Source organism: Flavobacterium rhamnosi (genome assembly GCF_048286515.1).
In the GTDB taxonomy this organism is placed as follows: Bacteria; Bacteroidota; Bacteroidia; order Flavobacteriales; family Flavobacteriaceae; genus Flavobacterium.
Genome location: NZ_JBLVPS010000021.1, coordinates 1 through 57,504 on the forward strand (window position 1 = coordinate 1; position 57,504 = coordinate 57,504).

59 protein-coding genes and 1 pseudogene (1 of these 60 only partly in view) are annotated in these 57,504 nt (G+C 36.2%); 31 read left to right on the forward strand and 29 right to left on the reverse strand.

What is annotated here, in order from left to right; translation table 11 throughout:
- The 11 genes and pseudogenes from tnpA to ACNQGN_RS14980 all read right to left on the reverse strand — a co-directional run.
- Positions 1–150: IS66 family insertion sequence element accessory protein TnpA (gene tnpA / locus ACNQGN_RS14930; RefSeq protein ID WP_417988696.1), on the reverse strand; the 150-nt coding region annotated here is incomplete at its 3' end.
- Positions 151–504: 354 nt separating this feature from the next.
- Complete coding sequence (locus tag ACNQGN_RS14935; protein WP_417988625.1) at positions 505–1,611, reverse strand: NADH:flavin oxidoreductase; 1,107 nt, start codon at positions 1,609–1,611, stop codon at positions 505–507.
- Positions 1,612–1,617: 6 nt separating this feature from the next.
- On the reverse strand, positions 1,618–1,917 hold the full coding sequence (locus ACNQGN_RS14940; protein WP_417988626.1) for an ArsR/SmtB family transcription factor: 300 nt from the start codon (positions 1,915–1,917) through the stop codon (positions 1,618–1,620).
- Between the two features lie 286 nt (positions 1,918–2,203).
- The gene (gene ilvA, locus ACNQGN_RS14945) at positions 2,204–3,448 is read right to left on the reverse strand and encodes a threonine ammonia-lyase IlvA (protein ID WP_417988627.1); all 1,245 of its coding nucleotides are present in this window, start codon (positions 3,446–3,448) and stop codon (positions 2,204–2,206) included.
- An 11-nt stretch (positions 3,449–3,459) separates the two neighbouring features.
- On the reverse strand, positions 3,460–4,047 hold the full coding sequence (gene ilvN / locus ACNQGN_RS14950) for an acetolactate synthase small subunit (RefSeq protein ID WP_417988628.1): 588 nt from the start codon (positions 4,045–4,047) through the stop codon (positions 3,460–3,462).
- Between the two features lie 21 nt (positions 4,048–4,068).
- On the reverse strand, positions 4,069–5,823 hold the full coding sequence (gene ilvB / locus ACNQGN_RS14955; RefSeq protein ID WP_417988629.1) for a biosynthetic-type acetolactate synthase large subunit: 1,755 nt from the start codon (positions 5,821–5,823) through the stop codon (positions 4,069–4,071).
- A 455-nt stretch (positions 5,824–6,278) separates the two neighbouring features.
- A complete protein-coding gene (locus tag ACNQGN_RS14960; protein WP_417988630.1) occupies positions 6,279–6,584 on the reverse strand; it encodes a helix-turn-helix domain-containing protein in 306 nt (101 codons plus the stop codon).
- Positions 6,568–6,693 (reverse strand): annotated as a pseudogene (locus ACNQGN_RS14965) (type II toxin-antitoxin system RelE/ParE family toxin); the annotation flags it as partial. The gene ACNQGN_RS14960 and the pseudogene ACNQGN_RS14965, both read right to left, overlap by 17 nt.
- A 106-nt stretch (positions 6,694–6,799) precedes the next feature.
- Positions 6,800–7,966: a chromate transporter gene (locus tag ACNQGN_RS14970; protein WP_417988631.1), complete on the reverse strand. Its 1,167-nt coding sequence runs from the start codon at positions 7,964–7,966 to the stop codon at positions 6,800–6,802.
- A gap of 12 nt (positions 7,967–7,978) precedes the next feature.
- A complete protein-coding gene (locus tag ACNQGN_RS14975; protein WP_417988632.1) occupies positions 7,979–8,479 on the reverse strand; it encodes a hypothetical protein in 501 nt (166 codons plus the stop codon).
- Positions 8,480–8,537: 58 nt separating this feature from the next.
- Positions 8,538–9,407, reverse strand: a complete 870-nt coding sequence (locus ACNQGN_RS14980; protein WP_417988633.1) for a chromate resistance protein ChrB domain-containing protein — start codon at positions 9,405–9,407, stop codon at positions 8,538–8,540.
- Positions 9,408–9,623: 216 nt separating this feature from the next.
- Between ACNQGN_RS14980 and ACNQGN_RS14985 the strand changes: the two genes are divergently transcribed.
- Positions 9,624–10,040, forward strand: coding sequence for an RrF2 family transcriptional regulator (locus tag ACNQGN_RS14985; protein ID WP_417988634.1), 417 nt, complete (start codon positions 9,624–9,626; stop codon positions 10,038–10,040).
- Here ACNQGN_RS14985 and ACNQGN_RS14990 read toward each other — a convergent pair whose 3' ends face one another.
- The 7 genes from ACNQGN_RS14990 to ACNQGN_RS15020 all read right to left on the reverse strand — a co-directional run bounded on the left by ACNQGN_RS14990 (position 10,041) and on the right by ACNQGN_RS15020 (position 20,185).
- Complete coding sequence (locus tag ACNQGN_RS14990) at positions 10,041–11,147, reverse strand: homoserine dehydrogenase family protein (protein ID WP_417988635.1); 1,107 nt, start codon at positions 11,145–11,147, stop codon at positions 10,041–10,043. It lies immediately after the preceding gene.
- On the reverse strand, positions 11,128–12,135 hold the full coding sequence (locus tag ACNQGN_RS14995; protein WP_417988636.1) for an alpha/beta fold hydrolase: 1,008 nt from the start codon (positions 12,133–12,135) through the stop codon (positions 11,128–11,130). The genes ACNQGN_RS14990 and ACNQGN_RS14995 overlap by 20 nt, the downstream gene beginning before the upstream one ends.
- 91 nt (positions 12,136–12,226) lie before the next feature.
- Positions 12,227–13,519, reverse strand: a complete 1,293-nt coding sequence (locus tag ACNQGN_RS15000; RefSeq protein ID WP_417988637.1) for an O-acetylhomoserine aminocarboxypropyltransferase/cysteine synthase family protein — start codon at positions 13,517–13,519, stop codon at positions 12,227–12,229.
- A gap of 444 nt (positions 13,520–13,963) precedes the next feature.
- A complete protein-coding gene (locus ACNQGN_RS15005) occupies positions 13,964–14,821 on the reverse strand; it encodes a glycoside hydrolase family 130 protein (RefSeq protein WP_417988638.1) in 858 nt (285 codons plus the stop codon).
- A gap of 1,048 nt (positions 14,822–15,869) precedes the next feature.
- Positions 15,870–18,437, reverse strand: a complete 2,568-nt coding sequence (locus tag ACNQGN_RS15010) for a TonB-dependent receptor (protein WP_417988639.1) — start codon at positions 18,435–18,437, stop codon at positions 15,870–15,872.
- 53 nt (positions 18,438–18,490) lie between these two features.
- Complete coding sequence (locus ACNQGN_RS15015) at positions 18,491–18,838, reverse strand: winged helix-turn-helix domain-containing protein (RefSeq protein ID WP_417988640.1); 348 nt, start codon at positions 18,836–18,838, stop codon at positions 18,491–18,493.
- Between the two features lie 387 nt (positions 18,839–19,225).
- Positions 19,226–20,185, reverse strand: coding sequence for a phytanoyl-CoA dioxygenase family protein (locus ACNQGN_RS15020; protein ID WP_417988641.1), 960 nt, complete (start codon positions 20,183–20,185; stop codon positions 19,226–19,228).
- A 138-nt stretch (positions 20,186–20,323) separates the two neighbouring features.
- Here ACNQGN_RS15020 and ACNQGN_RS15025 point away from each other — a divergent pair, with 138 nt between their 5' ends.
- Positions 20,324–21,175, forward strand: a complete 852-nt coding sequence (locus ACNQGN_RS15025) for an AraC family transcriptional regulator (RefSeq protein WP_417988642.1) — start codon at positions 20,324–20,326, stop codon at positions 21,173–21,175.
- On the opposite strand, the gene ACNQGN_RS15030 is transcribed toward ACNQGN_RS15025, so the two are convergent.
- The 7 genes from ACNQGN_RS15030 to ric all read right to left on the reverse strand — a co-directional run bounded on the left by ACNQGN_RS15030 (position 21,172) and on the right by ric (position 26,483).
- On the reverse strand, positions 21,172–21,606 hold the full coding sequence (locus ACNQGN_RS15030) for an RrF2 family transcriptional regulator (RefSeq protein WP_417988643.1): 435 nt from the start codon (positions 21,604–21,606) through the stop codon (positions 21,172–21,174). The genes ACNQGN_RS15025 and ACNQGN_RS15030 overlap by 4 nt on opposite strands.
- A 76-nt stretch (positions 21,607–21,682) precedes the next feature.
- A complete protein-coding gene (locus ACNQGN_RS15035) occupies positions 21,683–22,147 on the reverse strand; it encodes a hemerythrin domain-containing protein (protein WP_417988644.1) in 465 nt (154 codons plus the stop codon).
- Positions 22,148–22,158: 11 nt separating this feature from the next.
- Positions 22,159–22,608 carry a CopD family protein gene (locus tag ACNQGN_RS15040; protein WP_417988645.1) on the reverse strand — a complete coding sequence of 150 codons (450 nt, stop codon included), beginning with the start codon at positions 22,606–22,608 and terminating at the stop codon, positions 22,159–22,161.
- A gap of 55 nt (positions 22,609–22,663) precedes the next feature.
- Entirely contained in the window at positions 22,664–23,353 is a 690-nt protein-coding gene (locus tag ACNQGN_RS15045) for an anaerobic ribonucleoside-triphosphate reductase activating protein (RefSeq protein WP_417988646.1), read from the reverse strand.
- The gene (nrdD, locus tag ACNQGN_RS15050; protein WP_417988647.1) at positions 23,337–23,498 is read right to left on the reverse strand and encodes an anaerobic ribonucleoside-triphosphate reductase; all 162 of its coding nucleotides are present in this window, start codon (positions 23,496–23,498) and stop codon (positions 23,337–23,339) included. The genes ACNQGN_RS15045 and nrdD overlap by 17 nt, the downstream gene beginning before the upstream one ends.
- 107 nt (positions 23,499–23,605) lie before the next feature.
- Positions 23,606–25,711: a ribonucleoside triphosphate reductase gene (locus tag ACNQGN_RS15055; protein ID WP_417988648.1), complete on the reverse strand. Its 2,106-nt coding sequence runs from the start codon at positions 25,709–25,711 to the stop codon at positions 23,606–23,608.
- A 40-nt stretch (positions 25,712–25,751) separates the two neighbouring features.
- Positions 25,752–26,483, reverse strand: coding sequence for an iron-sulfur cluster repair di-iron protein (ric, locus tag ACNQGN_RS15060; RefSeq protein WP_417988649.1), 732 nt, complete (start codon positions 26,481–26,483; stop codon positions 25,752–25,754).
- Between the two features lie 305 nt (positions 26,484–26,788).
- Between ric and ACNQGN_RS15065 the strand changes: the two genes are divergently transcribed.
- From ACNQGN_RS15065 to ACNQGN_RS15120, 12 genes are all read left to right on the forward strand, one after another.
- The gene (locus ACNQGN_RS15065) at positions 26,789–27,220 is read left to right on the forward strand and encodes a c-type cytochrome (protein WP_417988650.1); all 432 of its coding nucleotides are present in this window, start codon (positions 26,789–26,791) and stop codon (positions 27,218–27,220) included.
- A gap of 95 nt (positions 27,221–27,315) precedes the next feature.
- Positions 27,316–28,650 (forward strand): cbb3-type cytochrome c oxidase subunit I, encoded by a 1,335-nt coding sequence (locus ACNQGN_RS15070; protein ID WP_417988651.1) that lies wholly within the window; start codon positions 27,316–27,318, stop codon positions 28,648–28,650.
- A gap of 105 nt (positions 28,651–28,755) precedes the next feature.
- Positions 28,756–29,535, forward strand: coding sequence for a CbbQ/NirQ/NorQ/GpvN family protein (locus ACNQGN_RS15075; protein ID WP_417988652.1), 780 nt, complete (start codon positions 28,756–28,758; stop codon positions 29,533–29,535).
- A 52-nt stretch (positions 29,536–29,587) separates the two neighbouring features.
- Entirely contained in the window at positions 29,588–31,360 is a 1,773-nt protein-coding gene (locus ACNQGN_RS15080; RefSeq protein ID WP_417988653.1) for a nitric oxide reductase activation protein NorD, read from the forward strand.
- Between the two features lie 12 nt (positions 31,361–31,372).
- A complete protein-coding gene (locus tag ACNQGN_RS15085) occupies positions 31,373–32,338 on the forward strand; it encodes a DUF438 domain-containing protein (protein ID WP_417988654.1) in 966 nt (321 codons plus the stop codon).
- Between the two features lie 23 nt (positions 32,339–32,361).
- Positions 32,362–32,943 (forward strand): cytochrome c oxidase subunit 3, encoded by a 582-nt coding sequence (locus ACNQGN_RS15090; RefSeq protein ID WP_417988655.1) that lies wholly within the window; start codon positions 32,362–32,364, stop codon positions 32,941–32,943.
- A gap of 3 nt (positions 32,944–32,946) precedes the next feature.
- Positions 32,947–33,183: a cytochrome C oxidase subunit IV family protein gene (locus ACNQGN_RS15095; RefSeq protein WP_417988656.1), complete on the forward strand. Its 237-nt coding sequence runs from the start codon at positions 32,947–32,949 to the stop codon at positions 33,181–33,183.
- Between the two features lie 110 nt (positions 33,184–33,293).
- Positions 33,294–34,784: a copper-containing nitrite reductase gene (gene nirK, locus ACNQGN_RS15100; RefSeq protein ID WP_417988657.1), complete on the forward strand. Its 1,491-nt coding sequence runs from the start codon at positions 33,294–33,296 to the stop codon at positions 34,782–34,784.
- 53 nt (positions 34,785–34,837) lie between these two features.
- Positions 34,838–35,215, forward strand: coding sequence for a c-type cytochrome (locus tag ACNQGN_RS15105; RefSeq protein WP_417988658.1), 378 nt, complete (start codon positions 34,838–34,840; stop codon positions 35,213–35,215).
- A 101-nt stretch (positions 35,216–35,316) separates the two neighbouring features.
- Positions 35,317–36,018, forward strand: coding sequence for a formylglycine-generating enzyme family protein (locus tag ACNQGN_RS15110; RefSeq protein ID WP_417988697.1), 702 nt, complete (start codon positions 35,317–35,319; stop codon positions 36,016–36,018).
- Positions 36,019–36,033: 15 nt separating this feature from the next.
- Positions 36,034–36,714, forward strand: a complete 681-nt coding sequence (locus ACNQGN_RS15115) for an SCO family protein (RefSeq protein WP_417988659.1) — start codon at positions 36,034–36,036, stop codon at positions 36,712–36,714.
- Between the two features lie 2 nt (positions 36,715–36,716).
- Complete coding sequence (locus ACNQGN_RS15120) at positions 36,717–37,979, forward strand: alginate export family protein (protein ID WP_417988660.1); 1,263 nt, start codon at positions 36,717–36,719, stop codon at positions 37,977–37,979.
- A 338-nt stretch (positions 37,980–38,317) separates the two neighbouring features.
- Here ACNQGN_RS15120 and ACNQGN_RS15125 read toward each other — a convergent pair whose 3' ends face one another.
- The gene (locus ACNQGN_RS15125; protein ID WP_417988661.1) at positions 38,318–38,563 is read right to left on the reverse strand and encodes a hypothetical protein; all 246 of its coding nucleotides are present in this window, start codon (positions 38,561–38,563) and stop codon (positions 38,318–38,320) included.
- A 506-nt stretch (positions 38,564–39,069) separates the two neighbouring features.
- On the opposite strand from ACNQGN_RS15125, the gene ACNQGN_RS15130 reads away from it, so the two are divergent.
- The 17 genes from ACNQGN_RS15130 (at position 39,070) to ACNQGN_RS15210 (ending at position 56,086) form a co-directional block, all read left to right on the forward strand.
- The gene (locus ACNQGN_RS15130; protein ID WP_417988662.1) at positions 39,070–40,434 is read left to right on the forward strand and encodes an MFS transporter; all 1,365 of its coding nucleotides are present in this window, start codon (positions 39,070–39,072) and stop codon (positions 40,432–40,434) included.
- Positions 40,435–40,496: 62 nt separating this feature from the next.
- A complete protein-coding gene (locus ACNQGN_RS15135; protein WP_417988663.1) occupies positions 40,497–41,807 on the forward strand; it encodes a hypothetical protein in 1,311 nt (436 codons plus the stop codon).
- A gap of 12 nt (positions 41,808–41,819) precedes the next feature.
- Positions 41,820–43,256 carry an MFS transporter gene (locus tag ACNQGN_RS15140; RefSeq protein ID WP_417988664.1) on the forward strand — a complete coding sequence of 479 codons (1,437 nt, stop codon included), beginning with the start codon at positions 41,820–41,822 and terminating at the stop codon, positions 43,254–43,256.
- 115 nt (positions 43,257–43,371) lie between these two features.
- Positions 43,372–44,250 (forward strand): AraC family transcriptional regulator, encoded by an 879-nt coding sequence (locus tag ACNQGN_RS15145; protein WP_417988665.1) that lies wholly within the window; start codon positions 43,372–43,374, stop codon positions 44,248–44,250.
- 340 nt (positions 44,251–44,590) lie between these two features.
- Positions 44,591–45,712, forward strand: coding sequence for a muconate/chloromuconate family cycloisomerase (locus ACNQGN_RS15150; protein WP_417988666.1), 1,122 nt, complete (start codon positions 44,591–44,593; stop codon positions 45,710–45,712).
- A 10-nt stretch (positions 45,713–45,722) separates the two neighbouring features.
- Positions 45,723–46,013, forward strand: a complete 291-nt coding sequence (gene catC / locus ACNQGN_RS15155) for a muconolactone Delta-isomerase (RefSeq protein ID WP_417988667.1) — start codon at positions 45,723–45,725, stop codon at positions 46,011–46,013.
- 48 nt (positions 46,014–46,061) lie between these two features.
- Positions 46,062–46,991: a catechol 1,2-dioxygenase gene (gene catA, locus ACNQGN_RS15160; RefSeq protein ID WP_417988668.1), complete on the forward strand. Its 930-nt coding sequence runs from the start codon at positions 46,062–46,064 to the stop codon at positions 46,989–46,991.
- Positions 46,992–47,152: 161 nt separating this feature from the next.
- Positions 47,153–48,502 carry a Rieske 2Fe-2S domain-containing protein gene (locus ACNQGN_RS15165; RefSeq protein ID WP_417988669.1) on the forward strand — a complete coding sequence of 450 codons (1,350 nt, stop codon included), beginning with the start codon at positions 47,153–47,155 and terminating at the stop codon, positions 48,500–48,502.
- Between the two features lies 1 nt (position 48,503).
- Positions 48,504–48,989 carry a benzoate 1,2-dioxygenase small subunit gene (benB, locus tag ACNQGN_RS15170; RefSeq protein WP_417988670.1) on the forward strand — a complete coding sequence of 162 codons (486 nt, stop codon included), beginning with the start codon at positions 48,504–48,506 and terminating at the stop codon, positions 48,987–48,989.
- Between the two features lie 12 nt (positions 48,990–49,001).
- On the forward strand, positions 49,002–50,021 hold the full coding sequence (benC, locus tag ACNQGN_RS15175; protein WP_417988671.1) for a benzoate 1,2-dioxygenase electron transfer component BenC: 1,020 nt from the start codon (positions 49,002–49,004) through the stop codon (positions 50,019–50,021).
- Between the two features lie 16 nt (positions 50,022–50,037).
- A complete protein-coding gene (locus ACNQGN_RS15180; RefSeq protein WP_417988672.1) occupies positions 50,038–50,826 on the forward strand; it encodes a 1,6-dihydroxycyclohexa-2,4-diene-1-carboxylate dehydrogenase in 789 nt (262 codons plus the stop codon).
- 23 nt (positions 50,827–50,849) lie between these two features.
- Positions 50,850–51,620, forward strand: coding sequence for a 3-oxoadipate enol-lactonase (pcaD, locus tag ACNQGN_RS15185; RefSeq protein WP_417988673.1), 771 nt, complete (start codon positions 50,850–50,852; stop codon positions 51,618–51,620).
- Between the two features lie 3 nt (positions 51,621–51,623).
- The gene (locus ACNQGN_RS15190; protein ID WP_417988674.1) at positions 51,624–52,970 is read left to right on the forward strand and encodes a 3-oxoacid CoA-transferase; all 1,347 of its coding nucleotides are present in this window, start codon (positions 51,624–51,626) and stop codon (positions 52,968–52,970) included.
- Positions 52,971–53,032: 62 nt separating this feature from the next.
- Positions 53,033–53,551 carry an FUSC family protein gene (locus tag ACNQGN_RS15195; RefSeq protein WP_417988675.1) on the forward strand — a complete coding sequence of 173 codons (519 nt, stop codon included), beginning with the start codon at positions 53,033–53,035 and terminating at the stop codon, positions 53,549–53,551.
- Between the two features lie 16 nt (positions 53,552–53,567).
- Positions 53,568–54,776, forward strand: a complete 1,209-nt coding sequence (pcaF, locus tag ACNQGN_RS15200; protein ID WP_417988676.1) for a 3-oxoadipyl-CoA thiolase — start codon at positions 53,568–53,570, stop codon at positions 54,774–54,776.
- Positions 54,777–54,810: 34 nt separating this feature from the next.
- Positions 54,811–55,350, forward strand: coding sequence for a TetR/AcrR family transcriptional regulator (locus ACNQGN_RS15205; RefSeq protein ID WP_417988677.1), 540 nt, complete (start codon positions 54,811–54,813; stop codon positions 55,348–55,350).
- A gap of 70 nt (positions 55,351–55,420) precedes the next feature.
- The gene (locus ACNQGN_RS15210; protein WP_417988678.1) at positions 55,421–56,086 is read left to right on the forward strand and encodes an IS6 family transposase; all 666 of its coding nucleotides are present in this window, start codon (positions 55,421–55,423) and stop codon (positions 56,084–56,086) included.
- Positions 56,087–56,142: 56 nt separating this feature from the next.
- Here ACNQGN_RS15210 and ACNQGN_RS15215 read toward each other — a convergent pair whose 3' ends face one another.
- The 3 genes in view from ACNQGN_RS15215 to ACNQGN_RS15225 are tightly spaced (at most 50 nt apart) and all read right to left on the reverse strand, a layout consistent with a single transcriptional unit that may run on beyond the window.
- On the reverse strand, positions 56,143–56,865 hold the full coding sequence (locus ACNQGN_RS15215) for a type II toxin-antitoxin system HipA family toxin (protein WP_417988679.1): 723 nt from the start codon (positions 56,863–56,865) through the stop codon (positions 56,143–56,145).
- Entirely contained in the window at positions 56,822–57,394 is a 573-nt protein-coding gene (locus ACNQGN_RS15220) for a HipA N-terminal domain-containing protein (protein ID WP_417988680.1), read from the reverse strand. Before ACNQGN_RS15220 ends, ACNQGN_RS15215 begins: the two co-directional genes overlap by 44 nt.
- A gap of 50 nt (positions 57,395–57,444) precedes the next feature.
- On the reverse strand, positions 57,445–57,504 hold the end of the coding sequence (locus ACNQGN_RS15225; RefSeq protein WP_417988681.1) for a helix-turn-helix domain-containing protein. It continues 231 nt past the right edge of the window; 60 of the gene's 291 nt are visible here — the last part of the coding sequence; the start codon falls outside the window, past its right edge — the gene reads right to left on this strand; its stop codon occupies positions 57,445–57,447.

Sequence of the window (57,504 nt, forward strand, 5' to 3'; positions counted from 1 at the left end):
TTGTTTGGCCTCAGTAATCTTATTGAACTTTTTTAGCCAATAATTGAATTGGTGCAATGAGATATCCTGCTCCCTGCAAAATTTGCTTTTTGGCAATCCTGACTCTCGCCATTGCTCGGCCAATGTGTACATCTGTTCTTGTTGATTCATGTCTAAAATTTTGAATCAGCAAATTTAAACTAGATGATTTATGAATCAAAGATGCTTTTAGTGGGACCAATACGAAAAAAGGGATTGTTGAAATTATAGTAAAGAGGCTTCTTTTTGAAAGTCTCTTTAAGTTTTATAAGAAGGTTAAGCAGCATTAGTAGTGTGAAAGAGGATAAAAAAAAGAGAGAAATTTTTAAAATTTCTCTCTTTTTCAGTATAGTTTTTACTAGACAAGTGATAAAACGAATTGTATATTTTTTTAAAAAATTATCATTTGGGACTTCACATTGGAAATGTATTGAGAAAGCGAAATTACCGGATGACTTTCTTGTAAATGGTATTTACGTTTTAATTTTATTCTAATATTAATTCGCTCAAAGCTTCTTTACTAAAGCCTTTTAGCTGATCGTTTTTTCCCACTTTTATTTTTGTAACCCAGTTTGGGTCTGCTAAAATTGGTCTTCCGACAGCTACAAGGTCAAAATCACCTCTGTCTAAGCGTCTCGTTAATTCATCCAAAGATGTAGGCTGAGAACTTTCGCCCGCAAAAGCTCCAAAGAAATCTCCAGAAAGTCCAACCGAACCTACTGTAATAGTTGGTTTACCAGTCAATTTTTTAGCCCATCCTGCAAAATTAAGATCATTGTCTTCGAATTCTGGTTCCCAAAAACGGCGCTGAGAACAATGTAAAATATCAACACCTGCATCAATCAAGGGACTAAGCCAAGCTTCCATTTCTTGAGGTGTTTTTGCTAGTTTGAAGGAGTAGTCAGATGGTTTGAACTGAGAGAGTCTCATAATCACTGCAAAATCTTCTCCTACTTGTTTTCTAATTTCTTTAATGACATCCACGGCAAAACGGGTACGCTCTCTTAGCGTTTTGCCACCATAATTATCTGTACGCTGATTTGTGGCATCCCAGAAAAACTGATCGATCAGATAATCGTGAGCGCCATGTATTTCTATACAGTCAAAACCTAACCTTTTGGCATCAGCAGCAGCTTTTCCAAAAGCTATAATGGTATTTTCAATATCAGTTGCGGTCATCGTGGTTCCGTTACTAAAACCAGGTCTGTTTAATCCTGACGGACCTTCAAAAGGTACTGTTGGTAACCAGCCTGAATGATGATTATCCATGATGCCCATGTGCCATATCTGCGGTCCCATCTGTCCACCAGCAGCATGAACACCATCAATTACGTGTTTCCATCCTGCCAAAGATTTGTCACCATAAAAGTGAGGTACATTAGCATCATTTGATGAAGAAGGTCTATTAATAACTGTTCCTTCGGATAATATTAGACCTACTTCGCCTTCGGCTCTTTTTTGATAATAAACTGCTACCTCATCTGTCGGTATTCCATTTGGAGAAAAAGAACGCGTCATAGGCGCCATTACAATTCTATTTTTAAGATTAAGCGTCTTCAAGCTGAAGGGCGTAAACAAACTATTTGTATTCATATTGTTTTATAGATTAGATTCGATTATTTTGCTCAGTGCCGTAAATGCTTTTTCGTTGCGCTTGTAATAAGTCCATTGTCCCACCCGTTTAGATTCAATGAACCCGGCGCGTTGGAGAATTGATAAATATTCTGAAACAGTTGATTGGGTAAGCCCCGCTTTGGCCTGAATTTGTCCCACACAAACACCGTGCTCAAAACCAGCAGCCAGTTGTTCTGGGAAATTTATTTCAGGTTCTTTTAACCATTCCAGCATTTGTAATCTGGACTTGTTCGATAATGCCTTAAAAAGTTCTATATGATCCATAGTGCAAATGTATCGACTTTTCCCGATATATCAATTTAATAGAAAGTATTTAGGATTTATTTAAGAGTTGAAGTAGGTGAATATTTTGATTCCCTTGTCGTTTTGTCGGAAATAAAATGTAAATTTTTTTGAGATTGTGATAATAATACAAACAAAAAATCCTGTAAATACCAGTATCTACAGGATTGTACATGGGGTATAAATACATCTATTACCTGTGTTGATCAATACCACAGAAGAAAAAATAGATACTTGGAGTCTCGAATGAAAATTCTGACGTTACAGCTTATCCTATTAATTGGGTGAACAGATCATGTCTTTCATTGAGGTATTGGTATTCAAATCCTTTGGTATTCATATTGGTTTTGATAGACTGTACGTCATTTGGATTCTTCAATTCTATGCCAACAACTACTGATCCTACTTCACGACTATTTTTTTTAGCAAACTGAAAATAGGTAATGTCATCATCAGGGCCTAATATATCGTTTACAAATTCTTTTAATGCTCCGGGACGTTGTGGAAATTGAATCATGAAATAGTGCATTAATCCTTCGTAGAGTAAGGAGCGCTCTTTAATTTCTGCAGTTCTTTCGATATCGTTGTTGCTGCCGCTTACGATGCAAACTACCGTTTTTCCTTTTATTTCGGCTGCGTAAAAATCTAGCGCAGCTATTGTCAATGCTCCGGCAGGTTCTACTACCATAGCTTCTTCATTGTACAATCGCAATATGGTGGTGCATACTTTTCCTTCGGGAACCAGTATAATATCGTCTAGGTTTTTTTGGCAAATGGCAAAAGTCAGATCGCCCACTTGTTTTACGGCTGCTCCATCAACAAACTTATCGATAGTCTCTAAAGCTGTGTTTATGTGATTTGCAATGGAAGTTTTCATTGAAGGAGCCCCCTGAGGTTCCACTCCAATGATTTTGGTTTTGGGACTTAATTGTTTGAATACGGTTGAAAGCCCGGAAGCCAGTCCGCCTCCACCAATGGGTACAAATACATAATCGATAGCCTTTTTGTGGCTATCCAGAATTTCTAACCCGACGGTTCCTTGACCTGCAATGACTTTTAGATCATCAAAGGGATGGATAAAGGCTTTATTGTTTTGTTTGGCATCGGCTACCGCTTCTTTATAAGCATCATCAAAAGTGTCGCCTGTCAAAACAATTTCGACGTAGTTTTTTCCAAATAATTGAACCTGTTTGACTTTCTGTTTAGGTGTGGTTTTGGGCATATAAATTTTACCCATTATTTTCAAAATATGACAAGAGAAAGCGACACCTTGTGCATGATTTCCAGCACTTGCGCATATGATTCCGTGTTCTTTTTCGGAAGGGGTAAGTGTGCACATTTTATTATAAGCGCCTCTTATTTTGTAAGAACGAACCACTTGCAAGTCTTCACGTTTTAGCAATATAGTTGCCCCAAACTCATCCGATAGATTCAAGTTTTCAAGTAAGGGAGTAGGTAAGACTACGTTTTGAAGTTGTTTTTGTGCTTGTTGCACGGTTTTGAATAAGTCCATTTTTTTGTCTGTTACATTTCGAAAATCATACTTTTATGACTCAAGAATTCGTTATTTATAGGTTTTTTTGCGGGGTCATTTTTTTCCATATGCAGTACTTTCTTGTGAATCCCTTCACTTGATTTGATAATGGCAATTCGGGAACTTTTTACAAACTCGATGAGCCCGTATCGATCTAATTTTTCGAGTAAGTTATTTATTTCCTCGTCTTGTCCCGTGGCTTCAAATACGGTATAATCTTCTTGGATAACTACAGCTCTTGCACCGTACTGTCTTAATAAACGTTCTACTTTCACCTCTTTCATAATAACGGAAGTAGGGACTTTGTACAGTGCGATTTGTTGCCAGATAATCTCCTCGTTTGTGTTACAGTAACATTTAAAAACATCCACAATTTTCTCTATTTGACGCACTAGGTTTTTTACCACCGCTTCGGTTTCTTTGACTACGATAGTAAATCGGTATATTTTCTCGATTTCGCTTGGAGAAGAATTTAAGCTTTCCAAGCTAATTTTCCTTCTGGAAAACATAATCGCTATTTTGTTGATCAACCCTACTTGATTTTCAGTGTAGATGGTTAATGTATATTCCTTTTTCATGTTTTGTTTGTTGTTGATTATTTAACGTTGCATTTCTTCTTTACTCAATATGATTTCAGCTACACTTGTTCCCTGCATGACCATAGGGAAAACATTGTCTTCTTGAATTACAGCTACTTCCAGTAAGAATGCACTGGGATGGTCCAGCATTTGCTTTAGACTATCTCTTAATTCTTCTCTTTTAGAGACCTGTCTGCCGTCAATGCGATATGCTTTGGCGACTTGCACAAAATCAGGACTTTGAATATCGGTAAACGAATATCTTTTTTCGTGAAATAGCTCTTGCCATTGGCGTACCATACCTAAAAAGCTATTATTGAGGATTAAGATTTTTACGTTGGGCTGAAACTGCATAATGGTACCTAATTCCTGTAAGTTCATCTGGGCTCCGCCATCGCCCATAATGGCGACAACCTGTCTATGTGGAGCTCCAAATTTAGCTCCAATAGCAGCAGGCAGTGCATACCCCATTGTTCCCAATCCGCCACTAGTAATATTACTTCGGGTATGGTTTTGTTTGGTATAGCGGCAGGCTATCATTTGATGTTGCCCCACATCGGTTACAATTACGGCATCGCCACCTGTCAGTTCGTTAAGAACATTAATTACTTCTCCCATAGTCAATCCGCCTTGAGTTGGGTTTAATTCTTTTTGGATGACCATTTTATTTTCTTTTTCGTTTTTTATTTTAAATTGAAGAAGCCATTCCGGATGTGTGTTTTTGTCTAGTAAAGTGGTGAGTAAGGGTAGTGTTTCTTTGCAATCTCCCCAAACAGAAAGAGTGGTGAGTACATTTTTGTCAATTTCGGCAGGATCAATATCGAGATGAATGATTTGTGCTTGCTTGGCATATTTGTCTAATCTTCCGGTAACCCTGTCATCAAAACGCATACCTATAGCAATCAGGACATCACATTGATTGGTCATGAAATTTGGACCGTAATTTCCGTGCATGCCTAACATACCAACTGCCAACGGATGGTCTGTCGGAATGGCGCTCATTCCCATAATAGTCCAAGCGGTGGGTATTCCTGCTTTTTCTATAAAGGCAAGAAATTCTTTTTCAGCATTGCCTAGTAGGACGCCCTGTCCAAAGATCACAAAAGGCTTTTTGGCTTGGTTGATTAATACAGCAGCTTTTTCTATGTATTCATTTCTTACAATTGGTTTGGCTCGGTAACTTCGCACATGAATGCAAGGTCGGTAGCCTTTGTAATCGAACAATTGCAATTGCGCATTTTTAGTAATATCAATTAATACTGGGCCAGGCCGACCTGTTTTGGCTATAAAAAAAGCTTTGGCAATGGCCTCTGGAATTTCAGAAGCATCGGTTACTTGGTAATTCCATTTTGTAATGGGTGTCGTGATATTGATGATGTCAGTCTCCTGAAAAGCATCTGTACCTAACAAATGGGCAAAAACTTGGCCTGTGATGCAAACCAATGGGGTAGAGTCGATCATGGCATCGGCCAGGCCGGTTACTAAATTAGTTGCTCCCGGACCGCTCGTTGCAAAAACAACACCCGTTTTTCCGCTTACACGTGCATAGCCTTGTGCGGCATGAATAGCACCTTGTTCGTGACGAACGAGAATGTGATTCAGTTTGGCTGTAAAATCATATAAGGCATCATAAATAGGCATAATAGCACCTCCTGGATATCCGAAAATAGTACCTACTTTCTCAGATAGTAACGCATCTATTACAGCAAGGCTGCCTGTTGTGTTTACGGTTTTGACTTTTGTTTTTTTGACTTTTGGTTGCTTCAGACTCTCCATCTTTTTTTTTGTTTTTTATAATTATCATTTTTTTGTTCTAAAAAAAAGCCTCTCTCAATTTGAACTGAGAAAGGCTTTATTAGAAAATAGAATCCTGACTCGTCATGTGAAACGAATAATGATAATTACTATGATGATAATTGTTGTTAAATTTTTCATGTTTATTTAAAATAAAAAACCTCCCGATTGGGAGGTTTCATAAATTGTATATTACTTACTTATTTATATAACACCTCGTCATAATTATCGAATGATAATTATAATAATGACAATGATGATGTTAATCAAGTGTTTCATTTTTGTTGCTTAAGTTGCAAATATATTGATTTTTAGGGTACCGAAACAATATTTTTTTTTAAAACTATTATTAAGTGGTACCGCCCACTAAAATCTTAGGAAATTTTTAGTTATCATATTTAATTACACGGATTAATTAGGGAACAAACGTTTGATTATTATATCTTAATAGACAATTCCAAATGTCCACCTAAACCTAGTTCAACAATTTTTTGAAGTGTCGAAATTCTTGCTTCTTTTACATTGTTCTCAATTTTTGAAATATATGATTTTGTAGTTCCAGCTTTTTCAGCAAGTTCTTCTTGTGTTAGCCCTTTTTGAATCCTCGCATCATGGATCATTGCGCCAATTTTAAAGTTTTCGTGACCTGCATCAAGTTCGTTACGTTTTGCAGTGCCAATTTTTCCGTAATGTTTGTCCTTAAATTGGTCAAGTGTACTGATATTATTATTTTCCGTTTTCATATTCATTTTTGATTTTAATTGCTTTTTCAATCTCCTTTTTCGGAGTCTTCTGCGTTTTTTTTTGGAATCCGTTTGTAAGAACTATTATTTGCCCTTCATCAATGTAGCATATCGGACAAATCAATAGGATTAGCTAAGTGAAAAGGGCTCGTATTGGGAGGCAATAATACTACTTTGTCAAGTAAAGTTACCCGATTTTAAAATCTCTTTTCTATTCATATTATTAATTTTATAAAAATACCTACTACTGCTGCAACAACGATAATATAGGGTTCTTGAATTTTCTTGACATAAAGCAAAGCAAAAATTGTTGTGATAGCTATCAGTGCTGTAGGAATATCTATAATGCTTCTTGATGTAATGACTCCAACGGCACCAACCAATGCTCCAACAACAGCTGCTGTAATGCCCACTACAAATGCCTTGATTGATTGGTTTTGTGCAATTTTCTTGAAGGATGGAGCCAAAATGATGGTAAATAAATAACAAGGTAAAAAGGTTGCAAAAGCAGCTATTAATGCTCCGGGAATGCCTGCAATTAGATAGCCTATAAAACCAACAGTAATAACAACAGGGCCTGGAGTAATCATTGCTACTGCGACCGCATCTATAAATTGATGCTCTGTTAACCATTGATTTTCGGTTACAACTCCCGCGTGTAAAAAAGGCACAATAGCCAGTCCACTGCCAAAGACAAAGGCTCCGGCTTCGGCAAAGAAAACAGCAATTTTTACAAGCGTATTGTTTTCATAATTCCAAAAACCAATTTGCAGAAGTACTATAGAACTGGCAGCTTTAGTATTCCACCATTTTGGAGGAGCTTTGACAATCATGTAGAGAAGTCCTGCTGCTATAAATAATGAAACATATTCCTGCTGTGTGCCAAAAGTTATGATTGCCGCAGCAACAAAAAACAACCACAACAGCCAATTTGTTTTAAAAGATTCTAAATTGAATTTACCGATTGATTTTAGGGTAAGTTTGTATGAACTCATTGCAATGATACCTATAACTGCTGCACCGACACCATAAAACACGGCCTGTATCCAAGGAAGCCCACCATATAATTGATACACTATTCCTAACAACACTACCATTATCAAAGAAGGTAAAACAAATGCAAATCCTATCAAAGTTGCGCCTAAAATTTGATAATGCACAAATCCAATATAAATGCCTAGTTGAGCCGCTAATGGCCCAGGAGCTAATTGCGCTAGAGCTAAACCTTGTTTGTACTCTTCTTCTGAAATCCATTTCCGATCTTCGACTAAATCCAGGTGCATATGGCCGACCAATGCTACCGGACCACCAAAACCTATTGTTCCTAATTTTAAGAAATAAAGGATCAATTCTTTTAAAGTATATGTTGGATTTTCGTTCATGATAAGGTGTTTTTAAAAGGCGATTCCGAATTGAAAACCCAAAGTTATTGTTGAGGGATGCTCATTGCCAAATCGCACAGGTAGTGGGACCGCTACGTAATAGCTGCAATTTTCATTTTTCTTTATTGTTTTGTTGAATACCGGAGTTATACCATACCTGCCGTTAGTTTCAAATGCAGCTCTACCGGCAAATGTATATCCGTTTCCTAATGCTACCAATACGCCCGGATGAAATAACAAACTGCTCATTTTGCTGCTTCCATCGTCCGCTTTTATGGTAGGAACTATTTCAAAAGAGAATCCTATTTTTGAGTTTTTCCAAATATTAATTCCTGTTGGGAAACCAACAGTATAGTAGTCCCTAATATTTAAAGTAGTCTGTTCTTTACTGAATGATAGTATGGGATGAACCACACCAACATAAGCCGTAATTTTCGGATAGGTTGTTTGAGAAAAAACTGTCATACTAAAAGCCAGTAAAGTAAAAAGGATAGTATATCTGAACTTTGTCATACTGTTTTCTATTAATTGAAAACAAAAATATTGATGTTCGAGAACTATAAATAGAATGCTATTTACCTTTTGTATCTGGATTACTTTTTAGTGTGCTTTTTCGAAAGGAAGATGGATTTTTTCCAGTACTCTGTTTGAAAATTCTGGTAAAATGACTTTGGTCTGAAAAACCGGTCATATAAGCTATTTCTGTTAGCGAATAAGTTGAATTTTGAATAAGCGTAATTGCTTTTTCAATTCGTAATTTCCGAACATAATCGCCAAAATTAAGGTCTTCAAAATACTTAGAGAACTCTCTTGATAAGTAGGACGGGTTAAGTTCTAAATCATTGGAAATTTTTTTTAGGTCGAAAGTAAATTGGGTGTCAATTTGATCCTGAATCATTTCTTTTAAGTCATTAACCCAAGCAGGAGTTTTCTTTTTGTTGCTTTTCTTTTCTTTTAAAAATGTAGTGTAGACCTCGTGCAACAAATTTTCAAAAGGACTGTTCTGTAAGTGATTTTGCTTGTATAAATGAGTTGCCCAGCTGTATAACGCATTGTAAATAACCATTCCGGTTTCCAATAGTTTATAGTCATCAGTAATATTATAGGAAAGTCCCGCTGAAATTGCCCAAAGTCCCGCTGATTCTCTTGCAAGATCGTGTCTGTCTGTGTCTGCGCCACGAATAATTTCTGCCATAATCAAAATGGCAGGATCATCTATTTTATACTTTTTTATAATATAGTCAAAAGTACTTTGTTCCTTATAATGAGTAAATTCCACATTAGGAATATCAAATGGAATGGCATTTAATTCTTTTGCTTTTTCATTAACTTCACTAAATGGAACGTACATAAACTCAGCTTCCTTGTCAATAAAAGTTTTTATCAGCCAAGGACAGGCTAATCGGTCAATTTTAGGCCTTTCTCTAGTTATCCATTTCATTTGTATACTATATCAATTAATGTTAGTATTTTATTTAATTTCCAAAAATCAAAGTTTAAAACTAGAACTATTTTGTTTTTTTTTGCTTCACTAGTTCTAATTTTTCTTTAATAATGTATTAGGATTGCTTTTGTGGTACAGCTGTTTACTGTTAGGTTGATTAATATACAATCCCTCTTTTATGTTTTTTTAGTAATTTAGCTAAAAAAATATAAAATGTTATCACATAAAACAAAATATGCTCTTAAAGCACTTCTCTATTTAGCCCAAAAAGAAGAAGGACATATAGCAAAAACTATTGAAATTTCTGAAGGATCTAATATCCCTAAAAAATTTTTAGAACAAATTTTGTTAGATTTAAAAAGAGCTCATTTTGTGGGCAGTAAGCAAGGTAAGCTTGGAGGATACTACCTCCTAAAATCTAAAAATACAATTACTTTGGCAGATGTGCATAGATTATTTGACGGTGCAATCGCTTTATTGCCTTGTGCTTCCTTAAATTTTTACGAACGTTGTTCCGATTGTACTAATGAATCTGAATGTTTGTTAAGACATGGATTGATATCAGTAAGAGATGAAACATTAAAATCAATGCAACAAATTACTATTGCTTCTTTGATTGAAAAACAATAATCAGCAATACGACCCAAGAGCTTCTTTTTGTTTAATATGATTTGATATTTTCAAAATGTCTTTGAGTAGGGCTCTGGCGGCTGTTTCTTTTCCTATTCCGGTACCTTGAATTAGGATTGGGTTTTCTCCATTTGCTTTTGTATAAATTTCGATTAAATTTTCAGTCCCTTTTAGCTGACCCAGGGGGGAGTTGGTAGGTACAGAAATTAATCTGGTTTCAAGTGTTTTGTTTTCAATATCAAATTCCCCTATGTATCGTAAGACCTTATTCTCATTCTGAGTCAGTTTAGCAATTTTATAGGGTTTGTCGAATAAATTTTTGTGGCTGTTGTAAGCTGACCTTGTGTTGGATTTATTTAGAATAGGCAATAATAAAGAAGTAATTTTTACATCTTTCAATTCCACTTTTTGCTCCATTTCTCTAGCCAGAACCAATAGTTTTTCTGCTACCTCATTTCCAGAAAGATCTTCGCGAGAATCAGTTTTAGTATATCCTAATTTTTCAGCATCTTCAAGGATTTTTGAAAATGGTATATTTTCATTCCCAAATCTATTAAAGATATAGCTTAGTGAACTGGAGAATACACCTCTTATTTTTGTGATTTTTTCATTTGAAAAATGCAACTCTTTAAGGGTATTTACGATCGGAAATCCGGCACTGATGCTTGTTTCATATAAATATTCTTTATCGAATTTTTTTAGATTTCTGCGAATCTCATTATAAAAATCATGGTGTAATATGTTAGCCGTTTTATTGGCTGCTACAATATTAAAACCATTTTGTATTAGTGCAATATAGGAGGTTACTAATGCTGGACTACTGGTCGCGTCAACGGCAATTAGATTTTCTAATCCCTGATTTGTAGTGTATTCTATAATATCTTCTATTCTGAAAGGAATAGCTGATTGTGCAAAATTAGCTTCCCAAGTATTTACTAAACCGTCTTTTTCAAAAAAAGCTAAACTGGAATTGGTTATAATTGGGAAACGCAATTCGATATTATACTTTTCCAAAAAAAAATGCTGACTTTCCAGTACCTGCTTTATTAAACTGCCTCCTACATTTCCTATTCCAAAAAGAACGATGTTAATTCTGAGAGATGACATAATTTTGTGTTTTATAATTGAAAAAAATAGGTCTTAAGATATCTGATAATTGGTTGAATTCTATCAAGAAAGCATCGTGTCCGTGAATAGATTGGATTTGATGATAAAACACATTTTGTTTTATGTTTTTCAATCCACTATAGGTTTTCCTGCTTTCATCAGCTATGAATAAATAATCCGAGTCAATCGTAATGAGATGGATGTTGGATTGAATAGGTTTCGCTACACTCAAAAAATCTTTTCTATTTCGAGTTATATCATTTGTCTTTAGTAAATGATTCATCAATTTATAAGCTGCCAATCGGTATCTGTTTTTTAATTTAAACCCATGATCAAGCAGCCAATTCTCGATTTGAAGAATGGAAGAGCTGTCCAGTTTATTTCTTTGAAATCTTTGATTTACATATTCAGGAGTTCTGTATAATAAAGTAGCATGCAATCGGGCATCAACAATTGGGTCATCCGAGTTATTGAGAATTTGATCTTGAATCAAAACATTCGCAATTACCCAATCTGTTGCTTTCCAGTCTGTTGCAATGGGAATTAGATTTTCAATTCTTTCCGGTTGTAGTACTGCCATTTCCCATGCAATTGCTCCGCCTAAACTTCCGCCAATAACGGTAAAAACATTTTTTATTTTTAAATAAAATAAACCTTCCCAAAAAATTCTGGCGATATCGCGAACGGTATAATCACGGTAGTTATCTATTAAATTTTCCGCCTGATCATCGTATCCGTTTCCAGGAATATTAAAAACAATTACGGTAAAGTAATTGGTGTCAATGGATTTGTTTTCTCCAACAATTCCGTTCCACCATCCATTTTCTCCCGAAACAGCTGAATTTCCTGTTAAAGAATGATTCACAACCACTATTGGTGCATAACCAATGGGAAAACCAAAAACCTGATAGGATAAAGAAAGATATGATTTCTGTTTTCCTATTTCTAGATCAAAGTTAAAGAGATCTATTTTTTTTATATTATCCATTTGAAATAATTTTAATGTTGAATAGCTTTAAAAACTACCTTAGGCTAAATGTGAACATCCAGGACAGTTTCCCAACCAATGCAACTAATTTTTATACTAATTGTTCGTTTTTAATACTTACAAAAGCAGCTTTTAAGTCTGCTTTTAAATCTTCAATGTCTTCCAGACCAACAGAAAGACGGATTAGGTCATTGCTTACACCGGTAGCCAATTGCTCTTTTTCTGTTAGTTGTTGATGCGTTGTACTGGCTGGATGAATAATGAGCGATTTGGTATCACCAATATTGGCCAAAAGCGAAAATAATTTAGTGCTGTCGACCACTTTTTTTGCTGCTTGAAATCCCCCTTTTAATCCGAAAGTTAGAACGCCACTTTGTCCTTTTGGCAAATATTTTTGAACTAAATTATAATATTTACTTGTTTTCAGACCTGGATAATGAACCCAAGCTACTTCTTCTTGACGTTCTAACCATTGGGCCAGTGCCAATGCGTTTTGACTGTGCCTGTTAATTCGCAAGGGTAGGGTTTCTAATCCCTGAATAATCTGAAAGGCATTGAAAGGACTCAATGCTGCACCAAAATCACGCAGGCCCTCTATCCTCACTTTTGCAATAAAAGAGGCGTTGCCTAATTCTTCATGATACACCAATCCGTGATAACCAGCTGAAGGTTCCGTAAATTCAGGAAATTTTCCATTAGTCCAATCAAATTTTCCAGCGTCAATAATAACACCTCCAAGTGAGGTTCCATTTCCGGAAATGTATTTGGTCAGGGAATGAATGACAATATCTGCTCCATATTGAATTGGATTCAATAAATAGGGAGAGGCAACAGTATTGTCAACGATGAAAGGAACCTTGAAAGCCTTAGCTTCTGACGAAATTGCTTTCAAATCTAAAACGTCTAATTTTGGATTGCCCAATGATTCGACAAAAAAGGCTTTTGTATTTTCCTTTGCAGCATTTGTAAAATTAGATGGGTCAGTTGGGTCTATAAAGGTGGTGGTGATGCCTAATCTTGGCAAAGTCACTTTTAATAAATTGTATGTTCCGCCATAGAGACTATTCGAGGCGACAATATGATCTCCGGCCTTGAGTAAAACCAAAAAGGTTGTTGCAATGGCTGCGGTACCTGAGGCAGTAACCACAGCTCCAATTCCTCCTTCTAAAATGGCCAGTCGCTCCTCTAAAATAGCATTGGTAGGATTGTTTAATCGGGTGTAGATAAATCCAGCTTCGGCTAGTCCAAATAAATTGGCAGCATGCTCTGAATTTTTGAAAACATAAGAACTGGTTTGGTAGATGGGTACAGCTCTGGTTGCTCCATTTTTTGTTACATCGTGACCTACATGTAATGCATTTGTTTCAAATTTTTGTGTGCTCATGATTGTTATGTTTTAAAAGTTTATTTAATGGTTGTTTTTCATGTTTTATTTTGGATATAAAAAAACCCCTGCGTTTGCAGAGGTTCTATTTATCTTTTTAAAAAATAATTATAATAGAAACGCTGCGGAAGATTCCGACATCATTTTACACATAGTACACAAGGTTGTTTTCATTTTTTCTTTATTTTGGTTAGGCAAATTTGCAAACTATTTTTTATTCTACCAAGGAAAAATCGAATTATTTTATAAATTCTATAGAAATAGTAGAACTATGCATTAAGAGCTTTAATTTTCTCTTTTTTAATACGGTCATTGGGGTATTACTGGAGATGTCTTTTGTGCTTTTTTTCAAAAATTAGAACTATTGACTTTTAGGTATTGAGACAACGTTTAGAATTTAACGTTCTTCTATGCAATCAGCAAAAACATCAACACCGTAAGCCGTCATTTACTTTTTTTCAAAGCGTCGATCAATTCTGCCAAATCGACAACGCCATATGTAGATGAATAGTCTGATATGGCATAAGGTAATATAAGGCTGTTGTTGTGAATAATCGAACCACATGAATACACTACATTTGGGACATAACCTTCCCGTTCATCCTCCAGTGGTGAGAGCAGGGGCTCTTTAAGTCTTCCAATTTCCTTCGAAGGATCATCAAGATCAAACAATGAAGCACCTATGCAATAGCGTCTCATAGCACCTACACCATGGGTAATAACCAACCAGCCTTCCTCGGTCCAAAGTGGCGATCCACAATTTCCAATTTGTGTGAATTCCCAAGTATAACGTGGCTCTTGGAGGATAAAGGGATCATTCCATTGTGTAGCCCTGTCGGAATACATAAGGTAATTATTAACACCATCAATTCTGGATAGCATAGCATACTTGCCCTTGATTTTTCGAGGGAACAATGCAAGGTTTTTATTTTGAGCACCAGCTCCGTACAAAGGCATTACACGGAAGGTATAAAAGTCTTCAGTAGAAATAAATTTTGGAAGAATTACATGGCCATTATAAGCAGTGTAGGTAGCCATTACTCTATCAGATCCATCATCATCCACAAAGCGCACAAAACGGGCATCTTCAATACCACGGCTTTCAGAATCTGATATCGGAAATATAACACGTTCGGTGATATCGGAATCATGTTTGAATTGTAAATCATAAAATGAATCCGCCAACCAGATCACTTCTTCGAGTGCAGTTCTCCTTTCCTGACGGATCATTGGATCACTTAGGAGTTTATTTACCAGGTTTTTTAATACAGCATATTCAAATTCGTCCGGCAGGTCCTGCATAATACGCGTTGAGTATTTGTCTGAAGCATGCATTTCTGCCAATTTCATTAGAAATCGTTCTTTGTTGTAAAGTGTTTTGTGTACAATCTCTGCCTTATCAATGTTATTGCCTATTTTCATTACCTGGAGATTGTTATTCTTATCCAGAATTCCCCTTCTGAAAACAATTGATGAAATATGGCCTTCGCCAGTGGCACGGAAAGAAATAATGACACGCTTCTCTCCATATTCGAGACCCGACTGATCGAAATCTTCCACTATAGAGGGGTTAAAAATAGCAGCGGATTCTATGGCGTACTCCATTGTACAGTAGGAACCGATTAGCATTTTTCGTTCCTGTGAAAGGCTGTCATAGTTAATTTGCATCCCCTCAATTATGCCTCTAATTTTTTCACAATGCCTAAAAAATATGTTTGAAATATTACGATGTCGTCTGGCGAACTCACGAAGCGTATGTTCCAAAGTGTCTATGACTTGTTTCTCATCCAGCACCATTATATGGCTTACCATTTTTTGGGTCCGTTGATCACCATTCATAAAATATCTGGCGACAACTCTTCTGCTATCAGGGGCAAATATGATATTTTTTCGGGTGATAGGAACTCGCATAAATTTATTTTTAAATTATCTCTAAACTTGCTCGATGAGTGTCGATATCTCTAGCCAATTGATTGATAAACACTATTGAATTAATGAAATAGTAACGAAAAAAAACACTTTTTGTTTTGCAATCATTTTGTTGACATTTTAAGGGTTAACAAAATTTCAGTCCAATAACTTTAAGAAGTTGGAGATTATGACGGCTCAACTTCAATAATGGCTGCTGTTAAAATTACAAAAAAATAAGGAAAAAGATTTATTTTGCCACTCCATTGTTTTTGATGATCGCTATTGAGAATTACTTTTTTATTGTTGATTAAAATAACTTCACCCAATTTGAAATATTTATTGTTTTTACAGGACTAATTGTTGTCGAATTTTCTGTTGGCCCATACCTAAAAAGGGCGGCAGGAGAAGAAAATTTAAATTTTCAAATACGAAGCTTTTTTTAGATTTTACCAACATTCCAAGTCAGCGATAAATAATACAATCCTCCGATGGAAGGACCGCCTAAAATAGAATAATACGTTTTGTTAAGAAAATTAGTCCCTCCCAGTTTAGCAGTCACAGCTGTTTTTTTGAAATTATAATTTACTTGTGCGTCCATTGACCAATAGGCAGGCACTTCGCCACTAACTAGAAAAGAAACATAATCATATTTATTTTGATAGCGATAGGTAACGCTTGCGCCAAGGTTCTTCCATAAATTTTCCGTTATTACTGTTCCATTCACTATAAATTTAGGTGTGTTAAAACCATCTTCCAGTCCATCTTTGTCATCTGTTCGGTCTAATTTTGTATAGGTTACATTCCCTAAAAGTGAAAAAATAGCGTTGTATTTGTATTTTAATCCTAGACTACCACCATAATTGTAAATTTTACTTTTTGAATTGGTCCATAAACGATATCTACTTTGCGTACCCTTAGAATAAAGAGCCGTAGGAATAAGGGCAGGATCAGTTGTGTTAGGTACGCTTGCTTCCACTTGCGCAATAAAATTCTCATAAGAATTATAATAAAAATCAGTATCGATAAACAGACTCTTATTTAGAGCAACTCCCCTAAATCCAAATTCAAAAGAACGGACGAATTCAGGTTCTAAATAAGTGTATGGATTTTTCTGGATTATAGCTTTATTTTTATCAATTGCTGCTGCCTGTGTGAGTCCCAGGGTATTGATATCGCTAGTTACCTTTGCCTGGAATTTATCGATAGATACCTTCGTGTACGAATTTTCGAAAATCCCGTCAGACATTATGCGTAATCCTCCAACGCGTTTTACACCACCGCTGTTAACATTAGAAAATCCCTCGAAAATACTCGGGAATCGATAGCCGCTTTGGTAAGAAGCTCTAAAGTTAATTTCCTCTTTTGGAGAAAACACAGCGGTAAATCGAGGGGTAAATTTCAAATCGAAATAATCTGCTTTGTCTGCGCGAAGGGTTGCACTCAGACGTAATTTTTTATCAAATAGATTCTTGCTTAACTGGGTAAATCCTCCTGTTTTTCCATAGATCAGATTTTTGCCGTCATCGAATGGATTTATAAAGTAATTTCCGTCGGGAACAATTATGTAAGTTCTATAATCAAAACCACTTAAGAGTTGTGTGTCGATTTTTTTGAAAAAGTTACCAAAAGCTTTATCCCAATTAAGCAAACCTTCCGCATGCACTAAAGAAGATTTTACGCGTAAAGCAGCACCAAAATCCCAATTATTGATGTCGTTTAATTCCTCTTTCTTTTGATTATAAGCGTCAGTGCCGGGAATAAATCTTCCTTGATCGGATGTTGCTCTAGCCATTCTATGAGCGTCTGCAACGGCTGACCCAGTGGTTACCGCATCGCTATAGGCTGTAGTATAATTGGAAAACCATTGATCGTCCGATTTAAAAGCTCGATCCATGTTTTCTGCCAGAGAACGCATGTTGTATGATTTACCTGTATTTTCTTGGGTTAAATAGGTACGTACCTGAAAAATATCTGACTGATAATCGATACTATATTGATGTAACGTATAATCCTCTAATTTAAAACGATTCGAACGTTGGTAGACCGTATTAATTAAAGCACCTTTATAAGTTATGGCCAATTCCTGTCCTTTCTTTGGACGGAAATACACGCCAACGTCGCCTTTATAGTTTTGGATGTTGTAATCTGCAATGTCGGTTTCTCTGTAACCTGTTCGGGAAACTACATATTTTTTACCGTCCAGGGTTAAGGTTCTTCGGTTCGCCGATTCGTTACCATAGCCATTCACTTCGTCAAAGGCAGGATTGTTAACGCCGTATAAATTAGTTGAAGTATTAATGTATGGAGCCAACTCGGTTCTGTCATCGGCAACCCAATCTTTTCCTGCGGTAGTGGAACCGTTTATTTTAAAAGCTATTTTGGAACTAATTGCTTTTGCATAACGTAAATTTGTTTGGATGAAAAGCTGTGTGGAGAAACGGTCTGCATGTCCAACATGATTGAGGCCTGTTAACTGCTGAATACTCAATCCCTGGTATTCAAACGGATTTCTGGTTTGGATATTGGCCAATCCGTTTATGGCATTCATTCCGTATAAAGCGGAAGTCGTTCCTGGAATTATTTCGATTTTATCGATGTCAAGATCATTGGCTCCAAGTGCATTTGCAATTGGCGTACCCAGGTGTGGTGCCTGGTTGTCTATACCATCTACTAATTGGGCAAACCGGACATTAGTAGTGTTGGAAAATCCTCTTGTGTTTATTACTTTAAAACCTATACTTGGAGTGATAATTTGTACGCCTTTTAAGTTTTCAAGTGCATCAAAAGTGGATGGGGAGCCCATGTTTCTTGCATCAGCCGATTTTAATTGTTCAAGACTTATGGGGGAGCGTAAAAATGTTTCCTGAGTTCGGGAAGCAGTAACAACGACTTCTTTAAGAAATTTTTTTTTAATGCTGTCTTGACTTGTTTTTGAATTTTCGTTTTGCGATTGGGCAAAGCTTTTGAAGCTCAGTAGTACTAGGGTCAAATATATTTTGGATTTCATAGAAGGGTGGTTTTTTCAGTATGTTTTGAAAAGAATACTGCTGTTTAAATTTTTTAAAATTTCAAATTCATAGTTTCTTTTTTAGCAAAATCTTGAATTTTCTTTTCTAATGCATAGAAAGTCTGAATGGCTTTTTCGCCGGCTTCGGTCAATCTGGCGCCACCACCACCTTTACCTCCAAGGAGTTTCTCGACCAATGGTTTCTCGGCATGTTTGTTCATTTCTTCAACTAATTGCCATGCTTGTCGGTACGCCATTTTCATTTCTTTGGCCGCATTTGTAATAGACCCCGTTTTAGCGATATTCTCCAGCAGCCATATCTTACCAATGCCTAAAAAAGGACCATCAGCTTCTTCAATCCAGATTCTGACCGCTATGGTGTATTTTTTATTTTCTTCCATCAGTATGTTTTAAAAAGTATAGTGAAAAGCAATTGACTTCATAAGATTTAGTTTTTAACTAAAGTACTTAGATGCGTTTCGCGAAAATAAGTATTTTTACTTACAATACAAATGTTTTTATGAAAACAAAATATAATAATGCTTTGATGTAGCGTTAGTTTTTTTGCTGTAGTATGTGTTAGGATATTATGATTGTGAAATAGCGTGCTTCTAAATTTCTTTCAAACTCGTTAAATTGGTTTCTAGGATTATAAAGGCAGTAAATAGTTTGTCACCAATAGGAGGGGTTGAAAATAGTGTGTTGTTTAAATCTAAAATTATTGCTTTTTTTTTCATTTTTTAACTTGAAAAAAATATGTGGCGATGGGTTCACCGCCACAATTGCAGTTACCAGTTTTCAATTCCAAGAAGTTTTTTACCTAAATCTGAGAGCGCAGCAACAGGCTGTTTACTTTCACGCCTCAAAGGGTCTCCGGGAAAAGCATGTCCTTCAGGGACATGTTTGTTTTTCCAAGCATCTACTCTCCATTGACGCATGTCTTCATTTTCTTCATCTGCCGGAATCATAGCGATATACTGTGCCATTCGGACTTTATCTTTGCTATTATTTGGTCTGATGCCGTGGGGTTGTGAGCTGTTAAAAATCAAAAGATCTCCTGCGTCCATTTTAACTTTTACAAGTTCAAAACCAGTAGTGTCAGGTTTGAAACGATCGCGGTCTTCTGGTTGTGTAAGTTTCCAAGTATCGTAGGTTCTGAAAAGTTCGGGGATACATTGAAAACCACCCATGTTTTCATCATTTTGGTCCGCCAATGCCAATACACCCTGAACATTTTGAGGTTTCGTTTCAGGATCATAATCCCAATGAATAAAACCTTTGTATTCATGTCCTGGTCGAATAGGGAAGTTAAGGTTAGCACGGTCGATAGTAACCCACAGTTTTTCAGTTCCCCAAATGTCGGCAAAAGCTTGGTGTACTTTCGGGTATTGACGGTTATCCCATAAATATTGATGGTTGTATATTTCTACCATTCCGGTGTTGTTCAGTTCCGACATTTTCATAGAAAGTGTCGGCTTGTACCATGTTTCAGGATCATTTTGTTTTTTATCTTCATATTCCCATAGATAGTTGGCAAGCTTGTCTGCTTGTTCTCTCGGTACTGCATTTTTTACCACCACATACCCATTGTTGATCCAAAAAGCCCATTCATCTTCGGTCAATACGCGCAACTTTTCACCATTAGGTCGGTTGCTTAATTTTATTTTACTGCTAGTTGCTACTGATGGATTTCCGGGAATTTCTTTGTGTCCCTTATTTAATCCGTTGTTGGTTGTCATTGTTTTCATTTTTATAAATCTTTAAAATTGATATAGCAAAGTTCTGATTAATAGCACCAGTTTATAAATTCTAAAATGACATATATATGCTCTGTATTGACTATTTTTATTAATTTTGTGCTTAATAATCGTAAAAATAAAGCTATAATGAAAATAAAAAAAGAAGAAATCACCATACAGCCTGGGAAATCATTTCGTATTTTCACACCTAGTTTGCGGAATTATTTTTTTTGGCATTATCATCCTGAATTCGAATTAGTCTATGTAGAAGCGATTGCAGGAATTCGTCATGTTGGTAAAAACATTTCAAGTTTTATAGAAAGTGACCTTGTACTAATAGGTTCTAATGTTCCCCATTTAAACTTCGACTATGGATTGCAAACGGAGTATAAACAAATTGTAGTGCAGTTCAAAGAAGATTTTTTTTTCAGTACGATTGCGCCCACTGCAGAATTCGCGGACATTCGTACCCTGTTTGATAAAGCCTATTTGGGTTTGTCTTTTTATGGCAAAACAAAAGAGCAAGTTGTCATCAAACTAAAAGAAATACAGCATAAGAATAATTTCAATTCTTTATTAGAGCTTTTTGAGATATTAAACATAATGGCTACATCGTCTGAAGTGAATCAATTGAACACAGAGGATACAAGAATTAAGATGTTTATGAATGATAAAATCAGAATGGGAACCATATATGATTATATTCATGAGAACTACGACAAAAAACCGGATGTTAATGCCATTGCATCTAATGTTCATTTGAGCACAGCTGCTTTTTGTCGTTATTTTAAAAAGCAGACAAACATGACATTTACTGAATTTGTAAATCAATACAGAATTACACAAGCTAAAACGTTACTGCTAAAACACCATAATGTATCAGAAGTTGTCTATGCTGTTGGATTTGAAAGTATCTCTTACTTTAATAAACTTTTTAAATCGTTAGTTGGAGAAACCCCTTCCTCATTTAAAAAAAGAGTGTTTTGTCAAGAAAATTAATATCTCAAGAAAGTATCGCCTGATTTTATTCCCTTTGCTAACTCTTCCAGATTGGTATTTTCGAGCATGAATGCTAATTCATTTCTGATGGTCTTGAATTTATCGTGAACCGGACAAGGGTGATCTTCGGAACAGTAACTTAATCCCAGACCGCAACCGGTAAAAACGCGATCTCCATCCAGTGCAGTTACAATTTGCGACAGTTTTATTTGGCTCATGGTTTCTTTTGGAATTTCAAATCCTCCTCCTACGCCTTTAATAGAATGGATAATATTATCCTTGGATAGTATTTGTAAAATTTTGGCAGTAAAAGCCTCGGGAGAATCTATTTTTTTAGCAATATCTCTAAGCCCAACTCTATTATTTTGATAGGATTCTGATGCTATAAAAATGGTGGCTCGGATTCCGTATTCACAGGTTTTAGAAAACATAGTTGTTTTTTTACAAATTTATAGAAAAAGTTCTATTCCTTTTGAATATTCTTAATTCTTTGGGTCACGACCGTTTTTATTTCCAAAAAACATCATCATCCTTTTCTGCAAAAGATTCTTCGGTATGAATTTCTTTTATTTTAGCTAATTGTTCTTCAGTGGCTATTTTTTGAATTTCAACAAATAAAATACGTTCCTCAAAACGAATGTGTGCTTCCAATTCTTCTTGAATTAGGCGTAAATATTTTTCTACATTGGTAGTTTGTTTGAATAAGCGTTTCAATCGAAGATGTTCTGTCAAAGCTCTTTTTATAAGTTCATTTTCTGTATCTAAAATTGGAAAGACCCATTTTTCTTCCAAATCGAAATGGGATTTCAATTGGGTTTTAAAAAACCAGTCCGAATATTTTTTGATGCGATCGGGTTCAATTTGCTTCGAAAAACCGGTTCGTATTTTCCAACACAATTGCAAAGCATAATGATGATCGTGGCTTAAAGACTGTAATTCCGGAGCTCTTTTTAATGGTTTATTTGTAATCATAGTATAAAAATTTAAAATCCGCCAAAACGGATGAAAGAACCAAAAAGGAGCATTAATACACCAATTAGCGTGACGGAAACTATATGAAAAGTCATTTCAGGCAACTTGCCTGGATTATTTTTAAGTTTGGGCAATACTCTAAATTGTGCACTCAATGCAAAGAGTACGGTCAAAACCAATAAAAGTAATTTTGTAGAAACCACTTTCTCTATAGGAGTAGCAAACTGGAACCAATATTCCATGCTAACGCCGTATTTGTAAGCCATTAAAACACCCGAAATAACCAGTAATACCAAAGCGGTCATTCCTATAGGCTCGTACTTCTTTTCATAATTTAAAATGATGCTAGGGTCTTTTTCTTTAAGAGCCTGAGGCAAATGACCGAAGGTCAATAGTAAATGTCCGCCTATCCAAATTGTGGCACTTAAAAGATGTATAATTAACAAAAAATGATGGTTCATGTGAAATTTTAATTTGTTTTTAAAGATACGCTTTCTTCGCAACTCTTCTTTACCATCAACCTCTAAAATGTATTCTAATACTTGCGGTAGAAAGGGACTCCTTTTCCAGTTCCTTAATTGAATAACCCAACTTTTCTAATGTAGTTGCTCCATTCATAAAATGCTGAATGTAATAATTCCCCCTATAGTTTTGTTGCTCTAAATACTGTATCATGCTTTGCATATGCTTCACATCAATTAAATCAGAATGTACCGTGGTGCGAACTTCAAACAGGAGGGCACTATCTATTAATAAACGCAACGACTTTTTAAATGATGGAAAAAGTTTGGACTGTGTTATCTTTTCAAAATGAGCAGGCATGGCTTTAAAATCCAAGGCAACATAATCGATCAATTGATTTTCCAGCAACTGTCGCAAAACATCAGGTCGTGAACCATTGGTATCAATTTTTACCAAAAACCCTAGTTTTTTGACTTTGGTTATGAATTCAATACTGTTTTTATGAAGCAGGCATTCGCCTCCGCTAAAAACCACCGCATCCAATAAATTTTTTCTGGAATGAAGAAAAGTAAGCGCTTTTTCGAAAGAAATAGTTCCTTTTCCAAGTACAATTTCAGGATTGTAGCAATACAAACAACGCATATTACAGCCTGCAAACCAAAGTATGCAAGCCGATTTATGCGCATAATCTAATAAAGTAAAAGGAGTTATGCTGTAAATGGGATTACTAACATTTTCCTTCATGGAAGTGAGTTCGCTGTTTGTGTTCTCCTTTTTTTCCAATATTGAAACTTTCTACGGGTCTGTGATAGCCCATTACTCTTGTGTACACTAAACATTTGGTTCTCAAATGTTGGTTTTGCTCTAAAATCGGGTTGGTGGTTGTCATATGTAAAAATGTTTAAAGTTTGAATGTTTATGAGTTATAAAGTTTGGGACGAGTAAAAGAAAAATGACAAAATCAGTTACCACTATAATAGGACTAAAGTCAGAAAGCTAGTTGGTCAACTTTAAACTTTTTTCTTCAATTAGAATTTCATCGCATTTTGGGCAAAATTCGTGTTCGCCATTCAAATAACCATGCACGGGACATACACTAAACACTGGCGTAACGGTAATATAAGGCAATTTGAAATTGGATATTACTTTCTTTACAAACTGTTTACAGGCTTCTGGTGAACTGATTTTTTCACTCATATACAAGTGCAAAACCGTTCCTCCGGTATATTTACATTGTAATTCGTCTTGCAAAAACAAAGCTTCAAAAGGGTCTTCGGTGTGATTCACCGGAATCTGGGAACTGTTTGTGTAATAAATATTTTCTTCCTGTCCAGCTTGTAAAATACTTGGGAAACGTTTTTTGTCTTCTTTAGCAAAACGATAAGTTGTTCCTTCGGCTGGTGTGGCTTCCAGATTGTATAAGTTCCCTGTTTCTTCCTGGAATTCTTTCATGCGATTTCGAATATGCTCCAAGATTTCAGATGCAAATTCGATTCCTGAGGAAGAGGTAATAGTGTCTTGATTACCGGTAAAATTAATGATCATTTCGTTCATTCCGTTTACCCCAATGGTCGAAAAGTGATTTCTGAAATGTTGCAGATACCGTTTGGTGTACGGATACAAACCTCGGTCGTACATCTCTTGGATAAACACTCTTTTTTTCTCTAAAGTAGATTTAGAAATATACAATAATCGATCTAATTGTTTAAATAATTCTGCTTTATTTCCGCTGAATAAATACCCCAAACGCGCCATATTAATGGTTACTACACCAATGCTTCCTGTCATTTCTGCACTTCCAAAAAGTCCGTTCCCCCGTTTTAATAGTTCTCTTAAATCCAATTGTAAACGGCAACACATACTGCGAACCGCATTGGGTTTATAAGCATTCTCATTTTCTCTTTTAGTGCCATTTTCATCCAAAATATATTGACTTCCAATAAAATTCTGAAAATAAGAAGAACCAATTTTAGCGGTATTTTCAAAAAGTAAATCGGTGTTTTCTCCATCCCAATCAAATTCTTCGGTAATGTTTACTGTTGGAATAGGGAAGGTGAACGGCTGCCCGTTGGCATCGCCTTCGGTCATAACGGTATAGTAGGCTTTATTAATTAGATTCATCTCCGTTTGAAAATGCTCGTAACGCAATTCGGTTACTTTTGTAACGCCTCTTTCTTTGGCTCGCAATTGGAGGTCGTAATCAAAATTGTTCTCAAAAAAATGATGATCATTTTTAGTTGGAATTTGAGTTTTCAAATCATCGGGAGCGACCCAGTCCAAAGTAATATTAGTGAAAGGAGATTGTCCCCAACGTGCAGGAACATTCAAATTATAAACAAAACTACGCACCGCTTTCAGGACCTCGTCAAAAGACAAATTATCTTTGAAAACATAGGGAGCCAGGTAGGTGTCAAATGAACTGAATGCTTGTGCTCCGGCCCATTCGCTTTGCAAAATTCCGAGAAAGTTAGCCATTTGCCCCAAAGCTTCTCTAAAATGTGAAGGTGCTTTGCTTTCTACTCGACCGCGAACACCATTAAAGCCATCGTTGAGCAACACCCGAAGACTCCAGCCGGCACAATATCCTGTTAAACAATCTAAATCATGAATGTGGATATCGCCATTGCGATGCGCATAACCTTCTTCCTTTGTATACACTTTGTCGAGCCAGTAATTAGCTATAATTTTTCCGGCAACATTGTTGACCAGTCCTGCATTAGAATAGGAGGTATTGGCATTTGCATTAATGCGCCAATCTGTCTGTTCGATGTATTCCTCGATCGTTTGAGTGCTGTCAACATAAGTAGTGTCTTCGTTTAAGCCATCAATATGTTCACGTTGCAATTTGCGCGTATGTCTATACAACATAAAGGAACGCATGACTTCAAAATACTGTTTTTCAAAAAGGTTTTTCTCTATTAAATCCTGAATCTCCTCAACGGCCCAGGTTTCTTTGTATTGCAAATCCTGATTAATCTTTTCAAAAAGGATTTCATCAAATGCTATGGAAACACTCTGAAAGCTTTTTTCAATCGCGTCCTTTATTTTATAACCCTCAAAAGGTTTGTATTCGCCGTTTCTTTTGATAACATATTTTTCCATAGCATTTGATGATTAAGGTTGCATTATTGAGGTTTGTTTTCTATTCTTGTTCGGAGAATTTCTTTTCTAAAAGCATGGCGCTTGGAAACAAAATATTGTTTTCTAAATGAATGTGTTTGTGCAAATCCTGTTCAAAATCAGCTAACATGGCATACGTCACACGAAATGTATTGCAAGCATCTGCCGGCGCTGTATAATCATTAGTTAATAAAGCGATTTTGACAAAACGGTCTCCTTCAGCTTCATGCTCTTCCATCATCATTGCAATGGGATTTTGTACACTTCCAAAGTGTGGTTTCACAATTTGCTGCTCCGTAAGCGCTGCTGTTGCCATTTTTTTGATAAAGGGAAACAAAATCAGTTCTTCTTTTTTCATGTGTTGCGCTAGTTCGCCTGCACAACCAATGAAGAGTTCATTGATTTCGAATAATTCAGGATGGTTTGCACCATGTACTTTACATAATTTGTCTAAAAATGGAAGTATTACCTGCGTTTTTTCTTCTACATAACGGTGATGGGTTTTCTCAATATAAGTTGCCAATAAATCCAAAGGCCATAATTTAAAATCGATGGTATTGTCATTTTTTGTTGCTAAAACGGTATTTAACTGTTCCAATAAAGCATCAGTATCGATCTCTTTTTTAGCACAAGCTTCTTCAATTGTTCGGTTTCCCTTGCAGCAGAAATCAATGCCGTATTTTGAAAAAATTGCCGCGGTTCTAAAATCTTTTGCTACGTATTCTCCGATTGTTGTTTTTTCTAAAGTTTCCATAATTTTCATTTTTAATGATTCAAATATCTTTTACAAATTTAGTCTTTTTTTTAATAAAGGACAATTTTATCCGAATTATATTTATCAACCTAAATATTTTGATAAAAAAGTTAGTACCAATGCTTTAGAACTCATTTTTATTTCTATTTTATAAAGATATATTGGCACCAAAAGAAATAGCAAAAAATGATTTTTATCATGTTTTAACTTTTATTTGAATACGTAATTTGCAACAGTTTAATAAAAGACAATTTTATCTTTTATTAAAAAAACAAATAATATTAACTAACAAAAAACTGATAATTATGCTTTCAAAATCACAGGCAAGAGCATTTTTTTTGGGAGGAACTCTGGTCACTTTTTTAATTTTTATTGCATTGACCATTTATTCATTTATGCCCAGAAACGATCAAACCAACTACAGCAAGATTGACAAAAATGTTGTACGAGGAAAAGAAATTTGGGAATCCAACAATTGTATGGGTTGTCACAGTATAATGGGCGAAGGAGGCTATTATGCACCAGAATTAACAAAAGTTGTTGCACGCAGGGGTGAAGGGTACATCAAGGCCGTTTTAATGTCCCCCGTTCCATGGGCGCCTAGAGGGCGAAAAATGGTTGCTTACAAGATGAGTGAAGCTGATGCTAACGCCATGGTCGCTTATTTTGAATGGATTGGTAAACTTGATTTAAATGGTTTTGACAGAATAGTTTCCCCTCTGGCTAAAGAAGAATAAATAGTACAAATAGAATGAAATAAACAAAACAAAAATACGATGCAAGTACTGATGTACTAATTAGAGATGACAAATAAAAAAAATAAATAAAAGAGATGAAATATAAATCACAGAAAGTAGCCTACTGGTTTTTTGCCTTGTGCATGCTTTTGTTCTCACTGCAGATTATCTATGGCTTTATTATGGGCTTTGACAGAATAGGAATTCAAGGATTACATGAAATTATACCCTTTAACACTGCACGGGCAGTACATACCAATTTATTAGTGGTGTGGCTATTAACTGGTTTTATGGGTGCCGCCTATTATATTATTCCTGAAGAAGCACAACGCGAATTAATAAGTATAAAATGGGCTTATATTCAATTGATATCGTTAGCGATTGTTGGTGTTGTTGCCATTGTTGGCTTTCACTTTAACCATTGGGAAGGTAGAAAGTTCCTTGAAATCCCAAGGGAATTGGACTATTTGGTAGTTGTAAATGTATTGCTTTTCTTAGGTTTAATTTTAGGAACACTTTTTAAAGGAAAACGCCAAACAACTACAGCTTTGGTGCTTACGATGGGCTTGTTATTTGCAACCCTGCTTTATATACCCGGAATGATCTGGTTTGATAGTCAGGTAATGGATTCCTTTTTCCGCTGGTGGGTAGTTCACTTGTGGGTTGAAGGTGTTTGGGAATTAATTATGGGAGGTATTTTGTCTTTCCTATTGATCAAATTAACGGGAGTTGACAGAGAAGTTATCGAAAAATGGTTGTACGTGATCGTTGGTCTGACCTTCCTTTCCGGAGTTTTGGGAACTGGACATCACTATTATTACATTGGGGTTAATAAAATTTGGTTAATCGTTGGTGGAATTTTCTCTGCACTGGAACCTTTAGCATTCTTAGCGATGGCATTATTTGCTGTGAATATGTATAGAAAAGGTGAAAAAAGCCATCCTAACAAAATTGCTTTATTTTGGACCATCGGGTCTTCTATTGTTTCTTTTGTTGGAGCCGGATTACTTGGTTTTGCGCATACACTACCCCAAACAAACTTGTATACACATGGAACTTTGGTAACTGCCATGCATGCACATTATGCATTCTGGGGTGCTTACGCCATGATTGTTTTAGCAATGATAAGTTACGCCCTACCCAATCTAACAGGACGAAAGCGGTATGATAGTACGCAAGGGAATGCGGCATTTTGGTTATCCAATATTGGGATTTTAGGAATGACAGTTGCTTTTGGGGTGGCTGGTGTTGCTCAAGTATATATGGAACGTAAAATGAAAATGGAATTCATGGATGTTCAAAATGAAATCAGTATTCACTTTGTTGTGCTTCTGATTTGTGCCACCATGTTTACCACAGGAATAGGGCTCTTTATTTATGATTTTATCAAATACGGAAGACCTACAGACGAGGCTTTAGAGGTTAAATAGTTTACTAATTCATTTTTTTTTTAATCAGAACGCTTTATCAACTTTTTTCAGAACCTGCATTTCCAGAAAAAAAATTGTTATTGCGTTCTTTTTTCACATACACTAATGGTACAAAATAGTCCTTATTATCACGCAGTAGGCAAAGAAAAAGAAGTCTTTGAACATGCCTATAAAAACAAAATCCCTTTTTTGCTAAAAGGACCAACAGGAACTGGAAAATCCCGTTTCATTGAGCACATGGCTCATCAATTGGATAAAAAAATCATCACTATTAGCTGTCATGAAGAAACTTCTTCTACTGATTTGATTGGTCGTTTCATTATCAAAGGTTCGGAAACCGTTTGGCTTGATGGTCCTTTAACCACAGCGGTAAAAGAAGGGTCTATTATTTATTTGGATGAAGTAGCTGAGGCGCGTCCTGATGTAATTGTTGCCATTCACTCTTTGACGGATCACAGAAGGGAGCTTTTCATAGACAAATTAGGCGAAACCGTAAAAGCACACAATGATTTTATGTTGGTTGCCTCTTTTAATCCGGGTTATCAAAGAGGCTTTAAAGAACTAAAGCCTTCCACACGGCAACGATTTATTGCTGTTTCTTTTGAATATCCGGAGGCTAAAATTGAAATGGAAATATTGGTAAATGAAACTCAGATTGATCAGGATACCGCAAAAAAGTTGGTGACCATTGGAAACAAAATTCGAAACTTGACCGAATTAGGTTTAACTGAAACCGTTTCTACCCGACTTTTAATTGATGCTGCTAAAATAATTCATAGCGGATTGCCAAAAAGATTGTCTGTCCATGTGGCGGTTGTTGAGCCGTTAACCGATGATTTGCAAACTTTGGAAGCATTGAAGGATTTATGTGATTTGATGATATAGAAAAAGGGAGGGAGGTAATTCCCCGCAATGGCATAAAAAAAACAGTAAAAAAATGGGTTTCGAAATAGATGAATACATATATGGAAAGTTTGCCAGACATTTTAAAAAGTCTAAAAAAATTGATGTTGAAATTCTTAACAGAACGGTATATTTAAATGATATAAAACCTCGATTGACGATCTTGGCTCGTGCCTTGACAGGGAAAGCAATCGAAATTTTTCCTGCCGAAAGAGAAGGAGGATATAAAAATAATAATTTTTTCCTCCCCATTTCTATTTCAAAATTACCTACTAAAAAAGACAATCTAACTTTTTATCTTTTTAGAATTGTGTACTTAAGCATACAGCAGCGATTGAATTTGAACTGGACTTTGGAAGAAAAAGACCCCTCTTTAGCACTTTCACAACAGAAAGCATTTGAAACATCAGATCCTATTCTAGCAGTTTTGTCTGAAGAATTTTCTATCGACAAAAAATTTCATATCGAAGCAAAACAGTATTTCATTCAAAAAGAGAATGGGAAAAATACCCCGGATTTTTCTTGGCTGTATGGTAAATGGATGCAAAATACAATAGAAAAAAATAGCGATACTGTTCTCGAAAATTTCTCTGATAAAACTAAAAAAGGAAACGAAAATCAGGCTCTAACTACTTTAAAGTCGAAAGCAGTAGAAGAAGTGATTACTGTTGAAGTCGATAAAAAACAACAAGAAGATTATGTCTTGCTTCATAATTTCGAAAAAGTGGAAACTGCTGAAGAATTCAATGGAACATGGCGTGACTTTGATGGGTCTGACGAATTAGAAGAGCATCAGGAAGCATTGGAGGATTTGAATATGAAATACACTGTTCGAGTAGATGATACAGCACATTCTGTTTATCAATCTGATTTTATTGAGAACACTTCCATCTCCGAAAGTGCCGAAATAGATGCAAAAGGGTTTCACATTTCCTATAATGAATGGGATTTTAGCAAACGGGTATACAAAGAGAATTTCTGTAAAGTATATCCAAAATCACAGCAAAAAACAGACAGCAATTATTACAAAAAGACTATTGCAAAAAACGCTTCCACTTTAGTAGGCTTGCGCAAGATGCTGACCAGTGTTAATAACAAAATGCAGCAGCAAAAACGCCAGATACAAGGCAATGAATTTGATATTGATGCCATCACTGATTTATTCGTAGATGTACATTCCAAGCGCACCCCTTCGGAAAATATATACATTTCAAATCGAAAAAAAGAGAAGGATTTATCTATTTTAATCCTCTTGGATATTAGTCTTTCCAGTGATGGATATGCCGCAGGAAATCGTGTGATTGATGTGGAGAAAGAAGTTTCGATTCTCTTTGGAGAAATCTTGAACGAGTTCAAGATTGATTTTTCCATTGATTGTTTTTACTCTAAAACGCGCAACTTTTCCACTTATTTAACGGTCAAGGATTTTGATGAAAACTGGACTACAGCCAAACATAAAATTGGAGCTGTAGAACCCAGTGGCTACACCCGAATTGGCGCAGCTTTGCGACATGCCGGCGCACGGATAGACAAAAGAAACACAAAAAATAAATGGGTAATCCTAATTTCTGACGGAAAACCCAACGATTATGATAAATACGAAGGAAAATATGGCATTAATGACGTAAAACAAGCACTTCGAGAACTTAACTTACGAAATATCAATTCTTACGCTCTTGCTATTGAAGCCCAGGCGAAATACTATTTACCACAAATGTTTGGGCAGAATCACTATCAAATTTTAACAACACCAGTGGAATTGTTGCAATCATTAGTGCAACTGTATGAAAAAATTAAACATCAGTAATAAATAAATAAGATGAAAGAAACTTCAAATACCCCCGTACTTCCCAAAGGACATCCGGTTAGTGTTTACCTTCAGGAAAGCGATATTATTCATGCTCTTTTAGAGGAACTTTCCGCTGTAAATCCTATAGATGATTTGCAAAAATACATCAATATTTTCAACCAGCTTCATACTATTGAGAAACGATTTTCACGAAAAGAAAATCAGCTTTTTCCATTTTTAGAAAAAAAAGGATGGATTGGTCCTTCACAAGGCATGTGGTCTTTTCATGATAATTTAAGGGAGCAATTCCGTTTAATTCAGTACTATCTTAAAATGAAAAATTCGGAGAATATCAATAGCAATACTCCCTTTCTGGTAAATGGAATTTACAGATTGATGCAGATGGAAGAAGCGGTTCTTTTTCCAAATGCTTTAGACCTGCTTACCGAAGCCAACTGGATTGAAATGCGCAAAGGAGAAGAAGAAATTGGCTGGATGTTGGCTACAACTCCAGCACCTTATCCCAGCATCCAATATGTCCATCCAAGTGAGGATTTTACGAATCGAGAATTAACTTTTTCATTGGAAAACACCTCACATTTTGACGAGGGGTATATGACTGTGGAGCAGGTAAACCTACTTTTTAAAACGATGCCGTTAGATTTGACTTATGTAGATGAAAACGACAAAGTTATTTTTTATAATCGTGGCGAAGAACGCTTATTTCCAAGAAGTTCCGGGATTATTGGCCGTGAAGTAAAATTTTGTCATCCGCCAAAAAGTGTGGGAACTGTTCTAAAAATCCTGGATGAATTTAGAAAAGGAACTAAAAGTGAATCTTCGTTTTGGATTAACTACAAAGAACGGCTGATTTACATTCGATATTTTGCGGTTAGAGATGCTGATAAAAACTATAAGGGGGTTATTGAGATGTCACAAGACATCACCGACATTAAGAAAATAGAAGGTGAAAAACGATTATTGGATTGGGAATAAAATATTTTTAAAGACAGATTAAAATGAATTCGATTAAAATCAATTATAAAAATATCTATTATCCGCCAGGAGGTATTTTGATGTGGATTATTATTTTCTTGGAGCTAATTACTTTCGGAATGGCACTGTTAGCATTCGTTTATTATGGAAAAGTGCAGCCTGAATTGTTTCATCAATCGCGATTGCAACTCAATACAACTTTTGGTGCAATAAATACTATCTTCTTGTTGACTAGTGGTTTTTTTATGGCCAATGCGGTACATGAATTTAAAGAGAATGATCGTAAAAGATCCGCCTTGTATTTTAAATTAACCATGCTTGGGGGGACATTATTTTTAATAGTAAAAGGGGTTGAATATTATCATAAAATTGACGCCGGAATTTCACTGGAAACTAACATGTTTTTTACTTTTTACTGGATGTTAACCGGATTTCATTTGATTCATGTCATCATGGGTCTGGTTATTTTAATTTGGACAAATTATGGAATGAGCAGGAAAAATTCAGATACCGGTATCGACGACGTTGAAGCCTGCGCTGCTTTCTGGCACATGTGTGATTTGATTTGGCTGCTACTATTTCCTGTTCTGTATTTAATTTTTTAGAAAATGAAAAAAACACTTTTTATTACTTATGGTTTATTGATTTTATTGACGGCTTGTGCCGCAGTGATTTCGAATGTAATGGATGCTTCTCGACTTGTAATTATTTTAATTATGGGATTATCTGTACTGAAATTTCTCTTGGTTTCTTTCGAATTTATGGAACTTAAAAAAGCGAATTCTTTTTGGAAAGTAAGCCTGATTTCGGTTTTAGGATTGATAGTTTTAGGATTAGTTTTATAAAAAGGAAGGTCTTAAATAAAAGTTAAAAACATGACAAATATCATAATAAAGGATAAAAACATCTTTTATTTTTACAGTACAAATCACGATTAATTTAACACCTGATTATTATGGAAATAACATTAAATTGTAACAGACAGAGTAGGTTAATAACCATTGCTTTTTTTGTAGCCCTTGGTCTTTTTTCTTGTTCAAAAGATGAAGAAAAAAGCGCAAAATATTATGAGAGTATAACGGTAGAAGGTCAGCAAACAGCAGAACTGACTGCACCACCTTTTGTTCCTAAACCGGTGGGCAATCGTGCAGCCACAAAATTGGTTGTGAACATGGAGATTAAAGAGCAAGAGGGTGAAATGGTAGATGGCGTTAAATATACCTATTGGACCTTTGGGGGATCAGTTCCTGGAAGTTTTATAAGAACTCGCGTAGGTGATGAGATAGAATTTCATTTAAAAAACCACCCGGATAATAAAATGCCTCACAATATAGATTTACATGCGGTAACAGGACCAGGGGGTGGAGCAACCTCTTCATTAGTGGCTCCTGGACATGAAAAAGTATTCAATTTTAAAACTTTAAATCCTGGCTTGTATGTATACCATTGTGCGACGGCTCCCGTTGGGATGCACATTGCAAACGGTATGTATGGTTTGATTTTAGTGGAACCTGAGGGAGGTTTGCCTCCAGTTGACAAAGAATACTACATTATGCAAGGAGATTTTTATACCAAAGGAAATTATGGAGAACAAGGGCCTCAACCATTTGATATGAATAAAGCTATAAAAGAGCAACCGGATTATGTAGTGTTTAATGGAAAAGTTGGGGCATTGACAGGAGATAAAGCGTTAACAGCCAAAAAAGGAGAAACGGTACGTATTTATATGGGTAATGGTGGGCCAAACTTGGTATCTTCTTTCCATGCAATTGGAGAAATATTCGATAAAGTTTATATAGAAGGTGGCGATTTGATAAACAAAAATGTCCAAACAACTTTGATACCAGCCGGTGGTGCTGCAATAGTTGAATTTATAGTGGACGTTCCCGGTACTTTTATATTAGTAGATCACTCTATTTTTAGAGCTTTCAACAAAGGAGCATTAGGAATGTTAAAAGTAGAAGGGGATGATAACAAGATAGTCTATTCCGGAACAACGCAAGAAGGAATTTATTTGCCAGAAGGCGGTACAATACAAAATATGCCTAAAGTCAAAGGCACAACTCAAAGCATTGCGGTAAAAACTGTAGCGCAACACGTTAAAGCAGGGAAAGAACTGTACGGAAGAACGTGTCTTGCCTGTCACCAATCTGAAGGGCAAGGAATTCCTAACGCATTCCCTCCATTAGCCAAATCAGATTTCTTAAACGCTAATTCTGGAAGAGCAATAAATGCTGTTTTGCACGGATTGAGTGGAGAGGTTACTGTAAATAATAAAAAATTCAATAATGTAATGACAAGTCAAAATTTGACAGACGATGAAGTAGCCAGCGTGTTAACTTATGTGTATGATAGTTGGGGAAATAATAAAACAGTTGTAACGCCGGCAATGGTTAAAACACTAAGAGGGAAATTGGCTCCAAAACTAAAAGATATTCATGAATAAAAAAGGATTTAATGCAAGTTTAAAACAAATGTTTAATACTAATTATAATAAAAATGAAAAAGTATATTTTGTGCATCGGAATGATGGGATTGGCTTTACAAGGATACAGTCAAAGCGTTGATAAAGGAAAAGGAATTTATGGAAAAACGTGTATAGCTTGTCACCAAGCTGCCGGACAAGGGATTCCTGGTGCTTTTCCACCTCTGGCGAAATCAGATTACTTGAATAAAGATGTGAATCGGGCTATAAAAGGAGTCGTAAAAGGATTATCTGGGCCAATTACTGTAAATGGTAAAAAATTCAGTGGTGCCATGCCTGCACAAGCATTAAGCGATCAACAAATAGCGGATGCGATGACTTATGTTTATGCCAGTTGGGGAAATAACAAAACGTTGGTTACTCCAGCTATGATAAAAGCCCAAAGAAAATAAACTGTACAACTTAGATGAAATTAGCCATGTTAAATATGAAAAAATTTTTGCCAATATTTTTGTTTCTTATTACAGCATCGCTATGGTCTCAAGTTGTAAAAATGGCTGCTATAGAAAGGGGGACTTTTGTTCCCCTTTATGGTGCCACAAGTAAGAAACCAGTAGAAGTTAAAGCTTTTAGTCTTGATATTTATCCGGTAACGAATGCCCAGTTTGTGGAATTTTTAAAGAGATATCCAGAAAATAGCCGTTCTCGAATGAAAGGTATTTTTGCAGATAAAAGTTATTTATCACAATGGGAAAGTGATTTTAATTATGGTAATGCCAATTTAAGTACTGCACCGGTAACGAATGTTTCCTGGTTTGCAGCCAAAAAATATTGTGAATGCCAGGGAAAAAGACTGCCTACGATGGACGAATGGGAGTATGCCGCTATGGCTGACGAGAAACGAATGGACGCACGTACTAAAGAGAGCTTTAATAATTACATCCTGTCCTGGTATGAAAAGCCAAAAACCTATAGGAATCCAGTAGGGCGTACCTTCAAAAATTATTGGGGCGTTTATGATATGCATGGATTAGTTTGGGAATGGACAGCAGATTTCAATAGTATTTTTCTTTCTGGGGAATCCAGAAAAGACAAGGATACAGACCGGAATCTATTTTGCGGAAGCGGTTCTGTCAATGCAACAGATTTAATGAATTACGCGGCTTTTATGCGCTATGCTTTCCGAGGAAGCCTTAAAGCACGATATACTACTAAAAACCTCGGTTTTAGATGTGCAAAAGATAAAAAGCAGTGATCAAAATCAACTCAAATGAAAACAGAAATGAAATCAAATATTTACAACTCCGGCATATCTGAACAGGAGAATACTCTAAAGGTAAAAAGTAAAAAATACAAATGTAAACGGCTTCTTTTAGCATTAGTTTTAATTCTTTTATCACTCCAGTCCTGTGTTAATAAATCAAAAGCAGAAACAATAGACAAACCTATTTCAGATTTATCTATTTACAATCTTCCGTCAAAATGGACCAATGAAAAGGGAGAAAATCTCGAAATGAAGGACTTAAAAGGGAAAGTATTGGTTATGGTGATGATTTACACTTCTTGTAAATCTGCTTGTCCGAGATTAGTGGCTGACATGCGAGATATAGAACAAAGATTGCCGAAAAGCATAAAGGATAATGTGAAATTGGTTTTAGTGAGTATCGACCCCGCTGTAGATACTCCCAAACGTTTAAAAGCATTTGCCATTGAAAATAAAATGGAAGGATCGCAATGGGTTTTCTTGCGTTCATCAGAAGAAAATACAAGAGAATTTGCAGCAGTTTTGGCAGTAAACTATAAAAAAATAGCGCCTTTGGAATTCTCCCATTCCAATATCATAAGTGTATTTAATGCTAATGGGGAATTAGCATATCAGCAAGAGGGTTTGGGCGTCAATTCAGACCAAACTATTGAAAAGATTACTGAGGAAGCTCAAAAAATAAATTAAACATGAAATTGCTTAAAATAATTGGTTTATCATTTTTAGGAATGCTAAGCATGGGTACCTACAGTCAAGAGTTGGATGTAAATCTGCAACTTAGACCTCGTTATGAATACCGAAATGGTTTCAAAAGCCTCATGCCAAATGGCGAAAAGGCCACCTCATTTATAGCACAACGTTCCCGTTTGAATTTTAATTACAAGCAAGAAAAATTACAAGCAAAATTAACTTTTCAGAACATCCGCACTTGGGGAGATGTGGCAACTACAGCACAGGTTGATAAAAATGGAATCGCTTTATTTGAAGCTTGGGCGCAATTTGACTTTAATGCCAAATGGAGTGCCCGCATAGGCCGCCAAGTGATTTCGTATGACAATCAACGTATTTTTGGAGAAATCGATTGGGCACAACAAGGGCAAAGTCATGATGCCGCAGTGATTAGGTTTCATCAAACAAATCATCAATTGGATTTAGGTTTTGCGTTAAACGCCAATGCTGAAAATTTATTGGAGCCGAAAACCGCCTACGCGACTAACTACAAATCCTTACAATACGCCTGGTATCATACCCAACTTAACAAATTGAATTTTAGTTTGCTGGTGTTAAATACCGGATATGAATTTGAAAAAAACAGTGGTAATTTAGAAATAGACTACAAGCAAACTTTTGGTGTCTATTTTTCCTTGAAGAAAAAAAAATGGGAGACTAATTTTGGGGCTTATGGGCAAACAGGAAAAAGCAATGGTAAAAATGTAAGCGCATGGTATGCAGGAGGTTTCCTTGGTTATGCGGTCACGAGTACATTCAAAGCTGGATTAGGATATGAATATCTTTCAGGCAAAAACCAAAACGATAGTAGTTCTACCCTAAAATCGTTTAGTCCAATTTTTGGGACTAATCATGGTTTTAATGGTTTCATGGATTATTTTTATGTAGGAAATCATCAAAATAGTGTGGGATTGCAAGATGCCTATCTGAAGTTAAATTATACTTCTACTAAATGGCAATTTACAGTAATGCCACATGTTTTTAATGCACCAAATACCGTTTTGGATGCTTCTAATAATAAAATGGACAGCTATTTAGGAACGGAACTTGATTTTACTGCAAGTTGTAACATTGATAAGGATATCGTTGCTTCAGCGGGGTACTCTCAAATGTTTGGTTCAGGAACTTTGGAAAGATTAAAAAATGTTACCGATGCCGCAAATACTAATAATTGGGTTTGGGTTATGGTCTCCTTTACTCCAAGAATAGTTACTATAAAATAGATTTTATCTAGATCAGCTAATTTAAATACAACCTCGTTTAAGTACTTTTAAACGAGGTTCTTATTCGGAAAATAATAGCGATTGATTAAAGTTTTTTTAAACATTAATTTTTCTTTAAAAATCGAAAGCTTTCCTTTTTTTGCTTCTAATTCTATAGTAGGTTATAAATCGCAAACTAGTTTTGGAAGGAATTTTAAGAAACACTTCAAATGTCTCCTTCGGACTATATCTCTAAAAATAGCTAATTTAAGTATACTAATACTTGCTTTTACCATAGTAATAGGTAGCGCTAACAAAAGACTGCAAACCTCCAAGGTCATCTGATTTTCGAGGGTTTTTTATGGTTTGAAAAATAGGCTGACATTTATCAAATAGTTTTCAGAGTTGCTGCATTCAATAATATCCTGTCTTTTTAATTTTCTGTAATAGTTTCCGTCCTTTTTTTGCTTTATATTTTCATAAACTGCTAGGCTGTCTAGAGTATTAATAAGACTACTTATTTGGTCTATTACTTCTTTAATAAAACTATCGTATTCTTCTTCATCTATAGTGCCCGATGTATGTACCTGCACAAGAATATCCATTGTTGGTAATACTGCCTGGCTACTGCCGTACCTATCAGGATATGCCTATAAGTCTGATTTGCAAACTTCTATTTTTACATTTTTTATCATCAATTTCTATAAAACATTTGATTTGTCCTGTTATTGACGCAAAAGAACAATTTTTCACCTCGAATAATTTTAATATTTGCATATCGATACAAAAAACAGCTAATAATTATGCTTTGTGTAATTTATAATTGATTTTATTGATAATATATTAAATACGTTGTAAATATATTGCGGAATAAGTATAGTGCTTAATCAATAAATTCTGGATGATTAACCATTAGACGGTTCTAAAAATGAGAAACAACATCAAGAAATGATGCATCAAATAGCGTGGAAGAATCCAAAAATAGTGGCGTAATCCAACTAAAACATACAAATTTTTATATGGAGAAATTTGTTAAAACAGGCTCAGCCATAATAACAGCCTGTTGTTTATTAGACTTAATTAACCAATAACCAATAACTAAAAAAAAATTATGCGAAAAATAGATATTCATAATTTAATTGATAACGCCAAGTTTAGTCGATTTCACTGGAACGTTTTGTTCTGGTGCTCCTTAATCATCATTTTTGATGGTTACGACCTGGTTATTTATGGCGTAGTGTTACCATTGCTTATGGAAAAGTGGAATTTATCACCCATTGAAGCAGGAACTTTGGGGAGTTACGCACTCTTTGGGATGATGTTTGGCGCTTTGCTATTTGGAACACTTTCGGATCGTATTGGACGAAAAAAAGCAATCATTATGTGTGTGTCTATTTTCAGTGGATTCACTTTTATAAATGGATTTGTCGAAACTCCGTTGCAATTTGGAATTTGTCGTTTTCTTGCCGGATTAGGAATTGGCGGAGTGATGCCGAATGTTGTGGCTTTAATGACTGAATATTCGCCTAAGAAAATCAGAAGCACGTTAGTAACACTCATGTTTAGCGGCTATTCGGTAGGAGGAATGCTTTCGGCTGGATTGGGGATTTTCCTGATACCAAATTTCGGATGGCAATCGGTTTTTTATGTTGGACTATTGCCAATACTTTTATTGCCTTTAATTATTAAATTTTTGCCTGATTCTGTAGGCTTTTTGGCCAAACAAAAAAGAACAGATGAGGCGAAAAAAATACTTTCTCTTATTGAACCGACGTATCTTCCTGCAGCAGGTGATGTTTTAGATTCTGGAGAAGCAAAAGCTACCGGGGCTAGTGTTTCGCAGCTTTTTAAACAAAACAGATCAACTAGTACTATCCTGTTTTGGGTTGCTTTTTTTACTTGTCTTTTGATGGTTTACGGTCTAAATTCTTGGTTGCCAAAATTAATGAACAAAGCCGGATATGAGTTAGGATCCAGTCTTACTTTTTTGTTAGTGCTGAATTTTGGAGCGATGATAGGAGCAGTAGGTGGCGGGTGGCTTGGTGATAAATTTAATTTAAAGACCGTTTTGACTTCCTTTTTTGCAGTCGCCGCTATCTCTTTAAGCTTGCTTGGGTTTAAAAATTCTACAGTGGTATTATACATTCTAATTGCAATTGCAGGAGCAACAACCATTGGAACCCAAATACTTTGCTATGCATACGTAGCGCAATTTTATCCTATAAACATTAGATCTTCCGGTATTGGCTGGGCATCCGGAGTTGGTAGAACAGGAGCTATTTTAGGGCCAATTTTAGGAGGGGCTCTACTGAGTTTAGGCTTGCCTTTTCAAATGAATTTTGTCGCATTTGCTATTCCGGGAGCCATAGGTGCTTTGGCTGTTTGTTTCATTAATGTTAAGCACAGCCATGACCATAAAGCCCAGTCACATCAAGAGGAAATGATTGTACTAAATCCTATTGTTGACAAAAAATAGACAATTTGAGCTATTGATTATTGCTAAATAGTTAAGGATTCATCGAACACAAAAATAGAAAAATGAAGTTTAAAAAAATAGTGGTAGTAATTGGTTTTTTGCATACAGCAGTGCTACTTAATGCTCAGGAAACCATAAAAACAAAAGATAGTATTACAGTTATTAAACCAGAGAAAAAAGAACCGCTTTTTGATGTCAGGTTCTCAGGTTTTATTCGACATGATGCAGTATTTGATTCGCGTCAGACTGTTGATGTAAGAGAAGCTGCAGTTGTACTTTGGGGAAAAGATGTTGACTTTGATACCAATGGGAAGGATAGAAACTCCGCTTCCAAGTTTCAAATGCTGAATGTATTATCCAGAGCCGGAGTCAGAGTAGGCGCACCGGATATTTTGGGTGCAAAAACGGCAGGATTTCTTGAAGGTGATTTTTTTGGTAACGCAGAAGGTGGAATTAATGAATTTCGTTTGAGACATGCCTATATTACATTAGACTGGAAAAATAGCCAGTTGGGAATAGGTCAATTTTGGCATCCGCTAACCATACCGGAAATGTTTCCAGGCGTAGTTAATTTTAGTGGTGGGGCACCTTATATGCCTTACAACAGAAATCCTCAAATTCGTTTTACCCGAAAGTTAGATGCAAATTTTAATCTTATTGCAGCTGTCGTGTCGCAAAGAGATTTTACATCCAATACCGCTCCGTACAGAAACAGTTCGCTTCCTTCGGGAAACATTCAGGTAAATTATAAAAGTAAAAATGCGCTGGTAGGTTTAGCGGGACATTTTGAGCAAATTCGTCCTAAAACAAGTTCTGGATTAACGAATGATTTCTCTAACGAAAGAGTCAACAGTGTTTCGGTTATGGCTTATGGACGTTTTGAAACCAAGCCGATGACTATAAAAGCCGAAGCGATGTATGGCGAAAATGCAACTTCATTCATTATGCTTGGAGGGTATGTGGGATATACACCAGCGAATGGTTCAGGTTTAGAAACCTATTCGACTATGGCTACACAATCTTTCTGGGTTGATTTAACGGGAAAAACGAAAAAAATAATTCCTGGATTCTTTGCCGGCTTTAGCCAAAATGATGGCGCCACTAATCCGATTTCCGGAAAAGCGGTAGCGTATGGATTTTCAAACGCAATAGGAGGTATTGCGGCATCCGGAAATACAACGACCAGAACTATCAATTATATTTATCGATTGGCACCACGAATTGAAGTGCCTGTCAAAAATTTAAAATTTGGTTTGGAAGTAGAGTATTCAGCGGCCGAATGGGGTAATGCTGATAGTAGCGGAAGAGCCGTATCCAATCTAAATTTGATAGGAACTTGGAGAGTAGTATGTGCCACAGTGTTTAAATTTTAATATTTGTTTACTATGTTGGGTGCTATTCAAAACGAATGGCATCCAACTTTTTTTGCTATCATTATGAAAGAAACCAATAAATGGCTGTCTTTAATCATTGTGCTGGTTGCTCCCTTACTTTCAGTAATCGATGTGTATATTGTGAATATGGCTTTGCCGGAGATAAAAAGACAATATGTAACATCAGACAGTAATACAGAATTGGTCATCAGTTCTTATCTTTTGGGATATTGTGTTTTTTTAATTACCGGAGGAAGAGCGGGAGATTTTTTTGGACGAAAGAAAATATTCATTATTGGGATGCTATGCTTCACTATTACCTCCGCTTTATGTGGTTGTGCAGGAACAATTTTACAATTAATACTTTTTAGATTTCTTCAGGGTGTGGCTGCGGCCTTTATGATTCCTCAAACATTGACGATAATACAAGTTACTTTTCGAGAAGCCAAAGAGCGAAACACAGCATTTGGATTTTTCGGAATTACGCTCGGTATTGCTTCTATTTTGGGTCAATTTTTAGGAGGCTATTTTGTGGCGCACCATTATATTGAAGAAAGCTGGCGGCTGATTTTCTTGATTAATGTTCCATTTGGTTTACTAACCGTTATGCTTTCATTTTTCTTTTTGCAAGAAACGAGTCTGCATAAAGAAGGTAAATTTGACATGCTTGGTGTAGTATTGTTGACCATTGCTTTAGGAAGTTTAATTTATGGACTTACTTTAGTACCAGAGCAGGGAGTTTCAGTTTTAGTAGTGCTTTTGCTGTTTTTATCCGGAATTCTATTATGTATATTCTGGAAGAACCAAAAAAGGAAAACCCAACATAGAAGCAGTCCTTTACTGGATACCAATCTTTTTAAAATAAAAAGTTTCAATTTGGTTTTGCTGGTAGCCTTGTTTTTTTTCGGAGCGCATAATTCTTATTTATTAATATGTGCGGTTCAATTCCAAAAGACATTGAATCTGGATCCTTATGTTGCCAGCCAATATTTTACTTTTAATGGTATTGGTTTTTTGATTTCTTCATTTATCGCTCTTAACGTATTGCATAAATATGGAATCAAATTGTTGATTATAGGGTGCTTTCTTATGATTATGTCTTTGGTTTTACAGGTTCTTATGCTAGGAGATCAAGCGAATGTGGATTGCATTCCGGGGCTTCTTTTATTGTATGGATTGGGACAAGGGATACTTTTACCGTCGATTTTAAATTATGCACTTAAAAAAATTCCGGCAGATTATGCCGCATTGGCCGGAGGTGTGTATTCGACTGTACAACAATTTTCATCTGCTTTTGGAATCAGTATTATTGGGAGCGTTTTTTTTTATTGTTTAAAACAAAATTTAGAAGGCTATAACATCGCTATGAGTATGGCAATTGTTTATTTGGTTTTTGTGGCATTATTTTTATACCGACTTTCAAAATTGAATACAACCAATCCGTCTTAGAATAGCATGAAGTTTTTTTCTTTAATCTAAAAAAATGTTAAATAGTGCTCAAACGATATAGTTGTATTTTTACTATCTTTGATAGGCATAAAAACTATCTTGAGCTAAGTAAAACATGAGAAGTAAATTATTTTTTAAGGGGATTTATGGTGATAACTCTATTGATATGGTTAGGGATATTATTCATATTACTCCTATGGAGATGACTGGAAAACGCCACGAATGGTATATTAAACCTCATGTGCATAGTGACCTTTTTCAGATTTTTGTGGTAGAAAGCGGCTCTTTGGAATTAATACTTAGTGAAGAAAGTCAAATTGTGGAAAGCGTTTCTTTTTTTTCTATTCCAAAAAATATTAGTCATGGGTTACGCATGAATGCAGATACCAAAGGATGGGTAATCTCACTTTATGACAAGTCATTGGAGAACATGTTAAAGCTTGATACGGATATTATTAATAAGATAGACGAAATTCATATTTCAAAACTGGATCAAAATGATAAATTAATCACTGATACTCTTGCGACTATTCATAAATGCATTGATGAATATTACTCTGACTTACCTGGGAAACAACATGCTTTGCAGTATTTGGTTGGAATGATGCTGTTGCGTTTGTATCGGATATTTGTAACTTCATCCGCTGTTAATCTTTCAGATAACAGAAATAAAATGTACTACAGACGCTTTGTTCAATTGATAAAGGAAATGAAATCTTTTAAAATAAGCGTTGAAGAATATGCTTCTCGACTAAACATCTCAAGCGGACATCTCAACCGAATTTGTAAAGATGTTTCTGGTTTGTCTCCCAAAGATGTTGTTATTAATTTTTTTATTGATGAAGCTAAAATTTACCTGCGCAATTTTGAAATGTCAATTGCTGAAATCTCGTATGAGTTGGATATCGAAGATCCCGCTTATTTTACGCGTTTATTTAAGAAAAGAACCGAGCTTACGCCTAAAGAATTCAGAAGTCAATTGGGAAGAAGGTAATTTTTGTATTTGTAATCTTCGCATCAAATAAAGGATAGTCCTCTGAATTGTGGGATTATTACAATTTCTTATAAAAATCTACTGCTATAAAAAAATCTAAACTTCACTTTAGTGGATGTATTGTGCTTGTTATCAATGTTTTTTGGAAGTTAAAAAGGATTCAAATTAATTACTATTTATTTTTAATTTGTTTGATTTGTCTCATTAATAGCTAATTAATCCAATTTTTAACTCTGATTTTCACTCTAAATTTGTGATAATAAAACAGTAAGTGAGTACTCAATTATTTACGAGTAAGTGCTTACTTCTGTAGCAATCAAATAAATTTAGATACGAAGCAATGAATAGTCCTATTATTGAAAAAATTGAAACCATTCTAGTTGATCTGCCAACAATTCGTCCGCATCATCTCTCGATGACCGTAATGAAAAAACAAACTATGGTTATCATTCGTTTGTTCTCTAGTGATGGAATTGAAGGAATTGGAGAAGCTACAACCATTGGTGGATTGAGTTACGGAGAGGAATCTCCAGAGAGTATGAAGCTCAACATCGATACGTATTTTGCTCCTTTATTACTGGGGCAGGATGCGACCAATATTCACAAAGCAATGTTTTGGATTGAAAAAAACATTAAAGGCAACCGAATTGCAAAATCAGGAATTGAAACAGCGCTTTTGGATGCTCATGGAAAACGATTGGGTGTTTCTGTCGCTACGTTATTAGGAGGAGCAATTACTGAAAATTTACCAGTTTTATGGACATTGGCCAGCGGAAATACACAACAGGATATTGAAGAAGCCGAACATCTTTTAGCTATTGGAAGACACAATACGTTCAAATTAAAAATTGGATGGCAAGCTCCGGAAATTTCAATCGCACACGTTGCAGCTATCAAAAAAGCAATGGGAGACAGAGCAAAAGTAACAGTGGATGTGAATCAGGCTTGGGATGAAAGTACCGCGAAAATAAGTATTGCAAAACTTCAAGAAGCAGGAATTGATCTTATCGAACAACCAATAGTTAAAGAAAATTTTGAAGGTTTGGCTCGTTTGACCAAAATGTTTACTGTGCCAATCATGGCCGATGAAGCGTTGAACGATAGTGCAGATGCTTACAAACTAGCCAAAATTAGAGGAGGAGATGTTTTTGCATTAAAAATAGGAAAATCAGGAGGATTGCATAATGTATTAAAAGTGGCTACTATTGCTGAAGCAGCCGACATCAGTTTGTATGGCGGAACCTTACTGGAAGGAACAATTGGCTCTGTGGCTTCTGCTCATGCTTTTAGTACTTTGAAAACAATGTCGTGGGGAACGGAACTTTTCGGGCCATTACTATTAACGGATGATATTGTAAAAACTAAAGTAGAATTTTCAAATGCTTCGATGAAAATTCCGCAAGGTCCGGGTTTAGGCCTGGAATTAGATTTGGATAAACTCAATCAATATAAACGCAAATAAAAATAGAACTATGTTATTCCACGTAGAAATGACCGTAAAAATTCCACATGATTCAGATGTGAATTTTGTAAATGAATTAAAAGCAAAAGAAAAGGCAATGTCTCAAGAGCTGCAGCGCAGCGGAAAATGGGTAGACATTTGGAGAATCGTAGGAAAGTATTCCAACATCAGTATTTTTAATGTAGAAAATCCAGCTGAACTTCATGAGATTCTGAGCAATTTACCACTTTTCCCTTTTATGGAAATTGAAGTAAAATCACTATGCAAACACTATTCTTCAATTAAAGGAGGAGCAGTTTAAACCATTTTAAATAATCAAAAAAACTATAATAAATTTAAAAAAAATATCATGACTAGAGCACAAATAGACGGATTGCTTCAAAAAATAGAAAGTACCGAAAAAATAGAAGGTGGAAGCGACAGAGTAAAAGCAATTGTAAATAGAATTCTTCGTGATTTGTTTTACACTATCGAAGATTTAGATATTCAACCGGATGAAGTTTGGACCGCAGTGAATTACCTGACACAAGCAGGTCAAAATGGAGAGTATGGATTAATTGCAGCGGGTTTAGGAATAGAACATTTCTTAGACTTACGCATGGATGAAGAAGAAGAAAAAGCAGGAATGACTGGTGGAACACCAAGAACGATTGAAGGACCGCTTTATGTTGCAGGCGCGCCAAAATCATTAGGTTTTGCACGTTTAGATGACGGAACTGAAGTAGAGCAAGGAGAAGTTTTTTTCATGCAGGGAAAAGTTTTGGATGATACTAACAATCCAATTCCGAATGCGATTGTAGAGGTTTGGCATGCTAATTTAAAAGGGAATTATTCTTATTTTGACCAATCACAAAGCGATTTTAATTTGCGCGGAACAATAGAAACGGATGAAAATGGAAATTATCAATTCCGCAGTATCCTCCCTTCTGGCTATGCCGTTCCTCCAGGAGGATCAACAGAAACTCTTTTAAGTGCCATTGGTCGTCACGGAAATCGCCCATCCCACGTGCATTTCTTTGTTTCAGCGCCAGGCTACAGAAAATTAACGACACAAATTAACTTTGAGGGTGACCCATACTTATGGGATGATTTCGCTTTCGCAACGCGCGAAGGCCTGGTTCCGGATCTTACCGTAATTACTGCTGCGGAAAAAATTAAAGAAAAAGGATTAGACAAGCCTTTTTCCTCAATCGATTTCGACTTCACATTGCATAGTGAAATTGAAGGAATTCATGATGCAGAAGTAGAACGATTGAGAGCTGAATCGGGAGTTTTATAAAAAAATAAACAGTCAATTGCCATTTTTCGAAATATTTTTTGGACTTGTAGAATCCCCGTGAGAATCCCCGTATGGAATCGATTTTTGTACTATTCTCATGGTGGTTTTACCCCAAAATAACTCCGGAGCGGGTAGGCTATGACTACTAAACAACAACACTAATGGAAAAATTAAATAAAGAATATGTAGAAAGCCTATTGGAACACAATGTTTCTAAAGGTCTTTATCGTCATAACAGAGAATCCTTTACCAATCCGGAGTTGTTCGAATTGGAAATGAAATATATTTTCGAAAATAATTGGGTGTACTTGGCTCATGAAAGTCAAATAACTGAAGCAAACGATTATTTCACTACTCATATTGGCAGACAACCCATCTTTATAGCGCGCAACAAAGAAGGGGAATTGAATGCCTTTATCAATGCATGCAGCCATAGGGGAGCACAGCTTTGTCGCTATAAAAAAGGGAATAAATCTACTTATACCTGTCCTTTTCACGGTTGGACTTTTAATAATTCTGGAAAATTACTAAAAGTAAAAGATGTAAAAGGTGCAGGATATCCGGAACAGTTCAACACAGAAGGTTCACATGATCTCAAAAAAGTGTCGCGATTTGAGTCGTACAAAGGATTTTTATTTGGTAGCTTAAATGCAGATTCTCCTTCATTGGAAGACTATCTCGGTGATACAATAAAGATTATTGATCAGATGGTGGATCAGGCTGAATTTGGATTGGAAGTGGTACGAGGAAGCTCTTCTTACACTTATGATGCAAACTGGAAAATGCAAATGGAAAATGGTGCTGATGGATACCATGTAAGCTCCGTGCACTGGAATTACGTGGCTACGATGGGTAACCGTAAAGAAGACGGCGTGCAAGCCGTAGATCCGAACGGATGGTCGAAAAGTGTAGGTGGTGTTTATGGTTTCGAAAATGGCCATATGCTTCTTTGGACAAAAATGCTGAATCCGGAAGTGCGCCCTCTTTATAGTCAATTGGATAGATTGAATACTACACTTGGTGCCGAAAAAACAAACTTTATTGTCAACGAAACCCGCAACTTGGCTATTTATCCAAATGTGTATTTGATGGATCAGTTTTCAACTCAAATTCGTGTAGTTCGACCGATTTCTGTCGACAAATCCGAAGTGACTATTTACTGTATGGCACCCAAAAATGAACCTGCAGCAGACCGTGCATTACGTATTCGCCAGTATGAAGATTTTTTCAATGTGACCGGAATGGGAACTCCTGATGATTTGGAAGAATTCAGATCCTGTCAGGAAAGTTATTTAGCAAAAATAATGCCGTGGAACGATGTTAGTCGTGGAGCAGAGCATTGGGTCTACGGTCCGGATGAACATGCAGCGGCTATGGGAATCAATCCAAAATTAAGCGGAATCAGAACCGAAGACGAAGGATTGTTCCTTATGCAGCACCAGTATTGGGCAGAGACTTTGAAAGAAGCTTTGGCAAAAGAGGAATTGATTAATCTAGAAAACCATTTGTAAAATGACTAATTACGATAAAATACAGGCATTTGTTTATCAGGAAGCGAGACGCTTAGACGACAAACAATGGGACGAGTGGCTTCAGCTATACGATGAAAATGTATCCTTTTGGATGCCGTCCTGGGATGATGAGGATAATTTAACAACAAATCATGAAACCGAGATTTCGTTGATTTATTATCCCAATAAAAATGGTTTGGAAGATCGTGTTTTTAGAATCAGAACCGAACGCTCCAGTGCTACTTTACCAGATACCAGAACAAGCCATAATTGCACAAATCTTGAAATTCTGGAGGAAAACCACGACGAGATTAAAATACGTTTTAACTGGAATACATTAAGCTTTAGATACAATAAATTGGATCAGTTTTTTGGTACTTCTTTCTACACTTTGAAAAAAGTGGAAGACTCATTTTTAATCACTACTAAAAAAGTCATACTTAAAAACGATTACATTCGACAAGTTCTTGACATATATCATATTTAAAATACAAAAGTAATGGCAAAAATAGCATTAAACTTTGAGGATGGAGTTACCCGATTTATAACCAGTTTACCCAATGAAACTGTAGCAGAAACTGCTTACCGTGTTGGGATAAATATTCCGTTAGATTGCGCTGATGGCGCTTGTGGTACTTGTAAATGTAAAATGAGATCAGGTAACTTTGATGCAGGGGACTACATCGAAGAAGCCTTATCAGATGAAGAAGCAGCCGCAGGTTTTGCGCTTGCTTGTCAAGTGAGACCAAAATCAGACCTTGTGGTTGATATTTTGGCGAGTTCTGCCGCCTGTAAAGTAAAATCTACGGCTATCACTACAGAAATAAAGGAATTAAACCGATTGTCTTCAGAAATTTACCAATTAAAATTGCGCGCTTCTGACGGCAGCCCTTTTCAATTTCTTCCGGGACAATATGTAAATATTGAAGTTCCGGGAACCTCACAAACCAGGTCGTATTCGTACAGTTCACAACCTGATGCCGGTGAAGGGGAGTTTTTAATCAAATTAGTCCCCGGAGGATTGATGAGTAGTTATCTAAAAGAGCAGGCGACGGTAGGTGGGGAACTAAACATTGTAACTCCTTTGGGAAGTTTTTATTTAAGAGAGGCTAAACGTGATTTAATCTTTATTGCAGGCGGTACAGGTATTGCACCTTTTATGGCCATGCTTGAACAACTTAAAGCAGAGAATAATACGACACCTATTCATTTGTTTTACGGAGCAACGACCGGGGAGAATGTAGTGGAGTTACAACGTTTGAAAGCGTTTAGTGAAATTATGCCATTGCAACTATTTACTTGCACTTCTGATGAACAAGCAGAAGGGCATGACAAAGGGTTTGTTACGCAATGGATTAACAAAGAGCTTCTCGGCGATAAAGCCTATGATATTTATATCTGTGGACCAAATGCCATGGTGGAAGCAGTAAAAACGACGCTTGACAAAGAGGCAATTCAACATGTTAATTTTTACATGGAAAAATTTGTTCCAACGGGTCAGGAAAATGTACAATTATAATTTTTTAAACAGAAAAATGCTTCACCCCAATAGATTTTCAGGTAAAGTGGCCATTGTTACAGGTGCTGCCCAAGGAATAGGAAAAACGGTTGCATTGCAACTTTTAGAGGAAGGCGGTTCCGTTGTACTGGTCGATCGTTCTCCAATAGTAAATGAAATAGCTTCACAATTGAGCAAAGACCAAAAAAATAAAGCACTTGCAATTGTTGCTGATCTGGAGCAATTTTCAGGCTTTCAGTCGGTCGTAAAACAGGCCGTTGCAAAGTTTGGCAGAATAGACATTTTGATTAACAATGTGGGAGGAACAATTTGGATGAAACCTTTTGCAACCTATGAGGAAGATCAAATAGAAAAAGAAATTCGTCGTTCGCTTTTCCCAACGCTTTGGGGATGTAGAGCCGTTCTTCCGGTAATGTTGGATCAAAAAGCAGGGGTAATCGTGAATGTTTCTTCGGTTGCCACCAGAGGAATTAATCGTGTTCCGTATGCTGCTGCAAAAGGGGGGGTAAATGCACTTACTGCTGCCATGGCATTCGAATATGCTGAACGAAACATTCGCGTGAATGCTGTTGCTCCCGGAGGTACAGCTGCTCCGGAGCGCTTGATTCCCCGCAATGAGACTCCAGATTCGGAACAGGAAAAAGTCTGGAAGCAAGAAGTGGCTGATCAAACTACATCGTCTAGTTTAATGAAACGATACGGAACAATTGAAGAACAAACTTCAGCAATACTTTTTCTGGCATCTGATGAAGCTTCGTATATCACAGGAATTACTATTCCCGTTGCTGGCGGTGATTTGGGTTAATAAAAAATAGAATAATGTCAAAAATGAAAAAGCAGAACACAGCACTAAATTACTTGTTTGATGATTTCAACAAGGAGCAAACATTGGTTTTTTCTAATTCATTAGGGACTGATCTTTCTATGTGGGATAGACAGATAGAGTTGCTAGGCCAAGAGTTTAATATTCTTCGGTACGATACAAGAGGGCACGGAAAAAGTGAAGTTACTGAAGGAGAATATTCGATCGAATTGCTGGGGAACGATGTGTTGGATTTACTGGAGCATCTGAAGATTGAAAGCGTAAATTTCTGCGGACTATCTATCGGCGGATTGATTGGACAATGGCTGGGAATTCATGCACCCGAGCGGTTAAACAAACTTATACTTTGTAATACTGCCGCAAAAATTGGAAATAATGAAGGCTGGAATACCCGAATTGAAACGGTTCAAAAAAAGGGTTTGGATAGTATTGTTTCAGGAACGCAAGGACGCTGGTTCACACCTGAATTTGTTAGCGAAAATAAAGCTAATGTTGCTTCCGTTTTAGCAACGTTTGTGCAAACGCCATTAGAAGGATATATTTCTTGTTGTGCCGCTGTTCGGGATGCTGATTTTACAGATGAAGTTTCAAAAATTTTGGTGCCAACCTTAATTATTTCAGGTACTGAGGATGCCGTAACAACAATAATAGATGGTGATTTTCTTATGGAAAGAATCCCAAATTCGATATTAGCAGCCTTAAAAACGGCTCATATTTCAAATATTGAAAAGGCAGATGATTTTACAAAACTACTTATTGAATTTATTAAAAATTAAACTATGAAAACAGTTCCACAAATAACGACCGAACAAGCCGCAGCATTTGTAAAAGATGGCGATACCTTATTGCAAGGTGGTTTTGGGATGACGGGAAATCCAGTTCATTTAATGGATGCTTTATCGAAAACTGAGACTAAAAACATCACTTTTATTGGAAACAATGTGGGAGAAGCGGGAATTGGGGGCGGACGTTTGTTGCGAAACGGACAATTAAAAAAAATGATTGGCTCTTTTTTTACAAGTAATCCCGAAGCGGTGAAAGCTGCTCAGGACGGAATTGTAGAATATGAATTGGTACCGCAGGGAACGTTGGCGGAAGCCTTAAGAGCCGGAGGAGCCGGAATAGGAGGTTTTTATACACCAACTGCTGCCGGAACGCCTATTGCAGAAGGAAAAGAGACTAAAATAATTGATGGTGTGGAACACGTTTTTGTCAAAGGAATTCGTGGAAACGTAGCCTTTATCAGAGCGTGGAAAGCGGATACGGCTGGAAATTTAATCTATCGTATGACAGAGCAAAATTTTAATCGCGCTATGGCAACAGCAGCTGATTTGGTTGTGGCTGAGGTGGAAGAAATAGTACCGGAAGGCACTTTAGATCCCAATTGTATTCACACACCTGGATGTTACATTGATTACTTAGTTCAGGCGACACTTTCTTTGGAAGACTTAGGTTCATCGGCATCGGTGAATAAAGGAAAAAAAGTGAGCGAAGACCGTATGAATATTGCTAAACGCGCTTTACAGGAATTGAAAAATGGTGATGTTGTAAATTTAGGAATCGGTATTCCAACTTTAGTTGCCGATTTAATTACACCAAAACACGGTGTTATTCTGCACACTGAAAATGGAATGTTAGGCGTTGGTCCGGAACCGGTAGACGGTGGAGGGGCAATGAATTACCCTGTTAACGCGGGAAAAATTCCAGTAACGGCAGTACCAGGAAGTAGTTATTTTGACAGTGCCGAATCTTTTGCAATGATACGTGGGAAACATGTTGATATTGCTGTAATGGGAGGTTTAGAAGTGGATGAACATGCCAACCTTGCGAATTGGGCTGTTCCAGGGCAGCCTTTATTAGGAGTTGGCGGAGCAATGGATTTGGCATCAGGTGCAAAAACGCTTATTATCACGATGAATCACAACAACCGAGATGGAAGTTCTAAAATTGTACCAACTTGTACATTGCCTTTAACAACATTGAATTCTGTTGATATGGTGATTACGGAATTGGCCGTTTTCAAATATATTGCAAACAAACTCACTTTAATAGAATTAATGCCAGGTGCAACATTGGAAGAGGTTCGAGAAAAAACGGAAGCAAAATTCGTGGAACAATTATCGTAAAAAGACTGTTAGAATAGGATTATCTTTAGTTTTTTAATTCCAATGAATCAAATAATAATCGAATGGTAAGCAAATTAATACGCTACAGTATCGGATCTGATTTAATTATTTATGGCTTCAAATGCATCATTGGTTTTTTAATCGGTTATCAATTGTATCTGCGCTTTCCCGAATATGAATTGTATTGGACGATGCTATCTATTATTTTGGTTATATCACCCGAAGCGAAAGATGCGCGTCGTTTGTCTATTGAACGCTTTAAATCTAATTTAATTGGTTCGGGAATAGGACTGCTTTGCTTTTTTATTCATGCTCCAAATGTTTATATGCTGGTGTTGGGTATTATACTTTCAATAGCCACTTGTTATTTTTTTAATCTAATGACTGTGGCGCGAACAGCAATTGTAGCGCTCATAATTGTATTAATTCATGAGCAAGAACAAATGTCATGGACAGGAGCAGTGGAACGGTTTATATCGGTCACTACTGGATGTTTTATTGGATTGTCAATAACAATTATTACATCGGCAATAATTAATTATTGGAGAAAAAAAGCAAACCTTCCACAAGAAGAATTATAATTTAAAAGTACTAAAAATGAATACAGAAGCATATATAATTGATGGAATCAGAACGCCTATAGGAAGTTTTGGCGGAACACTTTCTGCTGTAAGAGCAGATGATTTGGCGGCAATTGTCATTAAAGAATTAGTAAATAGGAATCCAAATATTCCGACTGATGCGATTGATGATGTAATCTTAGGTTGTCACAATCAAGCAGGAGAGGACAATCGCAACGTCGCCCGAATGGCATCTTTGTTAGCGGGATTACCAGTTACAGTTCCGGGAGAAACTGTTAATAGATTATGTGCTTCCGGGATGTCTGCAATTATTGCTGCAGCAAGAGCTATTAAATCTGGAGATGGCGATATTTTTATTGCCGGAGGAGTAGAGCACATGACCCATGGTCCAATGGTGATTTCAAAAGCATCAAAGGCATATGGAACCGATTCTAAAATGGAAGACTCCAGTTTTGGATGGCGTTTTGTTAATCCAAAAATGAAGCAAATGTATGGCGTTGATCCTATGGGAATCACAGCTGAAAATTTAGTGGATTTATATGATATCACTCGGGAAGACCAGGATATTTTCTCTTACAATTCACAACTGAAAGCGGCCAAAGCGCAAGAAAATGGTACGTTGACTCAGGAAATTACGCCAGTTAGCATTCCGCAGCGCAAAGGGGATGCAATTGTTTTTTCTAAAGATGAATTCATAAGAGCTGATACAACTGTAGAAACATTGGCTAAACTTAAACCAGCTTTCAAAGCAGATGGAACGGTTACTGCAGGAAATGCTTCAGGATTGAATGACGGTGCAGCGGCTACTTTTATTGCCTCTGAGAATGCGGTAAAAAAATACAAATTGAAACCATTAGCCCGAATAGTAAGTTCGGCCGTTGTAGGTGTTGAACCTCGAATTATGGGAATTGGTCCCGTTTCGGCAACGCAAAAAGCATTGGCGAAAGCGGGATTAACGTTGAATGATATTGATATTATTGAATTGAACGAAGCCTTTGCAGCACAGAGTTTAGCCTGTACCAGAGCTATGGGACTCCAAGATAATGATGCCAGAGTTAATGTGAATGGAGGTGCAATTGCTTTAGGACATCCACTAGGAATGTCGGGAACCAGAATTGTTTACAGTGCTGCTTTGTCATTGCAACGTTTACAAAAACGGTATGCTTTGGCGACCATGTGCATTGGTGTCGGACAAGGGTATGCAGTAATCATTGAAAGAGTTTAAAATATAAAACGCTCGCAATCTAAATAATTTACAGATGAGCAAAAAAAAGGATATACTTGACGCTGCGCTAAAACTGTTTACAGAAAATGGAGAGCGTGCGACTTCTACAAAATCAATAGCTTCTGAGGCGGAAACTTCAGAAGCATTGATTTTTAGGCATTTTGGTACTAAAGAAAAATTATTGGAGGAAATTATTAAAAATGGCTATCAAGATGCGACAAAAATAATTTCCAATTATTTAAACGACCAAAGCGGATTAGAATACATTTTAAAAATTGTTCAGGTGCCGCGAATATTAGTAGATTCGAATCCTGATTTTTGGAAAATGCAGCATAAAATCATTGCATTAAATTCACTTTCTCAAAAATATCACAGCATTTTTATGAAGCCTTGCTATGAAAAGCTGACCATAGCTTTTTCGAAGCTGCAATACAAAAATCCAACACTGGAAGCTGAATTGCTGCTGATTTACATCGACAGTATGTGGAAACATTTTGCGTCACAGCAATTGGATTCCAAAACGGAAAGTGCATTGACAGAACTAGTACAGCAGAAATATGAGAATTTCGATTAAGTAATGGAAATTCGGTTCGGTCGCATCTGACAATAACTTTTTATCTTTGGGCATATAAAACATTCGATCCATGAATATCAAAGGTCACTGCTATCCAAAATCTATTATTCTTCAAGCTGTATATTTCAAACTTAGATTTACCTTAAGCTATAGAGATGTTGAGGAAATAATGAAAATGAGGGGAGTTCAGGTTGACCATGCTACAATTCAGCGTTGGGTGTACAAGTTTAGTCCTTTTATCGTGGCGCAAATGAAAAAACGAAAACTAAGAGTTGGGAAAAGTTGGAGAATGGATGAAACCTATATAAAGGTTAAGGGTAAATGGTGTTATTTGTACAGAGCAGTTGATAAATCAGGTAACACAGTTGATTTCCTATTAACCAAGAGAAGGCAAAGGATGAGTGCCCAATCTTTTTTAATTAAGGCAATTGGTAATAATTGTAAACCAGGAATAATAAATATTGACAAGAGTGGATCAAACATAGGCGCTATTAGAGTTTATAATCAGCGTTCGTTTTCTAAAATAGTGATCCGGCAATGTAAATACTTGAACAACATTGTCGAACAAGATCATCGTTTTATCAAGTGGAGAATTCTAAATGGATTAGGATTTAAAAATTTTGAATCAGCTAAAAGAACGTTAAGTGGAATTGAAGTTGTACATATGTTAAGAAAGAAACAGATGATTAATCCAAGTATAACTATGTTTAAATCATTCTGTTCATTGGTAGCATAACCCACCGAAAGCAATAATAAGTAGATTTATAATCGACAGCTGCGACAGAACCATTTTTAAGGATTAAACGCTCGATTCATCAACTCCTGTTCACTTCTTGAAATTCCTATTTCTTTGGCTATAGTTTTCCAGTTGCTTGTTACTTGAAGTACTTCTTGCATAATAGCTTCCATTTGTTGCTTTTTTAAGCGGAAATATTCGCCTACGCTTTTTGCTAATTCAAAATCAAGGTCATTGTTATCGGTATCTATGTTTAAAGCTAAACCCTCTTTGTCAATAGATGGATTAAGGTCATATGCCGGTGATAGTATCCAACCTTCTTTTGTTAGTATGAAACCGTGATTTCTTAAATGGTCGTCTGTATTGGAAATAGCAATATTGAAGATTATTCTGCGCCATAGCTGATGTAAGTTAGCTTCTATGTTTGTGCCATAATTGCTAATAAATTCAGCAATGTCCAAGTAACTTGCCTGATTGTCACGAATTGTATCTTCATTGTTAGCTGTCATTGTCATTGCAGAAGCAAAATGTATCCTTTTTCCGTTTTCCCTGTCAAAGCGTTTTGTGAAAAAAGTATGGTAATTACCCATTATTTTTTCTATTCGGCATGGTGCCATTTCTATTCCAGCATTTATTGCCAGTTGATAGGCTAAGAATTCCCACGCAGCTTTATCTGTTGTATCTGTTTTAGATGGGAATTTGGCAATCCAAAGACTTTTATCAGCATCTAAGACATTAGCTTTTGGTCTTGCTCCGCCTAATGAAGAACCTAGTGCCATTAAAACGGATAACCATTTTTTTTACCTCATCATTATCGTCGTTATTTTCAAAATTAGCGGCTGCGTTTTGCAACTCGCGAATGGATGACCATGGTGGAGTTGAAGCTGTTTTATTGTTGTCTAGGAAATCTCCTTCGGGGTTTATTTTAAAACGTAATGCTCCCATACGGCTTTCATCATAAACGCCTAAAAGGAAATCAATATCGTACAGTGTTGGTGTTTTTTCTCCTTTTTCTTTTGCCCATTGTGCAGCTCTTCGCTTCATTAGTGTTCGTCCCCAAGTGTCGGGCATACTGTCTAGGAATATGCCAAAGTTTTCTTTTTTATTTGGGTATTGTGGACCACCGTATAATTGAATATCAGGGTCAAGTATAAATTTTTGCTCTGATTTAAGCCACTCATTATCATATTCAAAGCTGAATGCTTTTTTACCTTTGGCTTGTTGTGCCGATAGGATTCCAATGATTTTTGGTTCGGTCATTTCTTTCCAATGTGCGTAAACGTATATGTTAGTTTTGTTGGTGGACATTATGGATGGTTAGATTTTGCATTTGTACAGTTTGTTCGGGATGAACAATATTATTTCAGTAGTTCAAGATCTTGGAGTTTTCTTCCTAGTTCATCATCTGAAGCGAGTTT

What these genes read in the sequence shown, in the direction of transcription:
- ACNQGN_RS14935 (WP_417988625.1), bottom strand. Translation starts at nt 1,611, where the DNA reads ATGAATACAAATAGTTTGTTTACGCCCTTCAGCTTGAAGACGCTTAAT.
- ACNQGN_RS14940 (WP_417988626.1), bottom strand. Translation starts at nt 1,917, where the DNA reads ATGGATCATATAGAACTTTTTAAGGCATTATCGAACAAGTCCAGATTA.
- ilvA (WP_417988627.1), bottom strand. Translation starts at nt 3,448, where the DNA reads ATGGACTTATTCAAAACCGTGCAACAAGCACAAAAACAACTTCAAAAC.
- ilvN (WP_417988628.1), bottom strand. Translation starts at nt 4,047, where the DNA reads ATGAAAAAGGAATATACATTAACCATCTACACTGAAAATCAAGTAGGG.
- ilvB (WP_417988629.1), bottom strand. Translation starts at nt 5,823, where the DNA reads ATGGAGAGTCTGAAGCAACCAAAAGTCAAAAAAACAAAAGTCAAAACC.
- ACNQGN_RS14960 (WP_417988630.1), bottom strand. Translation starts at nt 6,584, where the DNA reads ATGAAAACGGAAAATAATAATATCAGTACACTTGACCAATTTAAGGAC.
- ACNQGN_RS14970 (WP_417988631.1), bottom strand. Translation starts at nt 7,966, where the DNA reads ATGAACGAAAATCCAACATATACTTTAAAAGAATTGATCCTTTATTTC.
- ACNQGN_RS14975 (WP_417988632.1), bottom strand. Translation starts at nt 8,479, where the DNA reads ATGACAAAGTTCAGATATACTATCCTTTTTACTTTACTGGCTTTTAGT.
- ACNQGN_RS14980 (WP_417988633.1), bottom strand. Translation starts at nt 9,407, where the DNA reads ATGAAATGGATAACTAGAGAAAGGCCTAAAATTGACCGATTAGCCTGT.
- ACNQGN_RS14985 (WP_417988634.1), top strand. Translation starts at nt 9,624, where the DNA reads ATGTTATCACATAAAACAAAATATGCTCTTAAAGCACTTCTCTATTTA.
- ACNQGN_RS14990 (WP_417988635.1), bottom strand. Translation starts at nt 11,147, where the DNA reads ATGTCATCTCTCAGAATTAACATCGTTCTTTTTGGAATAGGAAATGTA.
- ACNQGN_RS14995 (WP_417988636.1), bottom strand. Translation starts at nt 12,135, where the DNA reads ATGGATAATATAAAAAAAATAGATCTCTTTAACTTTGATCTAGAAATA.
- ACNQGN_RS15000 (WP_417988637.1), bottom strand. Translation starts at nt 13,519, where the DNA reads ATGAGCACACAAAAATTTGAAACAAATGCATTACATGTAGGTCACGAT.
- ACNQGN_RS15005 (WP_417988638.1), bottom strand. Translation starts at nt 14,821, where the DNA reads ATGCAGGACCTGCCGGACGAATTTGAATATGCTGTATTAAAAAACCTG.
- ACNQGN_RS15010 (WP_417988639.1), bottom strand. Translation starts at nt 18,437, where the DNA reads ATGAAATCCAAAATATATTTGACCCTAGTACTACTGAGCTTCAAAAGC.
- ACNQGN_RS15015 (WP_417988640.1), bottom strand. Translation starts at nt 18,838, where the DNA reads ATGGAAGAAAATAAAAAATACACCATAGCGGTCAGAATCTGGATTGAA.
- ACNQGN_RS15020 (WP_417988641.1), bottom strand. Translation starts at nt 20,185, where the DNA reads ATGAAAACAATGACAACCAACAACGGATTAAATAAGGGACACAAAGAA.
- ACNQGN_RS15025 (WP_417988642.1), top strand. Translation starts at nt 20,324, where the DNA reads ATGAAAATAAAAAAAGAAGAAATCACCATACAGCCTGGGAAATCATTT.
- ACNQGN_RS15030 (WP_417988643.1), bottom strand. Translation starts at nt 21,606, where the DNA reads ATGTTTTCTAAAACCTGTGAATACGGAATCCGAGCCACCATTTTTATA.
- ACNQGN_RS15035 (WP_417988644.1), bottom strand. Translation starts at nt 22,147, where the DNA reads ATGATTACAAATAAACCATTAAAAAGAGCTCCGGAATTACAGTCTTTA.
- ACNQGN_RS15040 (WP_417988645.1), bottom strand. Translation starts at nt 22,608, where the DNA reads ATGAACCATCATTTTTTGTTAATTATACATCTTTTAAGTGCCACAATT.
- ACNQGN_RS15045 (WP_417988646.1), bottom strand. Translation starts at nt 23,353, where the DNA reads ATGAAGGAAAATGTTAGTAATCCCATTTACAGCATAACTCCTTTTACT.
- nrdD (WP_417988647.1), bottom strand. Translation starts at nt 23,498, where the DNA reads ATGACAACCACCAACCCGATTTTAGAGCAAAACCAACATTTGAGAACC.
- ACNQGN_RS15055 (WP_417988648.1), bottom strand. Translation starts at nt 25,711, where the DNA reads ATGGAAAAATATGTTATCAAAAGAAACGGCGAATACAAACCTTTTGAG.
- ric (WP_417988649.1), bottom strand. Translation starts at nt 26,483, where the DNA reads ATGGAAACTTTAGAAAAAACAACAATCGGAGAATACGTAGCAAAAGAT.
- ACNQGN_RS15065 (WP_417988650.1), top strand. Translation starts at nt 26,789, where the DNA reads ATGCTTTCAAAATCACAGGCAAGAGCATTTTTTTTGGGAGGAACTCTG.
- ACNQGN_RS15070 (WP_417988651.1), top strand. Translation starts at nt 27,316, where the DNA reads ATGAAATATAAATCACAGAAAGTAGCCTACTGGTTTTTTGCCTTGTGC.
- ACNQGN_RS15075 (WP_417988652.1), top strand. Translation starts at nt 28,756, where the DNA reads ATGGTACAAAATAGTCCTTATTATCACGCAGTAGGCAAAGAAAAAGAA.
- ACNQGN_RS15080 (WP_417988653.1), top strand. Translation starts at nt 29,588, where the DNA reads ATGGGTTTCGAAATAGATGAATACATATATGGAAAGTTTGCCAGACAT.
- ACNQGN_RS15085 (WP_417988654.1), top strand. Translation starts at nt 31,373, where the DNA reads ATGAAAGAAACTTCAAATACCCCCGTACTTCCCAAAGGACATCCGGTT.
- ACNQGN_RS15090 (WP_417988655.1), top strand. Translation starts at nt 32,362, where the DNA reads ATGAATTCGATTAAAATCAATTATAAAAATATCTATTATCCGCCAGGA.
- ACNQGN_RS15095 (WP_417988656.1), top strand. Translation starts at nt 32,947, where the DNA reads ATGAAAAAAACACTTTTTATTACTTATGGTTTATTGATTTTATTGACG.
- nirK (WP_417988657.1), top strand. Translation starts at nt 33,294, where the DNA reads ATGGAAATAACATTAAATTGTAACAGACAGAGTAGGTTAATAACCATT.
- ACNQGN_RS15105 (WP_417988658.1), top strand. Translation starts at nt 34,838, where the DNA reads ATGAAAAAGTATATTTTGTGCATCGGAATGATGGGATTGGCTTTACAA.
- ACNQGN_RS15110 (WP_417988697.1), top strand. Translation starts at nt 35,317, where the DNA reads ATGGCTGCTATAGAAAGGGGGACTTTTGTTCCCCTTTATGGTGCCACA.
- ACNQGN_RS15115 (WP_417988659.1), top strand. Translation starts at nt 36,034, where the DNA reads ATGAAAACAGAAATGAAATCAAATATTTACAACTCCGGCATATCTGAA.
- ACNQGN_RS15120 (WP_417988660.1), top strand. Translation starts at nt 36,717, where the DNA reads ATGAAATTGCTTAAAATAATTGGTTTATCATTTTTAGGAATGCTAAGC.
- ACNQGN_RS15125 (WP_417988661.1), bottom strand. Translation starts at nt 38,563, where the DNA reads ATGGATATTCTTGTGCAGGTACATACATCGGGCACTATAGATGAAGAA.
- ACNQGN_RS15130 (WP_417988662.1), top strand. Translation starts at nt 39,070, where the DNA reads ATGCGAAAAATAGATATTCATAATTTAATTGATAACGCCAAGTTTAGT.
- ACNQGN_RS15135 (WP_417988663.1), top strand. Translation starts at nt 40,497, where the DNA reads ATGAAGTTTAAAAAAATAGTGGTAGTAATTGGTTTTTTGCATACAGCA.
- ACNQGN_RS15140 (WP_417988664.1), top strand. Translation starts at nt 41,820, where the DNA reads ATGTTGGGTGCTATTCAAAACGAATGGCATCCAACTTTTTTTGCTATC.
- ACNQGN_RS15145 (WP_417988665.1), top strand. Translation starts at nt 43,372, where the DNA reads ATGAGAAGTAAATTATTTTTTAAGGGGATTTATGGTGATAACTCTATT.
- ACNQGN_RS15150 (WP_417988666.1), top strand. Translation starts at nt 44,591, where the DNA reads ATGAATAGTCCTATTATTGAAAAAATTGAAACCATTCTAGTTGATCTG.
- catC (WP_417988667.1), top strand. Translation starts at nt 45,723, where the DNA reads ATGTTATTCCACGTAGAAATGACCGTAAAAATTCCACATGATTCAGAT.
- catA (WP_417988668.1), top strand. Translation starts at nt 46,062, where the DNA reads ATGACTAGAGCACAAATAGACGGATTGCTTCAAAAAATAGAAAGTACC.
- ACNQGN_RS15165 (WP_417988669.1), top strand. Translation starts at nt 47,153, where the DNA reads ATGGAAAAATTAAATAAAGAATATGTAGAAAGCCTATTGGAACACAAT.
- benB (WP_417988670.1), top strand. Translation starts at nt 48,504, where the DNA reads ATGACTAATTACGATAAAATACAGGCATTTGTTTATCAGGAAGCGAGA.
- benC (WP_417988671.1), top strand. Translation starts at nt 49,002, where the DNA reads ATGGCAAAAATAGCATTAAACTTTGAGGATGGAGTTACCCGATTTATA.
- ACNQGN_RS15180 (WP_417988672.1), top strand. Translation starts at nt 50,038, where the DNA reads ATGCTTCACCCCAATAGATTTTCAGGTAAAGTGGCCATTGTTACAGGT.
- pcaD (WP_417988673.1), top strand. Translation starts at nt 50,850, where the DNA reads ATGAAAAAGCAGAACACAGCACTAAATTACTTGTTTGATGATTTCAAC.
- ACNQGN_RS15190 (WP_417988674.1), top strand. Translation starts at nt 51,624, where the DNA reads ATGAAAACAGTTCCACAAATAACGACCGAACAAGCCGCAGCATTTGTA.
- ACNQGN_RS15195 (WP_417988675.1), top strand. Translation starts at nt 53,033, where the DNA reads ATGGTAAGCAAATTAATACGCTACAGTATCGGATCTGATTTAATTATT.
- pcaF (WP_417988676.1), top strand. Translation starts at nt 53,568, where the DNA reads ATGAATACAGAAGCATATATAATTGATGGAATCAGAACGCCTATAGGA.
- ACNQGN_RS15205 (WP_417988677.1), top strand. Translation starts at nt 54,811, where the DNA reads ATGAGCAAAAAAAAGGATATACTTGACGCTGCGCTAAAACTGTTTACA.
- ACNQGN_RS15210 (WP_417988678.1), top strand. Translation starts at nt 55,421, where the DNA reads ATGAATATCAAAGGTCACTGCTATCCAAAATCTATTATTCTTCAAGCT.
- ACNQGN_RS15215 (WP_417988679.1), bottom strand. Translation starts at nt 56,865, where the DNA reads ATGGCACTAGGTTCTTCATTAGGCGGAGCAAGACCAAAAGCTAATGTC.
- ACNQGN_RS15220 (WP_417988680.1), bottom strand. Translation starts at nt 57,394, where the DNA reads ATGTCCACCAACAAAACTAACATATACGTTTACGCACATTGGAAAGAA.